The organism is Echinicola strongylocentroti (genome assembly GCF_003260975.1).
GTDB classification, from domain to species: Bacteria; Bacteroidota; Bacteroidia; order Cytophagales; family Cyclobacteriaceae; genus Echinicola; species Echinicola strongylocentroti.
Genome location: NZ_CP030041.1, coordinates 2,767,745 through 2,825,415 on the forward strand (window position 1 = coordinate 2,767,745; position 57,671 = coordinate 2,825,415).

The 57,671-nt window shown below is 47.5% G+C and carries 34 protein-coding genes (2 of these 34 running past the window's edge); 11 read left to right on the forward strand and 23 right to left on the reverse strand.

The window, feature by feature from the left end:
- The 3 genes from DN752_RS10725 to DN752_RS10735 all read left to right on the forward strand — a co-directional run.
- Positions 1–2,432, forward strand: the 3' portion of a protein-coding gene (locus DN752_RS10725; protein ID WP_112783942.1) for a SusC/RagA family TonB-linked outer membrane protein. It extends 748 nt beyond the left edge of the window; 2,432 of the gene's 3,180 nt are visible here — the last part of the coding sequence; the start codon falls outside the window, past its left edge; the stop codon is at positions 2,430–2,432.
- Between the two features lie 30 nt (positions 2,433–2,462).
- Positions 2,463–3,935 (forward strand): SusD/RagB family nutrient-binding outer membrane lipoprotein, encoded by a 1,473-nt coding sequence (locus DN752_RS10730; RefSeq protein WP_112783943.1) that lies wholly within the window; start codon positions 2,463–2,465, stop codon positions 3,933–3,935.
- Positions 3,936–4,283: 348 nt separating this feature from the next.
- Complete coding sequence (locus DN752_RS10735) at positions 4,284–6,818, forward strand: phosphocholine-specific phospholipase C (RefSeq protein ID WP_112783944.1); 2,535 nt, start codon at positions 4,284–4,286, stop codon at positions 6,816–6,818.
- Between the two features lie 331 nt (positions 6,819–7,149).
- On the opposite strand, the gene DN752_RS10740 is transcribed toward DN752_RS10735, so the two are convergent.
- The 18 genes from DN752_RS10740 to DN752_RS10825 all read right to left on the reverse strand — a co-directional run bounded on the left by DN752_RS10740 (position 7,150) and on the right by DN752_RS10825 (position 39,581).
- The gene (locus tag DN752_RS10740) at positions 7,150–9,870 is read right to left on the reverse strand and encodes a glycoside hydrolase family 78 protein (protein WP_112783945.1); all 2,721 of its coding nucleotides are present in this window, start codon (positions 9,868–9,870) and stop codon (positions 7,150–7,152) included.
- 145 nt (positions 9,871–10,015) lie between these two features.
- A complete protein-coding gene (locus DN752_RS10745) occupies positions 10,016–11,593 on the reverse strand; it encodes an MGH1-like glycoside hydrolase domain-containing protein (RefSeq protein ID WP_112783946.1) in 1,578 nt (525 codons plus the stop codon).
- Positions 11,594–11,601: 8 nt separating this feature from the next.
- The gene (locus DN752_RS10750) at positions 11,602–12,813 is read right to left on the reverse strand and encodes a glycoside hydrolase family 88/105 protein (RefSeq protein ID WP_112783947.1); all 1,212 of its coding nucleotides are present in this window, start codon (positions 12,811–12,813) and stop codon (positions 11,602–11,604) included.
- A 110-nt stretch (positions 12,814–12,923) separates the two neighbouring features.
- Positions 12,924–15,365 (reverse strand): glycoside hydrolase family 95 protein, encoded by a 2,442-nt coding sequence (locus DN752_RS10755; protein ID WP_112783948.1) that lies wholly within the window; start codon positions 15,363–15,365, stop codon positions 12,924–12,926.
- Positions 15,366–15,612: 247 nt separating this feature from the next.
- On the reverse strand, positions 15,613–17,130 hold the full coding sequence (locus DN752_RS10760) for an alpha/beta hydrolase family protein (RefSeq protein ID WP_112783949.1): 1,518 nt from the start codon (positions 17,128–17,130) through the stop codon (positions 15,613–15,615).
- Positions 17,130–18,305: a four-carbon acid sugar kinase family protein gene (locus tag DN752_RS10765; protein ID WP_112783950.1), complete on the reverse strand. Its 1,176-nt coding sequence runs from the start codon at positions 18,303–18,305 to the stop codon at positions 17,130–17,132. Before DN752_RS10765 ends, DN752_RS10760 begins: the two co-directional genes overlap by 1 nt.
- The gene (gene pdxA, locus DN752_RS10770) at positions 18,283–19,335 is read right to left on the reverse strand and encodes a 4-hydroxythreonine-4-phosphate dehydrogenase PdxA (RefSeq protein WP_112783951.1); all 1,053 of its coding nucleotides are present in this window, start codon (positions 19,333–19,335) and stop codon (positions 18,283–18,285) included. The genes DN752_RS10765 and pdxA overlap by 23 nt, the downstream gene beginning before the upstream one ends.
- Positions 19,336–19,670: 335 nt before the next feature.
- On the reverse strand, positions 19,671–20,816 hold the full coding sequence (locus DN752_RS10775; RefSeq protein ID WP_112783952.1) for an iron-containing alcohol dehydrogenase: 1,146 nt from the start codon (positions 20,814–20,816) through the stop codon (positions 19,671–19,673).
- Between the two features lie 269 nt (positions 20,817–21,085).
- Positions 21,086–22,666 (reverse strand): sodium:solute symporter, encoded by a 1,581-nt coding sequence (locus DN752_RS10780; protein ID WP_112783953.1) that lies wholly within the window; start codon positions 22,664–22,666, stop codon positions 21,086–21,088.
- Between the two features lie 289 nt (positions 22,667–22,955).
- The gene (locus tag DN752_RS10785; RefSeq protein ID WP_112783954.1) at positions 22,956–23,861 is read right to left on the reverse strand and encodes a dihydrodipicolinate synthase family protein; all 906 of its coding nucleotides are present in this window, start codon (positions 23,859–23,861) and stop codon (positions 22,956–22,958) included.
- Positions 23,862–24,250: 389 nt separating this feature from the next.
- Positions 24,251–27,082, reverse strand: coding sequence for a glycoside hydrolase family 78 protein (locus DN752_RS10790; RefSeq protein WP_112783955.1), 2,832 nt, complete (start codon positions 27,080–27,082; stop codon positions 24,251–24,253).
- Between the two features lie 151 nt (positions 27,083–27,233).
- A complete protein-coding gene (locus tag DN752_RS10795) occupies positions 27,234–29,285 on the reverse strand; it encodes an exo-alpha-sialidase (RefSeq protein WP_245949504.1) in 2,052 nt (683 codons plus the stop codon).
- Positions 29,282–30,226 (reverse strand): glycoside hydrolase family 43 protein, encoded by a 945-nt coding sequence (locus DN752_RS10800; RefSeq protein WP_245949505.1) that lies wholly within the window; start codon positions 30,224–30,226, stop codon positions 29,282–29,284. The genes DN752_RS10795 and DN752_RS10800 overlap by 4 nt, the downstream gene beginning before the upstream one ends.
- Positions 30,227–30,603: 377 nt before the next feature.
- Positions 30,604–32,184 carry a glycoside hydrolase family 28 protein gene (locus DN752_RS10805; protein ID WP_112783956.1) on the reverse strand — a complete coding sequence of 527 codons (1,581 nt, stop codon included), beginning with the start codon at positions 32,182–32,184 and terminating at the stop codon, positions 30,604–30,606.
- 169 nt (positions 32,185–32,353) lie between these two features.
- Positions 32,354–33,781 carry a glycoside hydrolase family 140 protein gene (locus DN752_RS10810; RefSeq protein WP_112783957.1) on the reverse strand — a complete coding sequence of 476 codons (1,428 nt, stop codon included), beginning with the start codon at positions 33,779–33,781 and terminating at the stop codon, positions 32,354–32,356.
- 200 nt (positions 33,782–33,981) lie between these two features.
- Complete coding sequence (locus tag DN752_RS10815) at positions 33,982–37,137, reverse strand: DUF6298 domain-containing protein (RefSeq protein WP_245949506.1); 3,156 nt, start codon at positions 37,135–37,137, stop codon at positions 33,982–33,984.
- Between the two features lie 12 nt (positions 37,138–37,149).
- Positions 37,150–37,809, reverse strand: a complete 660-nt coding sequence (locus tag DN752_RS10820) for a DUF3826 domain-containing protein (protein WP_112783958.1) — start codon at positions 37,807–37,809, stop codon at positions 37,150–37,152.
- Between the two features lie 62 nt (positions 37,810–37,871).
- Positions 37,872–39,581 carry a polysaccharide lyase gene (locus tag DN752_RS10825; protein ID WP_394337168.1) on the reverse strand — a complete coding sequence of 570 codons (1,710 nt, stop codon included), beginning with the start codon at positions 39,579–39,581 and terminating at the stop codon, positions 37,872–37,874.
- Between the two features lie 433 nt (positions 39,582–40,014).
- On the opposite strand from DN752_RS10825, the gene ytxJ reads away from it, so the two are divergent.
- Positions 40,015–40,350 (forward strand): bacillithiol system redox-active protein YtxJ, encoded by a 336-nt coding sequence (gene ytxJ / locus DN752_RS10830; protein ID WP_112783959.1) that lies wholly within the window; start codon positions 40,015–40,017, stop codon positions 40,348–40,350.
- 54 nt (positions 40,351–40,404) lie between these two features.
- On the opposite strand, the gene DN752_RS10835 is transcribed toward ytxJ, so the two are convergent.
- On the reverse strand, positions 40,405–40,587 hold the full coding sequence (locus tag DN752_RS10835) for a hypothetical protein (protein ID WP_112783960.1): 183 nt from the start codon (positions 40,585–40,587) through the stop codon (positions 40,405–40,407).
- Positions 40,588–41,305: 718 nt separating this feature from the next.
- Between DN752_RS10835 and DN752_RS10840 the strand changes: the two genes are divergently transcribed.
- Entirely contained in the window at positions 41,306–44,191 is a 2,886-nt protein-coding gene (locus DN752_RS10840) for an outer membrane beta-barrel protein (protein WP_112783961.1), read from the forward strand.
- Positions 44,192–44,283: 92 nt separating this feature from the next.
- Here DN752_RS10840 and DN752_RS10845 read toward each other — a convergent pair whose 3' ends face one another.
- Entirely contained in the window at positions 44,284–45,342 is a 1,059-nt protein-coding gene (locus tag DN752_RS10845; RefSeq protein WP_112786506.1) for a carbohydrate-binding family 9-like protein, read from the reverse strand.
- A 224-nt stretch (positions 45,343–45,566) separates the two neighbouring features.
- Between DN752_RS10845 and DN752_RS10850 the strand changes: the two genes are divergently transcribed.
- Positions 45,567–46,913, forward strand: coding sequence for a deoxyguanosinetriphosphate triphosphohydrolase (locus DN752_RS10850; protein ID WP_394337169.1), 1,347 nt, complete (start codon positions 45,567–45,569; stop codon positions 46,911–46,913).
- A 655-nt stretch (positions 46,914–47,568) separates the two neighbouring features.
- Here the strand turns inward: DN752_RS10850 and DN752_RS10855 are convergent.
- Complete coding sequence (locus tag DN752_RS10855; protein ID WP_112783962.1) at positions 47,569–49,404, reverse strand: family 43 glycosylhydrolase; 1,836 nt, start codon at positions 49,402–49,404, stop codon at positions 47,569–47,571.
- 1,098 nt (positions 49,405–50,502) lie between these two features.
- Between DN752_RS10855 and DN752_RS10860 the strand changes: the two genes are divergently transcribed.
- The 3 genes from DN752_RS10860 to DN752_RS10870 are packed head-to-tail and all read left to right on the forward strand — an operon-like array spanning position 50,503 to position 53,037.
- Positions 50,503–50,730: a FeoA family protein gene (locus DN752_RS10860; RefSeq protein WP_112783963.1), complete on the forward strand. Its 228-nt coding sequence runs from the start codon at positions 50,503–50,505 to the stop codon at positions 50,728–50,730.
- Between the two features lie 7 nt (positions 50,731–50,737).
- Positions 50,738–52,870, forward strand: coding sequence for a ferrous iron transport protein B (gene feoB / locus DN752_RS10865; protein ID WP_112783964.1), 2,133 nt, complete (start codon positions 50,738–50,740; stop codon positions 52,868–52,870).
- Positions 52,871–52,893: 23 nt separating this feature from the next.
- Positions 52,894–53,037 carry a FeoB-associated Cys-rich membrane protein gene (locus tag DN752_RS10870; RefSeq protein WP_112783965.1) on the forward strand — a complete coding sequence of 48 codons (144 nt, stop codon included), beginning with the start codon at positions 52,894–52,896 and terminating at the stop codon, positions 53,035–53,037.
- A gap of 52 nt (positions 53,038–53,089) precedes the next feature.
- Here the strand turns inward: DN752_RS10870 and DN752_RS10875 are convergent, their stop codons facing one another.
- Both DN752_RS10875 and DN752_RS10880 read right to left on the reverse strand, forming a co-directional pair.
- Entirely contained in the window at positions 53,090–53,968 is an 879-nt protein-coding gene (locus DN752_RS10875; RefSeq protein WP_112783966.1) for a lysylphosphatidylglycerol synthase transmembrane domain-containing protein, read from the reverse strand.
- On the reverse strand, positions 53,961–54,902 hold the full coding sequence (locus DN752_RS10880) for a glycosyltransferase family 2 protein (protein WP_112783967.1): 942 nt from the start codon (positions 54,900–54,902) through the stop codon (positions 53,961–53,963). The genes DN752_RS10875 and DN752_RS10880 overlap by 8 nt, the downstream gene beginning before the upstream one ends.
- A 124-nt stretch (positions 54,903–55,026) precedes the next feature.
- Here DN752_RS10880 and DN752_RS10885 point away from each other — a divergent pair, with 124 nt between their 5' ends.
- Both DN752_RS10885 and DN752_RS10890 read left to right on the forward strand, forming a co-directional pair.
- Positions 55,027–56,619: an ArnT family glycosyltransferase gene (locus DN752_RS10885; protein ID WP_112783968.1), complete on the forward strand. Its 1,593-nt coding sequence runs from the start codon at positions 55,027–55,029 to the stop codon at positions 56,617–56,619.
- A gap of 74 nt (positions 56,620–56,693) precedes the next feature.
- Positions 56,694–57,671: the 5' portion of an arylsulfatase gene (locus tag DN752_RS10890; RefSeq protein ID WP_112783969.1), read on the forward strand. Its footprint extends 627 nt past the window's final position; 978 of the gene's 1,605 nt are visible here — the first part of the coding sequence; the start codon lies at positions 56,694–56,696; the stop codon falls past the right edge of the window.

Here is a 57,671-nt window from a genome sequence, read left to right on the forward strand (position 1 = left end):
GAAACGGCTCCAATGGCAAATATGAATTTTGGGATGGTGCAGACGGCGGAATCTCAGACGGTGATATGATCTGGGGACCGAAGTTTGAGCCTGGCGTCATGATACCACAATGGAACAGCCCCATCCGCGACAAGGAAACTGGCGAAACCATCGAATGGTACGGCAATGTGGCCGGAACTGTTTATGATGACAAGTCTCGTTATGAGCGAGTACCTACTCCATGGGTAAGACATGATAACCTGAATGATTTTCTAGGTACAGGGGTGGTTACGAAAAATGATTTCTCAATAGCCTATCAAGGCGACCGCGCACAGTTTTATTTCTCAGGAAACTATTCCCACCAAAAAGGACAAGTACCTAACAGTTCCCTCACCACAGGTGGAATGACGTTCAATTCTTCCTTTAAATTATCCGAGAAATTACAACTTGACGCCACGGCGAGTTATAACAAGGTGCATTCTCCCAACTACCCCCGATACGGCTATGGCCCAAAAAACCACATGTACACCATCCTGATCTGGATGGGCGATGATGTCAATGGCCAAGACCTGAAAGACCACATGTATGTACCGGGACTGGAAGGCTACCGTCAGGCAAACTTCAATTATGCATGGTATAACAATGTCTACTTTGCAGCCAATGAATATAACCAACTGTACAACCAAAACACCTTGGACGGAAAGCTGAAGCTGAAATACCAGATCACGCCTGATCTATATATTCAGGGAAGGGTTTCTGCCAGAAACAAAGGGTGGTTTACCGATGCACAGAGCCCTAAGTCTTACTTAAACTATGGTGATTCCAGAAACGGTGACTACAAGATGTGGAACGAAGACCAGCTGAACGTGGACACCGACTTCTTGGCAAGTTATTATAAGACCCTTACGGATAACTTTTCCTTTGGTGTCAATGCCGGCGCGTCAAGCTTCCGCAGGACATACCAGCAGGAATATGCCTCTTCCGATGGGCTCATCGTTCCAGGCGTATACAGCCTTAGCAATACCCAAGGCCCCGTACAGGCATCCAACACCTTTCAAGAAAAAGCCATTCGAAGTGTCTATGGTACCGTAAACTTGGAAATGTGGAACTCCGTATTTCTTAACCTTACAGGAAGAAATGATTGGTCTTCTACCCTTCCTACATCTACCAACTCCTATTTCTATCCATCGGCCTCCCTAAGTGCGATGGTATCCGAATTCATCACATTGCCAAAAGCCATGGACTACCTGAAGTTATACACTTCTTGGTCTGAAGTATCCAGTGACCTGGATCCGTACAGCCTGCAGTCAACCTATAACAAAGGTGTCACGTATGGCTCCACACCGTCTGTTTACTATCCGTCAGGACTGGTAAATCCGGCTATCCAGCCAGAAAAATCCACAACTTTTGAAGCGGGGTTGAGTACTTCTTTTGCCCAGAAAAGAGTAACACTAGAAGGTACTTACTACCGCATCTTGGACGAAAACCAGATCATCAACCTCAGTATTTCCCAAGCTTCCGGATTCAATTCCAGAAAGGTAAATGGCAACCAGTTTACCACTAATGGGGTGGAGATCATGTTGAATTACTTGGCTATTGACCATGATAAGTTTGATTGGAATATTGGATTGAACTGGTCACGTTTTGTGAAGCGGATCACTGATATGCACGGAGAAAATACCTCAGGAAATGTGGACGTAGAAAGCTTTGGTACAACAACAAGCCGCTTTTTGAAGGAAGGCGACCGTGCTGACGCATATTATGCCACTGTTTGGCAGAAAAGTGCCGACGGTCAAGTCATCCTTGACGCCAACACTGGCCTACCAACTAAAGATCCCTATCCGACCAAAATCGGCCACTTGGATCCAAACTGGAGATTGGGCATCCAGAACCGCTTCCGCATCGGAGACTTTCAGGTCGATATGGACGTGGACGGTGCTTGGGGAGGCTTGATCCGATCACTTACCATCGAAAAAATGTGGTGGGGCGGTAAGCATCCCAATTCCGTACTTTACAGAGATCAGGAATATGCAGCAGGAGAGCCTGTTTACGTGCCTGAAGGCGTAGTAGTCACTGGTGGTGAGCTCACTAGGGACGTAGATGGCAACGTCCTCTCCGACACCCGCGAATATACCCAAAACACCACAGCGGTGAGCTGGCAGACTTGGTCGCAGATCTATCCGTACCAAGCCCAAGTCACTGAAGAAGAAAGCGAAACGTTTGCCAACGTCTTTGACAGGTCTTACTTCAAATTGAGAAGACTGGCCGTAACCTATGACCTGATGAACATCATGCAGTCAGAAAAAATCAAAAAACTGAACCTTTCCCTATATGGCTATAACTTGGCCATGTGGAAAAAAATGCCGCTGCTGGATCCGGATTATGGAAATGACAATAACCTCCAAGATCCATCCTCTAGGTACGTTGGTTTTACGCTGAAAGCTACATTTTAAGGGATTATTCCATTAAGAAATTATAAGAAAATGAAAAATATACTTATCCTATTTGCAGCATTGATTGGCTTGGCCTCTTGTGATAATCTTGAGGAAATGAACGTCAATCCCAACCTGCCTACAGAGACCCACCCGCAGTTATTACTGACCAATATCGAATGGGAAGCATTCAGGTCCTATGGCGGTACATCTCCGCTCTACGCGCTCAAAATGCTCGTGCAAACGGACGGTGAAAACACCAACCAATATTATAAATGGGCCAGGGGAAGCTATGGCGCCTACAGTGATATGCGCGATGTGACCAAAATGATCGAAGAAGGTGAGCGGATCGGTGACATGACCTATGTGGCATTGGGCAAGTTTTTCAGGGCTTACCACTTCTATAACCTGACATTGACCTTTGGTGACGTCCCTTATTCAGCAGCCCTACAAGGAGAAGATGAAGAAAACTATGCTCCTGCTTACGACAGTCAAGAAGCAGTATTCGAAGGCATCCTTACTGAGCTTAAGGAAGCCAATGATCTCTTGGCCGAGTCCAACAATATCATCGCTGGTGATATCATCTATGACGGTGACCTGACCAGCTGGAGAAAATTGATCAACGCCTTTAGACTTAAAGTGATGCTGACCCTTTCTGAAAAAACGGGCAGTGTAGATGTAAGTGAATTCTCCACTATCTATCAAAATCAGCCACTGATGGAAAATGTAGAGGAAAACGGTCAAGTGGTATTTCTGGATCAGCAAAATAACCGCTATCCGACATTTAACAGCAGTAGTTTTAGCTCTGGGATGTACATGGACTCCACTTTCATCCAGCAGCTTCAAGATAGGCTAGATCCACGGTTGTTCATTTATAGTACCCAAACCAAATCTGCCAAAGAAGCTGGAAAGGCCATCGATGATTTTACGGCTTATGAGGGCGGCGATCCTGCTGCTCCTTATGCAGAAGTGAATGAGAAAGCCACAGAGGGGAATGTTTCCAAGGTAAATGAGCGATATCATCAAGACCCCGTCAATGAACCCTATATGCTCTTGGGGTATTCGGAGCAGCAGTTGATATTGGCAGAAGCAGCGGTGAGAGGCTGGATCTCCGCTGATGCGGGAATGCTCTATGAATCGGCAGTGAAAGCTTCTTTTAAGTTCTATGAGCTCTATTCAGAAGAATACGCCGCCTATGTCACCGAAGAGGCCGCAACGGATTATTTGGCCAACTCCATCAATAACTTCGCCTCAGCGAGTTCCGAGGAGGAACAAATTCAGCTTGTCATCATGCAGAAGTACCTACAGTCCTTTTTCCAACTGGGATGGACTTCTTTCTATGAATACCACAGGGCGGGAGGATATCCCTCTTTCAGAAGACCGGAAGGTGTAGAGATCCCTTACCGATGGATCTACCCACAGTCAGAATATAATTACAATGCCACCAACGTAACAGAAGCCATCACCCGCCAGTTTGGCGAAGGCAATGACCAGATCAACCAAATGCCTTGGTGGCTAGAATAAACCCGGAATATGCATTAGCCTATCTACGCCACGGCGCACAGGTGTTGCGACCTGAAACTGCCTCAAAATCAGCCGTTTCACTTTAGTTTTCGGCATATCCGTAGCGGTGCTACGCTAATGCCTCCAAACTAACTGATTTTCTTGCAATTTCAGCTCTCACAACGATTCCTAATGCATAATCCGGGTTAAAAGTGTAAATAATAAATAGGCCACGAAGACACGAAGGAGCTTGGGAAGCCAGTACTTACGGCGACATAACCAACGCATTCCTTTGTGTCTTGGTGACTTTGTAGCCTATTTTACCTGAAATGATTAGTTTTAGGTTATAAATTTGATCAGAGAAGAAACATGAACGATTCTAGAAGAGATTTTTTAAAGAAAGCGGCACTGCTATCCGGAAGTGCAGGGATGTGGAGTGTATTGCCCACTTCCATCGAAAAAGCACTGGCCATTACGCCAGATCCGGGAACTACTTTTTACGATGCAGAGCATGTCGTCATGCTCATGCAAGAAAACCGCTCCTTTGACCATTGTTTTGGTGCCCTAAAAGGTGTCCGGGGATTCAATGATCCACGCGCGATCAGCCTACCGGACAAGAATCCCGTTTGGCTACAACCGGACAAGAACGGTAACCGCTTTGCCCCTTTTCGTTTTGACATCAAGGACACCAAAGCCACTTGGATGCGTGATATTCCCCATAGCTGGGAAAACCAAGTAGATGCCCGTAATGAAGGCAAATACGATGGCTGGATAGAAGCCAAACGCTCTGGCCGTGCGGAATTCCGCGATGTACCGATGACCATGGGGTATTATAGTCGTGAGGATATTCCGTTCTACTATGCGCTGGCGGATGCCTTCACCGTTTGTGATCAGCACTTCTGTGCTTCACTGACTGGGACTACGACAAACCGAAATTATTTCTGGGCGGGAAAAACCCACGGTGATGGTGAAAAAGCCAGGGTCCGCAATGGAGAGCTGAACTATAGCCATGAAGTGGACTGGGCTACTTTTCCGGACAGGCTAGAAGACGAGGGCATTTCCTGGAAGATCTACCAAAATGAAATCAGTCTGCCCACAGGTGTAGAGGACAGTTCTTTGCTGGCCAATTTTACCGATAACAACCTCGAGTGGTTCAAGCAGTTTGGCGTGAGGTACAGCCAAGGGCATTACCAGTACCTGAAAAAAAGGCAGGAGGAATTACCCGCTGAGCTAAAGACCTTGGAAGCAAATCTGGACAAGCCGGATGTGGACAAAGATGCGCTGACCGAGCAAATTGCAGAAAAGAAAGCCGAACTGGCCAAACTGGAGGAATACCTTACCACTTGGAACCCAGAAAAATTCAACCAACTGTCCGAGAGAGAGCAGCGCCTCCATAAAAAAGCTTTTGCCACCAACAATGGTGATAAAAACTACCATAAAGTAGAGACCTTAACCTACGCAGATGGACTTGAGCAGCGCGAAACAAGTATTCCCAAAGGCGACGTGCTGTATCAATTTCGCAAAGATGTCAAGGAAGGGAAGTTGCCGGCTGTTTCGTGGGTGGTAGCCCCACAGAAATTTTCCGATCATCCAAGTGCCCCTTGGTACGGAGCCTGGTATGTATCAGAAGTGCTGGATATTTTGACCCAAAATCCAGCGCTGTGGAAGAAGACCATATTCATCCTAAATTATGACGAGAACGACGGATATTTTGATCATGTCCCTCCTTTCGTAGCACCTAACCCCCAAGATCCGGACAACGGTAAAGCCTCTGAAGGATTGGATGTCACGGGTGAGTTTGTGACCAAAGAAGAAGAGCAGGCTGCTGGATTTAGCGAAGAAGATTCTAGGACCAGTCCTGTAGGCTTGGGCTACCGTGTGCCGTTGGTGATCGCCTCCCCCTGGACTCGTGGTGGCTGGGTCAATTCCCAAGTCTGTGACATCACCTCCACCATCCAGCTAGTGGAAACATGGCTTTCCAAAAAAACCGGAAAATCCATCAAAGAAACCAATATCAGCGAATGGCGAAGGGCCGTCAGCGGTGACCTGACTTCTGCCTTCAGACCGTATAAAGGTGAAGAAATCGATTTGCCAGCTTGGGTGGACAGAAACAAACATGTCCAGCAGATTTACAATGCAAAATTCAAGGACCTGCCCAAAAACTTCAGGACACTGACCGAGGAAGAAGCCCGTAAAGTAGCGGCAGACCCTGACAACGATGTACTGCCGCAGCAGGAGCCCGGTACCAAACCCTCCAATGGCCTTCCTTACGAACTATATGTAGATGGCAAAGTCAGTGAAGATGGGAAGCACTTTGTAGTGAAGTTTGAAGCAGCCAATGAAATTTTTGGTGAGAAGTCTCTTGGCGCTCCTTTTAATGTGTATGCTCCGGGGAATTATTGGAACCAAGCATCCGAGACTTATGAGCCTGTCAAAACATGGGCATTTGCCGTAAAATCAGGCGATGCACTGGAGTATCAGTGGCCATTAGCGGCTTTTGAAAATGGCCAGTACCATCTCAGGGTGTATGGACCAAATGGCTACTTCAGGGAGTTTTTGGGAGATGCACAGGGGCCACGTGTGGAGCTCTCCTGCAAGCCTATCAAAAAGCGGAGAAACTATACGGACAAGCTGAAAATCACCGTCAAAAACGTGAGTTCATTACAGGCACTTCGTTTAAAACTGGCGGACGAGACCTACCAAAAACTAGAGAAGGAATTCAAGGTAAAAGCAGAAGACGAGACAAGCTTCACATTGGACACTGCCTCTACCAAGGGTTGGTATGATTTCAAACTCCAATCTCCGGGCATTAGCCACTTCGAGCTACGCTATGCGGGCAGACTAGAAACTGGCAAAGACAGTATTTCGGATCCCTTTATGGGAAAAGAAGCCCTAAACAATTAATAGCACGGAAAAAGCCTTCCAGTTAGATGGAAAATGGATTAGCCTATCCACGCCACGGCACAGGTATTGCGCCTAATCCGCCTAAAGGGCGGACAAAATCAGGTGGCTTCGCTTTAGTTTTCGGTTCTATCTGGCACTAGACCACAGCCGTCAGTATAAGCTGCTATCAGCACACTAGCTACCACAAATACATCAACTTAGCTGTTCGAGATTTATAATCTCGAACCGAGATAAAGGGGATTTGTAATCCCCCTAGGCCATTTGTGAACAACACATAAAGCAATAAAATCATTGATCTTCAATAACGTACATACATCAACCTATCGGCTATTCAAAAACCAAATTCGTACTCCCCCGACCCCAAGGTTATCGATACCTCCCCTTTGGGCAAAGTCTCCCCATTCAATGTAAATTCTTTGGTTGCCGTGGGCGGGAGCATTACCCTTGCGGTGGTATTGACAGGCACCTGCACCTTCCAAATAACCTGATCACCTTTTCTTTCCCAGTGGCTACCGATGGTGCCATAGGGCGAATCGAAGCTGGCCTTCACCCTATCCAGCCCTTCCACAAAAACGGGATCCAGCTCAAAGGTCTTAAACCCGGGACTGTCTTTTCCTGCCTTGATTCCAGCCAAGTATTCGTAAAACCACACAGTCAGGTCCCCCAATAGCATGGTATGATTTTGGGAATTCATGGTAGGTTTCGCCACATTGCCGTGCCAAAGCTCCCAGATGGTAGTAGCACCATTTTCGATCATATATCCCCAGCTGGGGAAAGTGGTATTGGTCGCCAGCTTAAGGGCCAAATCCGCCCTACCAAAATCCGAAAGCGTCCGCATCAACCACTGCGTCCCAATCAAGCCCGTACTAAGGTGCCCGCGGTTCTTTACTTCGATCGTTTCTACCACTTGGTCAAAGACCCTTTCCCGGTCCCCTTCCGGTACCATTCCAAAGGCCAATGGCAGCAGGTTATCGGTCATTTTGTTGTCTCCATAAAAACCATCTTGATAGAATTCCCTCTTGAAACCACCATGGACTTTTTCCTTTAGATGCTGATAGGCTGGGATGTCTTCTTGTTGATCGAGGATGGTTGCGAATTCACTCATCATTTCCATAAAATGATAATAGTAAGCAGTGGAAATTAGCGCACTTGGGCGCTTCACATCGGCATTTTGGCCAGTGCCCGCTTCGATACTTGGCGGCGGCACCACCCAGTCTCCATAGCTGTCCTTCGTGACGATATAATCCTCGTTCATATATCGGTCAGCCATGTAGGTAAGCCACCTTTTCATGGCTGGATAATTTTCGCGAATCACACTGATATCTCCCGTTTGCTGATAAAGCATCTCGGCAATCATCAGGTAAGTGCCTGGCCAAGTCATATTATCACTGTAGTATCGCCAATAAGCAGGGGCTACATCAGGAAGGGCACCATCTGCCTTTTGTGCCAAGCGGATGTCTTCCAGCCATTTTTTGTACAACCGGGCATTGTCAAACATATAAAATTCGCCATGCGCCCCTACGGCCCGATCTCCCAACCAAGGTTGTCGTTCATTGCGCTGTGGGCAGTCCACCGGCATGCCTTTATAGTTGCCCGCTATGCCCCACCAGGCGTTTTGATAGATTTGGTTCAGCACTGGGTCTGATGTGTCAAACTGCCCGACAGTCTTGATATCATCGTATACCATCTTGCCAACGAAATCTTCCATTTTGGGCGTCCCGGGATAGCCAGAAATCTCTACAAACCGAAAACCATGATAGGTAAAGCGTGGCTCCCAGCTGACTTGTTGGTCGTCTTTAAGAATGTAGGTATCCGTGACTTTGGCATCGCGGAGATTGGTCATGAAAAGCTCGCCGTCTTCTTGAAGGGATTCAGCAAATTTTAGCTTTACGGTATCTCCTTTTTCTCCTTGCACCGTCATTTGCAGCCAACCCACCATATTTTGGCCCATGTCCAGGATGTATCGGTCTCCGCCAATCGCTTCCAGCGATATAGGCGCAACTTCCCTCATCACCTTCATGTTTTCGTTCATCTGCGCCTCAAAATTCCCCCGTGGTTCCTGCACATATTCTGCCTGGAGCCATGATGAATCATCAAAACCTACACTGTCCCATCCGGGAAATTCCTTGTTGGCATCATAGTATTCCCCGTCGTATTCATTATTATTTCTGATAGGACCATCTGCTGTGCCTTTCCACTGGTCGCTGGTCGAAATCACCTCCTTGCTGCCATCAGCATAGTGGATCACGAGGTTGACAAGGAGCTTGGGAAATCCGAAATTCTTGATCTTATAGGGTTTGTAGTTTTGGCGCATCGTAAAGTAGCGGCCATTGCCCAGCATGACACCCACAGCGTTTTCAGCCTTTCCCTGAAGCATTGCCGTCACATCATAGGTATTGTATTTTACATTTTGGGTATAATCTGTTGGCGTGGGAGCCAAAACGGCATCCCCCACTTTTTGACCATTAAGGGACAGTTCATATAACCCCAGCCCCATAATATAAATGGTGGCTCGCTTGACCTCCTTATTTACGTCAAATTCATTCCGAAAATACCGTGCTCCCAGGGTCGGAAAAGTAGAAATATCTTCCCACGGAAAAGCCCTGTCAAAACCAATCCACCTGCCCTTCCAATCCTTGTAATAGCGCAGACCAAAAGACCAATGGGCTGTTTCACTCCAGTCGCTCTCACCATGGTTGGTCCATACCTTTACTTTCCAATATACCTTGGTGTCCTTCTCTAATGCCTCACCATCAAAGGAGACATTGATACTCTCCTCAGACGACACCTTCCCTGAATTCCACACATCGGCCTTATCGGGACTCAGCAATGACGGAGAAGTGGCCACCAGTACTTGATAGGCTTCCTGATAAGTCTCCTTTGGGCCTGCCAAAATCTTCCAGCTTAGCTTCGGATTTACCACATCAATGCCTTCCGGATTGGTCAGCATTTCCACTTTCAAACTACTCACAGCAATGCCATCCGCTGGATGGCTCATGGCCGTTGATATCACCGTAAAAAAAAGAAATACCGAAGCGATAAATTGTTTCATTTTGTGTTCGTTTTTTACCGTTGTCCCTGAAGGGGAAAATTTCTTGCACTGTTCCTCGTCCGCAAGGCTTGTATGTTTGGGAGGCAAAGCAATCCGTGTTGCTCTAAATTAACTTAGGCCGCAGCGGATTAAGTGGCGTTGCGGCCTACTCCACCACAATTCGCTCCAAGTCTTCAGCACTGCCTACTTCTTCACCGTTCAGCAACACATGCAGGCCTTTGCCCTTATTGTATTTCTCACCGGTTTTGTCCCAGAAGATGGTCACGATATTTCCTTGATAGGCGATATTGTCCAGACAGAACCAATCCCATTTATCAGCTGGTACCAGAGGGTTTACTTCCATCTGGCCATTGGGACCAGGTCTGAACCCTACCAAGCCTGTGATGATCATGTCATTGAAGGTAGAGTGATTGTAGTAGCGGCTACGCTCTTGGTCACCTTTTAGCCAAAATCCGGTTTTTTCATCCAAATATTCACCGATATACGGTCGCCCACGGTAATACTGGGACTCCACATACTTGTCCATGAGGGTAAAGTAATCGGATTTCTCCACCATGTCTTGATCGTAGTTGTTCAGCAAATTGGCCATCCCCGTCATGGTCTGGCTAGTGGCAAAGGGCCAGATGGCTCCATCCCATTCACAATTACAGCAGCCGTGAGTCCTGAAGTCAGGATGCCGACATTCTGCAGTGGTCAAACCAAAGGGTGCCAAAAATCCGCCTTCATCCGTCACCTGATCCCAAGCAGCATGGTAGGGATTGTTGTCCTCTGGAAGGTTGAAATACCAAGGGATAAATCCGATCGCCTCCCGCACATTGGCAAAGCCACCTTCTTCCTTTACAGTCTCAAAAAACAAATCCTCTTGGTTCCAAAGGTTAGCCTGCACCAATTGCTGGATTTTCGCTGCTTTTTCTCCGTACTTCTTGGCCAAGGCATCGTCGCTTTTGAGCGTAGCAATCTTGGCAATGGCTTTTGCATTGCCGTACATGTAACTATTGATGGTCGGTCGTACGTTTTTCACATGTCTACCACCGCTGATGGATTCTTCCATGCCATCTTTCACGTCGATCTGCCAAAAAAGTCCGTCTTCCCGCTGGCGGTTTTCCTCCCACCACTGGTACTCTTTCAGCAGGTCAGGAAGCATGTCCAGCAGGTATTGCTCATCACCGGTCACCAAATAGCGCTGATACAAAGCATCTGCTGTCCAACTGCTGAAACTATGCAGCTTTTCCATGGGCTCACCCTCATTGCCGCGGTACCACGTGTGGGCGATCTGGTCCAGGTACTTAGGATCATGTAGCCAGCGGGACTCATAAATGTGATGCCCCAGGGCACAGCTGATCAAATTGTACTTATCCGAATAAGACCGCTCCACCAGAAACTCTGTCATGGCATAGCCCACCGGGGTTTCTTTGATGTGCTTGCGCAATGACCACCACCTGAAGTAAAAAATCTCCTCAAAGTTCTTTTGGGGTGCCTCAAAAAGCGGAATATTTTCTTCCATCCAAGCCCAGGAAGCTTCATTGGAGATGGCCTGGGTGATGTTTTCATCTTCCATGCGGTTAAAGTACTCCGCATAGTGTTTAAAGTCTTCTTTCTTCAAAATCGCCGGACCCTGTGCCTCCACTGTCGTGGCACAGCTGCCCAGCAAAACCGCTGTCAGAAGACCGAGAAAAGGTATTCGCAAAGGCGCAAAAGCGCTAAGTATTTTTGGGTAGTGCATGTCGTAAATTATTGATTTTCTCCTGAAGATCTTTCATGTTCTATGCTGGCCATCACGGCCGGAGCAGTGCCCTTGGGGTCATTTTCCTTGATCGGTTCCGAAATGTAGTACTCAAAACTCCCGTCACGATTGCCGTCTCCGCCCAGTCCAGCTACAGAGCAAACATCGGTCACGGAAACGGTGCCATCGTCCTCTACTTTAAAAAACTCGTTGACCAAGCCTTCATAGCCTTTATTGGCCGTAGCCAAATAGCTTTCGGGCAAATACCCTTTACGAACGCCTTTATAAAGAAAATACACAAACATCCCTGTCCCGGAAGCTTCGAGGTAATTTCCCTCTCGATCTCCCTGGTCGGTCACTTGGTACCAAGCTCCGGTGGCTGGATCTTGAAAATCCGCGATGCCTTCCGCGATGCTATTGGCCATTGCTATCAGCTTAGATCGATCTGGATGATCTGCGGGCAAATAGTCCAGCACATCCACAATGGCCATCACATACCATCCCATGCCCCTGCTCCAGAAATTGGAAGATAGGCCGGTTTCCTTGTCGGCCCAGTCTTGCTCCCTGCTCTCATCCCAGCCATGGTAAAGCAACTGCTTTTCAGGATTATAAAGCACCTCATAGGCAGCAATCAATTGCGCTGCGGCGTCATCCACCTGTGCGGGCTGATCAAAAGTAGTTCCATAAGCTGCCAAAAAAGGGCCTGCCATATACAGGCCATCTAGCCAAACCTGATGGGGATATTTCTTTTTATGCCAGAATCCACCATCCGAAACCCGTGGATGCTCCTCAAGCTGCTTGACCAAGGTATCCAAGGCAATGCGGAATTTCTCTTCTCCTGTCTCTTCGTACAGGGGAATTAGCACTTTGCCGGAATTGATGTTATCAATGTTATAAATCTCCATTTTGTAGGTCTTGATCGTGCCATCACCTTCAATAATATTATTGCCAAAGCCTTTTACAAAATCGAAGTACTTCTCATCTCCCGTGTAGTGCCACATGTCCAGCATGGCCTTGCACACCAAGCCTTCATGGTAGCCCCAGTAAGGGTCACCCACAATCCAGTCCTCAAAACGCTTCATGTCAGAATCTGCCAAGCGCACGGACCATTTCTCTTCCACCACCGCTTCTGCATCCGTATGCTCATTGCTGTTCTCCTTTTTACCTCCGCAAGCGCATAGCAAAATCGCCGCCCCTATTATCAATTTATAATTTATCATGTCTTTTTAATTCAATTCTTCAGTATCTAAGATTATTCCAATGGCACTCGTTTTAACGAACCGCCATCTAGCCCGGCAATTGAAATGGCCTCATCAAAGGGGGGATGAGCTTACTTCTTCGAAATTTCATACACTTTTCCAGCCTCTGTAGCCAAGTCATATTCATAGTATTCCGGCAATGTTACCGGATTCATTGTCGCTTGTTCCGAAATTAGCGGCTGTTGGACTTTTGGTAGATCGAAGAAATGATTAGGGTTATTTCCAGAAGCTTCTTCCAGGCCTTTTGCCTTGAGTTGGTTGGTAGTGCGGAGCCTTAGGTTCCCGCCGAGGGTGGATTTGATCACGAGTTTATCCACCTTATTGTCCTTCCAGGTCAGCTCGACAATTTCGAAGCCTCCTCTTGCGCGCAACCCTTCGATGCTTCCTTCTTCCCAAACACTTGGTAATGCCGGCAACAGGTGGATGGCGCCCTCCTGGCTCTGCATCAGCATCTCCGCAATTCCTGCCGCACAACCAAAATTCCCATCAATCTGAAAAGGAGGATGTGCATCAAACATATTGGCATAGGTGCCACCACCGCGCGTGGAAGGAGTGACGAGACTCAATTGGTTTTGGAGCAATTTATAGGCATGGTCGCCATCAAGGAATCGTGCCCAGAGGTTTACTTTCCAACCCATGGACCAGCCAGTGGAGGGATCGCCCCTGAACATCAGCGAGGTCTTGGCGGCATCAAATAATGCTGGTGTCCGGAAAGGTGAAATTTGGTTACTTGGGAATACGCCGTAAAGGTGCGACACATGGCGGTGCTTGTCCTCAGGATCATCCCAATCGTGCATCCACTCTTGGAGCTGGCCGTATTGCCCCACTTGCATGGGTGCCAATCGCGAACGGGTGGCTTTCAACGTATCTGCAAAAGCCTCATCTTGTCCCAGAATTTCACTGGAACGGATCAGGTTAGAAAACAGGTCAAACATCAGTTGGTTATCCATCGTTACCCCTGCCGCAATGGTCGCGCCATGCACATGGCTGTTTTCTGGAGAACTCGAAGGAGACACGACCAGCCAGTCATGCTCTGGCTCCTCGATCAGCACATCCAAGAAAAACTGTGCTGCTCCCTTCATGATCGGATAAGCTTCTTTCAGAAAATCTTCGTCTCCACTGTAAAGGTACCGCTCCCAAAGGTGCTGGCTCAACCACGCCCCGCCGCTTGGCCACAACCCTGATGCCGCATAATCGATCGGGCCAGTGATACGCCAGATGTCCGTATTGTGATGAAGCACCCATCCACGGGCACCATACATCATTTTGGCCGTTTCTCGGCCTGTTTCGCTCACTTCCCGCACCATCTTCAAAAACGGCTCATGCATCTCACTCAAGTTGGTGAGCTCTGCTGGCCAATAGTTCATTTCGGCATTGATGTTTACGGTGTACTTACTCTCCCAAGGGGGAAAAAGCATGTCATTCCAAATTCCCTGCAAATTGGACGGCTGTCCGCCGGGCTGTGAGCATGATATCAACAGGTATCGCGCAAACTGAAAATAAAGCGCTGCCAGCTGGGGATCATTGATTTCCGAAAACTGCTGGATCCGCTGGTCTGTAGGTTGCTCAGCGGCTTCTGTGGTGCCAAGGTCAATGGCCACACGGTCATAAAACTGCTGATAATAGGCTATGTGTGCACACTTAATGGCATCAAAATCCTTTTGGTAAGCAGCATCCAACATTTCAGCTGCTTTCCTTTCATATTCGACCGATAGGTCTTTATAGTTCTTGAAATTGGTCGCAATGGAAATATACAAGGTCACCTCATCGGCACCCTCTACACTGATCAATCCATCTTTGGTGACCATTTGCCCGCCTTCATTAGAGGCCTTTATTCTTCCTTGAAACTTCACGCCACCGCGCTGATGATCATGGGTCTGGGAGACACCGGAAAGGGTCAGCTGATCTTCTCGGACACGCGCCACGGCATTGTCATGGGGGCTGGTCATGTGGACATTGCAGGTAATGCTGCCTGGTTGGTCTGCTGTCAACCTTACCATAATGACATCATCCTCAAAAGCGCTGAGGACTTCTCTTTTGTACTGGACACCGTCCACAGTATAGCTCACGGTACTGGTGGCCTCCTCCAAGTTCAGGTCACGGTAATAATCTTCATAACCTTGATGTCCCGGAAAAGAAATATAAACATTCCCAAACGTTTCATAAGGCATCCCGTCATTGGTCTGGGACATGATTCTTTCATCTGCCAGCTCTTGGGCGGCCTGATAGTCTCCTTCAAAAATCAATTGCTGCACATAAGGAATGGCCTCTTTTGCGTTGGTGTGGGCATTGCTATTGGGTGAACCCGCCCAGATGGTCTCCTCATTCAGCTGTAAACGCTCCATCGCTGGTGCACCAAAGACCATCGCCCCAAGACGACCATTGCCCAAGGGCAAGGCTTCATTCCAGTTGGAAGCAGGCTTATCGTACCAAAGCTTCCACGGCGTTTCCTGCGCCTGAAGGCCCATAATAGTTGCAAAAAAGACGAGAAGTAAGCGTGTTGTCCTCCGCATTGGTTTTTTGAGTTAGTAGGTTAATGAGTTACTTGGTTATTGGTCGACAGTCAATGGTCAACTGTCCACCGTTGATAATTCTGCGCTAATCCAGATTCATTATCTGGATGCCATATAAATGAGGGGTTGAAATCCCCTGCTCGGATTACAAATCCGGGTTATTTGGGTTCGGGATTACAAATCCCGAACAACAAATTCCGAACAGCCGTACGCTGATTCCGAAAAAGCCATGCAGTTGAAATGGCGATTATTCCAGGATATTAAAGAGCGCATCTTTTCCCTTTATGGCATTTTCAGGAAGGTCTTCCCCTTTTGCACCAAACACTTTCAAGGTTTGCTCGGTTTCAATGGCCACGCCGCTTTCATCCACCTTTCCTTCAGCATTCTTTAACTTATCCATCTGCAAGCCTAAGTGCATGGCCATAAATGGATACATGGCCTGACGCTTCGAATAGTTATAGTCATGGCCTTCCTTGGGAAAGTGCGCATTGGCCACCTTATTTTTGGCACCATAAAATCCATACGTCCGTTGGATAAATGGATACTCCAATTCCGGTACCGTATGGGTCCAGTCGCCACCATCTGAGATGATCAGCATAGGCCTTGGCGCTGCCATGGCAGCAATTTCTGCATTGTTGGTTCCACCACCACAGAGGTGAATCGGCTTGCCGCTTTCACAGGGACATCCACCAGAGAAGTGAGAAGAAACCATCACGGTAGGCACGGCCACTTTGATGCGATCATCAATGGCTGTCAGCAGCATGGTTTGTGACCCGCCGCCTGATCCACCCGTAATGCCCACACGCTCAGGATCGGTTTCCTCAAGTGCTGAAAGGTAATCGATCCACATGATGCCATTCCAAGTTTGGATGGTATGGGCCGCACTCAGCTGATGATCTTCGGAAGCAAACTGCAATTGGGATTCACCCCAGGCAAAAAGGTCATACCCGACCACCACGGCTCCCATTTTGGCAAGCGTAGCGGCTCGGATCTGCTCACTTTCCCGATAGCGCCCCTCGCCAAAGTGGCCATTGGGCATAATGATGATGGGATGATGTTTTTTCAGCGGACGAGGTTTATATACTGAGCCAGTGGTATAGATCCCCGGCAACACTTCCAGGGCCACATTTTCTACTGTATAGCCTTTGAATTTCCTTTTTTTGGTAATGATGGGTTCGGAGGATGGCTTCTTAGGAAGCTCCACTATACCAAGTGCCTTGATCATGCACTGACGCAACTGGGATTTTCTGTCTTCCCAAGCAATTCGATTATCATAAAGGCTTTCAAAATAAGCCAGTTCTTCCCTGGCCGTTGAAATGGATTTTTTGTGGTATTGAAAGGGCTTAATGGAATAGGTCTTTGCTCCTTCTTGATAATAGGTGAGGTCAAAAGGTGACAGCACTGCCGTGAGGGAATTTTCCAGATTCCCTGGCCTAACTCGCCAAAAAGCATATTCCAATTCCTTGTTCTCAAGTAATTTTTGGTCGTACTGCAACGTGACATTAAAAGTCGTTTCGATCCGGTCAAGGGTCTCCTCCAACGAAGCTCGATAATTTTGGTCAGCATCTTGGGCAGACAAGGTTGTAATTCCACTGAAAAGGAAAAGGGTAGTCATCAATGACAGCGTGAAGAACAAATGGCCCTTTCTCTCGCACCCATCTCGGTTCCCTGAAGGGAAGTCCACAGTCCATGGTCGACTGTCCACGGTCAATTGTCGCTCTTTCCTTTCACTTGAGTCAAAAGCCTCCCTACTTTCCGTTCCCATCACACCACTGGCTTTTCCAACTCAAAATATCTATATACAGCCTCTGGCCAGGCATAGCTTCCCGGTTTGATGGTGAGCACCATGTCATGGTCGACGGCTTTTAGGCGCACCACTCCGGGGCTAAGTTCTTGCATGGGAATCAGTGCCCCAAGGGAAAGTTCTTCGATCACTGCACAGGTAGTCGCCCCGCCCTCTAATAGCAGTTCTCTTACAGGTACTTCTTCGATCACTCTGGCCACTGCTTGTGCAGTACGTTTCTTGAGAATGGCCGGATAATTCTTAAAGCTTGCTTTCTTTTTGCCATATGCCATGATCACCCGATTTCCTTCCAGGAGACCTCGGCCTACATCATGCACCCACGCCTCTGTACCGGCAGGATTGTATTCCTCTTCTATCAGCAACTCCGGCATCTCGCTCAGGTGGACGCCTTTTTCCACCGCCTTCTCCACGAAGTCTTTGCTATTTTGGTGGCTACTTCCTGCGATCATAAGGCTATTGCCCACAAAGGAAAGTGGGTCAGGCTCCTGACCTCTCATCCATTCGGGGAAATTGCGCTTCAGGCACATTTCAAAAAAGGCCGCACTGCCTGCCGGCAAAACGCTATTATCCATGAGGCTCGCCCAAGTATATAGGTCCTGCATGGTCTGGGAGTCTGGAATATTAAAGCCCTGCTGAAGGTCTCCTTCTTCCGAAAACCTACCATATGCCACGGACAATTCATCTTCCCGCAACAAGTCTTTTACATTCGCAGAAAATGCCGGAAAGGTAGGATCATCCTTAAAACTGGTTTCGTTCAGTGGTCGTCCTTTCACATAGTAAATCCCATCACTGATGCTCCTGCCCGTGTAAGGGTTGGCTGGTACCAGCAGCATTTTTTCCTTGTGGAGCCGCTTGGCCAAGACTTTGAGCTCTTTGGACACATGTCCGCGCATCACAGAATCAGACTTCTTAAAAATCCACGTAATGCCCATATCCATCAGCATGGAAGCTATGCGATCCGTTTCCTTCAGGGCTTCTGCCTCTGCCATCGATCGGGTGTCTGTGGCAATCACCATCACTTCGGCACCACTGGCAGGACTGGCATCCAAGGAAAACGACACGGGAATTCCCCATCTTAGGCATACACCGGCTATTTCGGCTGCCCCGGTAATATCATCGGCTATAACTGCTATCATGTTTCTTTCTGTTTTGTGCCATCGGAATGGCATAGTCAATCGCTAAGTTCAATGCATCTTCTGAAGCAATGCCCTGCCCGGCTATTTCGAAGGCAGTACCATGGTCCACAGAAGTACGGATAATCGGTAATCCAAGGGTGATGTTTACCCCTTTTACGCTCTCCATGGTCTTGGTTTCATTGTTCCATTTGAAGCCTACCATCTTAAAAGGAATGTGTCCTTGGTCGTGATACATGGCCACACAGCCATCATAATATCCCTGTACGGCCTTGGCAAACAAGGTATCCGGAGGAACTGGCCCTTCGGCGACATATCCCTCTGCTTGTGCCATCTGCACAGCAGGGGAGATTTCTTCTTCATCCTCTGTGCCAAACAACCCTCCATCTCCGGCGTGGGGATTGAGTCCCGCCACTCCTATGCGAGGTTGCTCGATTCCAAATTGCACACAAGCATTGTGAAGCAATCGGATTACGTCCAGTACCCGGTCTTTTTTCACCAAGTCGCATGCTTGACGCAAGGGCACATGCGTAGTCACATGGATTACCCGAAGGTTTTGTTCCACGAGCAACATCGCAAATTTCTCCGTACCGGTAAATTCTGCGTATATCTCTGTATGGCCGGCATAGTGATGCCCGGCCAAATTAATCGATTCTTTGTTAATGGGGCTGGTGACAGTCGCATCAACTTCTTCACTTAACGCCAGTTCAATGGTTTTTTTTACCGATTGAAAAGCCGCTGCTCCAGACATGGCACTGACTTTGCCCATCTCCAGCTGATCGGCATCCACATTATCCAAGTCCACCACCTCGATCACTTGCGGGTCAAAGCTGGCCTCCCGAACCTCCTGAATCGCCCTCACGGTCAATGGAGCACTTAACTGCTTGGCCATCCTCGCAATGGTCGCCGCATCGCCCACCACCAATGGCTGACATTTGGCATGCAATCCTCCATCCCGAAAGCTCTTTACGATAATCTCAGGACCGATTCCCGCAGGATCCCCCATGGTGATGGCTATAATTGGTCTTTCCATATTCTTTCTTTTAAGATGTTAGATTTGAGACGAGAGATGTGAGACTTTCGGCCTCAATGCTAACCCTATTTTCTTTTTTCTAAGTACTTTCCTCGTTTTATCGGCGATGTCGAGGCCTCAGCCCCGGCATTCTTATTGTACTTCCCTGATTAGTGTTGACCCGATTAATATTAGTTTTCATTATCAATTATTGTAATCGCTAGTCATTTACTAAAATCCAATTGTGTTTCTCTTTGCTCAAAAATAACCCCACCTAACCTCCCCGCCGTGGCGGGGAGGATTCTCATGTCTCACGTCTCATATCTCACTACCCACATCTCACTACTCACACCCCTTTAAAACAAGCGACAATATATTTCCTCGGCATCGGCAAAGGTTACTTCTCTGGGATTGTTTTTGAGCAGGCGCGTCACTTTCATGGCCAAGCCGGTCAACTCAGCTACATCTTCCTTCTGGACACCCAGTTTGGTGAGGTTTTGTGGTATGTCACATAGCTTCACCAGTTCCTTTACTTTCTCCACGCCATTTTTGGCCGTTTCTTCCGAAGTAGTTCCCCTTTCTGCTCCCAGTGCCAATGCTATCTGCTCGTGCTTCTGCACATTGGAAGGAAGGTTATAAGCCATTACCTCGGGGAGCAATACCGCGTTCGCCAGTCCATGGGGCACATGGTACTTTCCACCAAGAGGGTAAGATAGCGCATGTACCGCGGCGGTGTTCACTGGCCCCAGGCAAAGCCCTCCGTACATGCTTCCAAGTGCCACTGCCGATCGTGCATCCATGTCATCGGGCACTTCAAATGCCCGATGGAGATGTTGGCCGATCAGGCTAATTCCCCTCAAGGCATAATCGTCCACTAGTGGATGGCTAAACTTGTTGGTAAATGCCTCAATGCAATGCGACAAGGCGTCTATCCCCGTCTCCGCAGTTATCTTTGGCGGAAGCCCAATAGTGAGCGCCGGATCAATATAAGTGGCATCTGGTACCAAAAAAGGACTGATGATCCCTTTTTTCTCCAAGGTGCCTTCATCTAGCAGGATCGCATTGGGAGACACTTCACTCCCTGTTCCTGAGGTAGTTGGAATACACACCATATGTGTGCTTCTGCTCTTTAACAAATTTATACCAACAAAATCGGATAACTGCCCAGTACTGTCCTGCATGGCTGCCAAAAGTTTGGCCAGATCTAAGACACTGCCTCCACCAATGCCCACGACAGTATCCGGACCAAATTTCTCTACCTGCTGTAAAAATTCCTCGTAAAGGGTAAATGTAGGTTCTCCAGCTTCGTAAACCACTACATCTACCATTAATCCTGCACTTCTCATTTCCTCCACTCCTCCATTCAAGGTGTCCACCAATGGCTGGGCCACCAAAATCCATATCCGCTGCCGACCAGCAGCTATAGTATCTTCCACAAACCGGGAAAAGGCCCCGGCTCCAAACACTAGTTTTGGGGGTTGTAATAAAGTTATCGCCCTCATCTTATTTCGTTATTGGTTTTTGTTATTTGTTTTCATTTATGGTCACTAGTATGCGGCTTCGGTGGCTTCGGTCCCTTTCCGGTGGCTTCGGCTTCGGTGGCTGAGCGGAGCCGAAGCCACCAGAACGAGAACGCAAAACCACTGGTTTGATAGGCTAGTTTGCCGTGGTGCGAAAGGTGCCGCTGACTTGGTAGGGAGCGCTTCATTATCTAAATTGATAGCTGCCATATCATAAACTTCTGCAGTAACCGCGTCCTTTTCAGCTGATATCAGACTACCTCCTTCACTCTTTCCATTTTCTTCTTTTGCTTGAAATAGCCGTAAATCGTGAGGTTTTCGTCTGCCGGTGGTCTCTTGAAGAACAAACTGGCCACATAGCCCACGATCAAGACGATCAAATGGCTGTAAACACCCAGCATGTATTTGTGCTGCGCAAAATTGAACTTACCAAAATCCAATAGTAGCGTCTTTTCACCTCCGCCAAAACTCATCGGAGTGGAAGTAAGCAAGGCGTAGGCGGTAAATAAAACACAGGCCACTATCCCGATATAAAGCCCTTCCTTATTGGCCCTGCGGCTAAAGAGTCCCAAAAGAAATATCCCTACAATCCCGGCAGAGAAAATGGCATAGAGCCCAAACACAGCACCGAGTACTCCCTCTCCCTGCCAAAGGACATATAGCACCGCCACCAAAGCCGCTGCCAATCCAGCAATCAGCACCAATATCCGCCCTACCTTGAGCTTTTGATGGGTATTACAATTCGGATTGAAGCGTTTGTAGTAATCTTCGACCCCTACGGCCGCTAGGCAGTTCATGTCAGAATCCAAGCTGGAAACTGCCGCTGCCGCCAACGCCGCTATCACGAGACCTGTAACGCCAGGGGGCAATTCGGTCATGATGAAATAAGGAAATACCGCATCCACCGTCGTGCCTTCTGGAAGCGCTGAACCTGAAATCTGGTAAAACACAAACAGCAAGGAGCCGATCAGCATAAAAAGCGCCCACACCGGTACGCTCAGAAATACCCCCATATATGCCGCCTTCTTAGCTTCACGGTCATTTCTTGCCGTCAAATAGCGCTGTACAATGGTCTGATCGGTACCGTACTTTTGGATGGCATAAAAAATCCCATTCACCACCATCACAATAAAGGTGAGCTGCGTAAAATCAATATCATACGGCCCAAAGCCGATTTTATTCCTATTAATGGCTTCTTCCATGACCCGCTGGGGACCTCCTTCGGGCACCCAAAGCAACAGCCCCAAGCAAAACAATCCGCCCCCAATCAACAAAAATCCCTGGATCACGTCCATCCAGATCACCGCTTCTATGCCTCCCAACAGGGTCAGTACGATGATCACAAAGGTCAACACCCCAATCACCATAAAGATATTGACATCCATCATGCTGCTCAGTGCCAAGCTCACCAGGTAAAGCACTGTTCCCATCTTCGAAAAGTGGGTCAGCACAAAGGCCAAAGAGCTGTACAAGCGCGCAAAGAAACCAAAGCGTTTTTCAAAGTATTCGTAAGTGCTGAGACCAATCACCCTCCTGAACAGCGGTACTATCACCCAGATCATACATACCAGCACAATGGGAACCATCAGTCCCTGCACCAGCAATATCCAATTGGATTTATACGCTGCACTCGGATAGGCCAAGAAGGTCACACTACTGATAAGCGTAGCAAAAATGGACATGCCAATCGCCCAGGAAGGAATTCCCCCGCCTCCGGCAAAATAATCCTCGCTGCTCTTTTGTCGTTTGGAAAAATAGATCCCCATATAAACCGTCCCCAAAATCGAGGCGACGATAAGCAGGTAATCTATCCAATGTAATGATGCGTTCATTTGGTTATTGGGTTAAATTGTTTCTTGGTTGTCAAGGTTGTAACGTTTTAATGTTATAAAGTTGAACAGTTGCCACTAAGGCACAAAAACGCCAAGGTAAATTTATCTGTTGTTCTTTCGTCCCCTCATTACCATGGTCTGTTTCCCCACAGATCACCGGTATGTCCTGCTGTCCCACCGTCTCCGACGCGGGACTGTGAAAGTTGAGTCTCCTGACTCATTTACCATCATCCGCAGAACAGCTGACGGAACTACAAGATAACTTTTGGCATTACGGTCCGGTAATTCCTCACTTCACCTGCTCCATCATCGTTTGCCAATCGCTCAGCACCTTTTCCTCTTCGCTTTTGCTCAGTTCGGTCAGCGGCGGTTTCAGATACGCTTGGCACCATCCTTTCTGCTGCAGAAGCACCTTTAGGGCTGCGAGAGACGCACCGAGGCTTCTTCCTCCTTGGTAGATTTTGGCCACCTCATCGGTCAATTCCTGATAATGTACCGCCCCTTCTTCATCACCTTCCTTTGCGGCAGTATATAAGGATTTGTACATTTCAGGAACAATATTGCCCGTACTTGGCACAATACCATCTGCCCCTGTCCTGAGACTGTTGGCCGACTGGGCTCCCCATCCGCAGAAAAAGGAAAAATCTGCCCTTTTCTGGTAGTGGTCGATCGCCGCATGCATCCTGGAAATGTCCCTTTCGGAGTCCTTCAGTCCCCAAATGTGTGGATGATGACTCATTTCCTCCACTACAGATAGGGGAATGGACATTTGCGTAGTTGCCTTGATATTGTACATCAGCAGTGGTCCCTTAAGATGGTCTGCAAGCCCTTCAAAATGCAGCTTCATCTGGTCATCAGACAGGACATAATAAGCCGGTAAGGTCGCCACGATCGCATCTACTCCCTGCTCCAAGTACTGGCTCCCTCTGCGGTGCTGCTCTTCCACCAGGTTGCTTACTACTCCTGCGTACACCTGCTGATGGGGCGCTTTGGAGGCCACGGTTGCTTTGATCATTTCGAGACTTTCCTTCTCCGAAAAAGAAGCCGACTCTCCGGTAGTTCCAAGTACTAAAGGCGAGATGTCATTTTTGGCAAACTCCTCCATCATCTTGGCCACCGCCTCTCGGTCAATCTCTCTACTCGCTGTCAGTGGCGTCACCATCGGCACCACCACGCCTTGATATTGTTTTTTCATTTTCTTTAGATTGCTGCAGTTAGATTTCAGACTAAAGACCAACTTTTCATCCGTCATTACAAGGAAGAATAATTAAGCGTCCCCTCTTCGCTAGATGAGATTGCCTCCTTCCTTCGGTCATCACAATGACGATTTTTATCCATATTTGCACTTTTGCCTTGGTCCAATTATTATTGAGTCAGAGACTCAATGCTTTACTGTGCTGGGGCAGAGACCCAGCACAAACCACGGCTTAGCGTTCTCCCGCCGTCTCTGACGCGGGAGCACAAAGATTGAGTCTCCCGACTCAACCATATATTTTGCTATCTGTATTCTTATTTTGCTCCTTGCTCCAATCTACCCCGCCACGACGAGGAAGATTCTCAAGACTCACCTCTCATGTCTCAATACTATATCTTCACCTCAATACTATATCTTCCCGAACCCAAGGTATATGCAGGGTGAGAGGGATGTTCCGATTTGGTAACTGTGTTGGTATGTTCAGCCTTGCTTCCATTGATAAAAACCTGCGCCGTTTTGGCCATGGGAAGTACCACGGTAGCGCTTGTATTGGCGGGAATGTCAAAAAGGAATTGAACGCTGCCCTCTTTCTTTTTCCATTCCGAACCAATGGTTCCGTAAATACTTTCATAAGTGGCCTTCACAAAGGTCATATCGCCCACCATCTGTGGCTTCAGAAAGAAATGCTTAAAGCCTGGCTGGTCTGGATCTGACTGAATGCCTGCCAAATCCCGATAAAACCATTCTTCGATCTGGCCCATCATAAAGTGGTTCCAGCTATTGCCCTTACGGGGATCCCACTGCTCGGTCAATGTCGTCAGCCCAAATTGGATCTGAAAACCATAACCTGGTGTATCGTAGTGGTTCTGCATTTCGTACATCACCTCATTCAGCCCATTTCTTGCCAGCGTCTGGTACAAATACCGGTTGCCCACATCACCTGTCGTCAGCCGGTAACCTTGGGCTTTGATGTCCTTGACCAAATTCTCCAGTACCGCTTCCCGCTTGGCAGCCTCTACCATGTCCAAGAACAAAGGAACTGCATTGGAAAACTGGCTGCCTGTGCCATATTGGTTGGTTTCGGGGTCAAAGAATTCCTTGTTAAAAGCCTCTTTGACGGCTTCTTCCAGTCGGCTATATTGGCGGTAATCTTCTCCGCGCTGGAGCATGAGTGCTGCTTTCTTCAATAATTTCACTCCAAAGTAATAATGGGACGTGGCCGAAAGTGCGATCGGGCTGTTTTTGGAGTATCCTGCCGCATGCTCTCCGTAGTCGTACCAGTCTCCCAATCCATGGGATACAATGTGGTTTTCGGCTGTTGTGCCCAAGTAGTCGATGTACTTTTTCATCATGGGATAGTACTCGCGGATCAAGGAGCTGTCCCCATAATAATCATAATACATCCATGGCAGCACCACCGCAGCCACTCCCCATTCGGGAGAATCGGTAAAGTCACCGCCAAAGACCACATATTCCGGCGCGATATTTGGCACCAAGCCATTTTCCCGCTGGGCATCTGCCATGTCCTGCATGACTTTGGGCACCAATTGGGTAAGGTCATAATTGAAAAACAAACCAGGGCCATTCAAATGCGTCTCTTCCAACCATCCCAATTTCTCACGGTGCGGGCAGTCGGTAAACACACTCTGCATATTGCTTTTGATAGCATTATTGATCAGCCAATGGGTTTGGTTAAAAATCTCATTGGAGCTCTCAAAGGTGCCTTTTTCATGGGCATCATTATAGATGAAATTGGATTTGATTGCGGTAATGGTCGGGCGACCTTCCTGTTGCTCTTGACCAGGCAAATTGACATTTTCCACCTGGATGTATTGATACCCGTAAAAACTAAATCTAGGTTGCCAGGATTCCTCTCCATCGCCTTTGAGCGTGTACTCATAGTAATGCGGACCTCCCGTTCGGCCTTGGCCCACCAAGCCATTCTCTTTGATATGCTCACCGACGACCAGCTTGACTTGCTGTCCCTTTTTACCTTTCACTTTGATGGAAGGAAAGCCAGCCAAATTTTGCCCCATATCCAGCACGTAGGTATTGGCTTCTGGTTCGGTGGTTGCTTTGATGTCGTATTGTTTTTGGATAAGCACGGGAGCGGCCTGCTGTGGACGTAATTGACCTTTGGGTGCTTCCTGAAGCACCACTGACATCCAGCCTTCCTCATCAAAGCCGGGCTTGTTCCAGCCTTCCTGCTCCAAGTTGGCATCATAATCTTCTCCGCCAAAAACACAATTAAATGTAATCGGACTTGCTGACCACTTCCAGGAATCGTCAGATGAAATCACTTGCTCCTGACCATCAGCATAAGTTACTTTCATGTGGAAAAAAAGCGTCGGCGGGCCGAAGCTGATCAGGAATTTGGCGTAGCGGTCGCCGGAAACATTGTACATGCCATTGCCCAGCAGCACGCCGATGGCATTGTTACCGTTTTCGAGCTGCTCGGTGACATCGTAGGTATTATAATAGACGGTTTTATCATAATCTGACCACAACGGTGCAAATTCACTTTTGCCCACTTTTTTACCATTGAGGGTCAACTCATAATGACCAAGTCCACTGATATATACCGTGGCTTTTTCAATGGCTTTTTCGGTTTTGAAGTCCTTTCGAAGCTGGATGCTCTGCTTTGCCAAAGGCTTCACCTTCTGCCATTTTTCCTTGTTTTCCTCTCGGCGCATGTCCGGTTCATGGTAATTTCTACCAGCTGGCAATCCGCTTTCTGCACGGGTGATGGCGCCGATCCACTGAGCTTCCTTTTCCAGTTCATAGGGTGCCATCTCGAAAAAGGCCAATTCACTCCAATCCGATGCGATGCCTTCCTCATTCCACACTTTCACCTTCCAAAAATACCGCTCTCCGTTGATCAGCGAACCTCCTTCATAAGGGATCAATTGGCTCTGATCACTGCTGACTTTTCCGCTGTCCCAAACGACGGAAGCTTCTTCATCACTTGCTGAATGGGACACGACCAACTGATAGGCCGTCTGCCGTGCACCGTTTTCTCCCGCAACGAGCTCCCAACCAAATCGCGGAGCCATTTTCTCCATGTTCACAGGGTTTACGGCCAGTTCTGTGGTGGATTTGGCTACCTGAAGGAGGGTGCCTTTTGGCCCAGAATTACAGCTGAGCAGCAAGCCCCCTGACAACAATAGGGACACTATCGTGCAAAAAAGTTGTATGATGGAGTTGCTGACAACTATTTTCATGCTTTAGGATTATCTATTGTTTATAACTAATTTCAATTATCTGCTTTTTTTTCCGCAAGGGACGCAAGGACGACATATCGTCCGCAAAACTTAACACTTTAATTATCGTCAATTCAGGATTTCATCCGTGGTTAAATCCCTAAGGAAATTTCTAATACGTCACTAGCGACTCCAAATAGAACACCGCTTCCGGATCTTCGTCTCCAGCATTGTCCAAGTCATAATCTTGGTCGGTCGGTGTTTCTGCATTGGGAAAGTAACGCTGGGCACCTGTCCTGAACACTACTCGCTCCATCGCATTCAGCGGTGCAAAGAAGAGCTTAGGCCCTTTTTCCTCTCCATTCACCTTGATTTGATAGAAGCGTGTTTCCGTGTTGAGGTCCATTTCCACATGATAGCTTTTCCCTTTTTGGTATTCGGTGAGGGTATTCATTCGGTAACCAGCTCGCGTTTTGAACAGCCCATCTTCGTCAAAGATCAGCTGCACCCCTGGGCGACCTTTGGCATCTTGGATTTCGATCTGAAATTTACCGTGATCACTTTGCCCCGGCCTGACCGTAAACTCCACATGCAGCTGCTTACTGCTTGGTACCATCCGCTGTGCCTTGCCATAATCAAAGGGGTCCTTGTCATGGAAGGTCAGGTATTTTTTACCATCTTTTTGGCTGATTCCCGTTTTGGCCCACTGCGGGCTATAGGTATTCCAAAGGTCCAGTTCGCGTCCCTGAGGCAACTGGTCAAAAACTTCATTGGCATGACCAGCAGCATCTGCAGTAATGGGAGTGGGCACAGAAGCCACCCAAATATCCTCTTTATTGACACTATAGGTCAACCACATCTTGCCATCCGGCGGAGTGCCATTACCTTCCAAAATCCCTCGAACATACTGTGGGCCGTATGATTTGTAGTTTCCGCCATAGCGCATGGAAGTGATTTCCCCATGTACAAGCAGCAAATCAGTATAGTCAATTCCATCCTGACTGGTAGAAACCGCCAGTGGCCACCGGTATTCGGAAGGATTGTAAACCGTGGCATAAGCTCCATCCGGCGTTCGTTGCCCCCAGATTTTGGCATTGCCATTTACGACGCCTGGGGCTCTCAGCGGACTATACTCCCAGGACTTCCCGCCATCATGGCTGATGCTGGTAAGGGCATGTTTCCACAAGCCTACCACGCGGCCATCAGGTAGGTGATAATAACTAAATGCTTTGTACTGTTTCTTTAGGGGAATCAAAGGGTCATCGCGATCTGCTTCTTCTACCCACTGTTGCATCATCAGCGGTTTGCTCAGCAATTCGTCACAGGCTTCCACAAGGCCCTTGTCCCTGCTAGACTCATAGAATGGAAAATCGGTGTTCTCTTCACTCCACCCTTCGTTATATCGGATAAAATGGATCGGTCCAAAACTGCCGTCCGCTTTGATTTCCCTGACCACTCGCCCAATGCCGTTGCCATCATTCGGTCCATCGTGTGCATCCAGGGCAATCCCATAATAGGCCAGCGCCAGCAACTTACCATTGTCAGCTACATAGAAGCCCATTCGCTGGTGCATCACCGCATCGAGGTCTTTGGCCACGCCATCATGTCCCTCTTTGGTGGTGCCATCAGGAATACGATAAGGGGGAAAAATCACTGCGGGAGCTGTCCAGTCGTAGCCATCATCAGAAACCTGCAGAAGGGTCTGGCTCGGGGCAATGTGCTCCCCAACCGGATCGCTCAGGTATTCCATATAGAATTTACCCTCCCAAAAAGCGATCATCGGCGCGTGGTTATAGGTCCAGCCAAAGCCGTCCCCTTTTTCAGGCTGTTCCCGGTTGGCACGCATGGTCTGGACAGCGTGCACGCCAATGGCCGGCTTCAGCTGCCCATGGTGATAATCCACTCTGGACAAGGTACTGCCACTGTAATGCAGAGTGTCCTGGGCGGAAAGCTGCGCTGAGGTGATGGTGATAATGCATAGGATCAATAAATAATGTATAATTCGGGGATTACAAATCCTGAACGGTTTCGTTCCTTCGGAAAGGCCCTGTACAGACATCCGGAACAGTTTGCTGGCTAAGCCCTTTAATTGGAGATTGCCACGTCGTCCTCCCGTCCTCCTCGCTATGACGCCTGGGAAGCACGGAAATTCAGCATTTCCTGGCCTTCGTCCTTTATACTTCGTACCTCGTACTTCTATCTTCATACGCTTAAATAGCTTCATTTCGTTTTTGCGTTGGCTTTTAGGTTATCCAGCACTTCTTTGGAAACCGTGCTGATGGTACCGTGTTTATGGCCCTCGGGCAAGCTGATCTGATCATCAATACTGGTAAAATTCTCGAAATCATCGGTGCTGACGGCCTGATAGGTTTTGGCTCCATAGCTGTCAAAGTAAATCAGCCACTTATCTCCGTCTTTCAGTACGGTAGGACCTTCAGTGAGAAAGTCAGAAAAAGGAGCGGAGTAATCCTCCCACGGGCCTAAAGGGGAATTGCTAAAAGCCACTTGAATATTTCTATTGGGCCGGGTATTGTCTTTCAGCACCAAAACATAATCATCCTTCTTTCGCTTCACGATCACCGCATCGATCACACTAAATCCAGGCTCCAAAAAGAGTTGGGTGGGGGTAAATTCCTCAAAGTCCTTGGTGGTGGTATAGTACATCCGGTGATTGTTACGCTCTTCCTCCTCGCCCTTTTCATAGCGAAAAGGAATAGTGGATGCCCAGATGATAATGTAGCGGTCTTCTTCATCGTCATAAAAAATCTCTGGTGCCCAGACATTGACCACCTCGGGCTCATGGGCCATCGCAGGGATGAATTGCTGCTTCGACCATTGAATAAAATCCTTAGTGCTGGCATAGCCAAAACCATTGCCACCCTTCCAATCGGTGGTCCACACCATATGATACGTCCCCTCTGGCCCTCTGACCACAGAGGGGTCACGCATGATTTTACTCTTGCCTGCTTCCGGAGGAAGGAAGGGGCCGCCTAGGCTCTCCCAGTGATACCCATCTTCACTATAAGCCAAGTAAAGCCCTTCGTCTGCAGGCTCTCTAAAGGACGTAAAGATGTAATACTCCTTCTCTGACTGACAGCCCAGAAAGCAGATTCCAGTCAGTATTAACCCAACTACCCACCAATAATGTTCGACTTTTTTCTTCATGTATTTCTTCATTAAATCTTACGGGGATTACAAATCCCCCTTATTCCGGTTCGGGATTTAAAATCCCCAACAGCGAGCTTAGCCTTTCTTTACCGTAGGCTTTACCCACCACTAAAATATTAACACCCCTTCGGAGTTATCAGGGCACATCTCCATTTAATTGCCAAGCACTTTCGTATCCATCTTCTGATTCGATATACCTCTGTCACCATAGGAACCAGACACGGCTTTATAAGTAGAAACCACCTTCCCACTTTTTAACCTTACAACCTCGCCTCATAAGCTCTCAGAGCTTTCTCCCCTTTGGGATAGATAGTTTAGCCCTCTTGGATCATCCAACACACCGGATACCGTTACTCAAATCCATTGTCTAGCCTCTATTGTCCTGATACTCCTTTCACCTCATTCCCCTTTATCACTGGTTCCTCCACATTGTTCCATTGGTTGTTTTGGATAAAGATGTCCATGCTCTTTTCTCCGACTATTTTTAAGAAATTCGGCGTACTGACCATTGGAAAATTATTGGTGACCAAGGCATTGCTTACATTCGTCATTTCGATCACAGGTCGATTGGCATGGGGTCGACGGCTTTTGATATTGTCCAGTAGGATACCTTTTGTCTCCGTCACACTTACTGAAGGTCCCTTCTCAGTGGTGATTTGTACATCATGCAGCTCCACATTGGTGGCGGTATGAATAGAAATTCCTTCTTTGGCCTGCATGTTAATATTGGAGAAGCTGATCTGGTCGATAGGCATTTCAGGAATACCCAGGATTTTTCCGGCCACATTTACTTCGCTTCCGGTGACATTGGAAATATGGATATTGCGGAAGATGGGTGTCTCTTCTGTCACTGGGCCTTCTTTGGTATTTTTATCATAAAACAGGTTCATCACAATGGCCTCCAGCTGAATGTCCTTCATGACCACATTGTCCACCCTGATTTCTTCGACCACACCGCCACGTCCTCTGGCTGCTTTCAGTCGGATTCCCCTGTCCGTGCCATCAAAGACACAATTGGAGATCGTTACTTTACGGATACTTCCCGAAACCTCACTTCCGATCACCACTCCACCATGCCCGCTAAGCATCGTACAGTTGGTGATAGTGACATTTTCGGTCGGAGTGTCCCACTTGCGGCCATCAATGTCCCTGCCTGACTTGATCGTGATACAGTCATCGCCCACGCTGATATGGCAATCGGAGATGTGCACATTGCGACACGAAGTAGGGTTGATGCCGTCGGTATTGGGAGAGGGTGGGTTTTCGATGGTGACACCGGTGATGGTGACATTATCACAGAAAGCGGGGTTTACCGTCCAAAAAGGTGAGTTCACAATGGTCACTCCCTCGATGCGTACATTTTTGCAGCGGAAAGGCTGGATCAATGGCGGCCTGAAAAACTTCAGCCGCATCGTCTTTTGGTAATTGGGAGTGGTTTCCAGTCCCACATTGGCCTCAGTCCACATTTTTTGGTATTTGCTTTCCTTGAGGGTTTCGGGATCTGCCTCATGGATGCGGTACATTTCCATCCACCAGTCTTTGCCTTGACCATCTATTTTTCCGCGACCGGTAATGGTGATATTCTCTGCCTCATACGCATAGATCAGTGGTGAGAAGTTATTCATCACAGTACCTTCCCAGCGCATCTGCACGAAGGGTAAATAATGATCAAAATTGGTAGAAAACCGCAACACTGCTCCTGCATCCAAGTGAAGCGTCGTATTGCTTTTCATGTGAATGGCTCCCGTAAGGTAATCACCTGCCGGGAAATACAGGGTTCCTCCACCTTCCTCTGCAGCCTTGTCAATGGCATTTTGGATCGCTTCCGTACAAAGCTCCCCTTCGTTGTTGCCACCAACATCCAAAATATTGGTCCAGCCGGAATTGGCCGCTGTCAACGATTGACTAAAGGCAAAAAGGCCTACCACAAACAGTAATTTTGTTATTCTTTTCATAGGTTATTTTGATAGGTAGTTGGGGATTTGAAATCCCCATTATTGTTGGTTCGGGATTACAAATCCCGGACAGGTCAGCCTCATGAATTGGCTCGGATATCCAAATCCCGTACAGCTTAAGAGTCTCAAATCTCAAGACTCACATCTCAGTACTCATGACTCACTACTCTCACTTGTAATTTAACACCAAGACCCAGTCGTTGCCATCCTGCACCTTCCCGTCTGGCTTAAACTCCTGAACGCCCCTGGCATCCACTTCACCGATTTCGGTCATTTTCCCATTTCTGGGATTAAACCAGCTCGCCGTGGCTTTTTCACCTTTGATCACCTCCATGTTTACTTGAATGGCCCTACCGGTATACGTATAGATGAGTGCGTATTTTTCGCCTCTGGTGGCAGCCAAATGATCGTGTTGCTCTCCTTGGTTGGCGATCAGGGATTGGTCAGGAATACGCTCCAAGTACGGGAATTGCACTATCAGGTCTTTCAGGTGGTGCATCTGCTTGGCACCAGGGTCATTGATGGCATCGGTCCATAGTTTGGTATTGCCGTAAGCGCCCACTTCGCCATCTTGGGGACGGTGCATTTGCATCACGGCACTATGGCCGTAAGTGTGGCCTGCTGCTCCCGAGAAAACCGCCCAGTAGGCATATCTTCTTACTGCATCCGCACCCCAAAACCCTTCTTCAGGATCATGAAGTCCCTCTGGAATGCCTTCGTAAGAGGGCTCTCCATCCACGGTAGGCATTTTACGATCCAGTTTGTAATCCGCCTGGACATACTTCCAGTTGTCCTCGCCATAGGCCCTGTCCGTGTCGTCTTGGTCATAACGACGATGACCCGACTGAAACATATGAAAATCCATCCACGGGGCATCTGCGAACCAATCTGAAGATTGCATTCTGCCTCTTGGGTGGAAAGTGATCAGGTGGTTTCTGTCATTTTTGTCCAAGGTTTCGCCAATGGCATTCCATACATCCGTATGCTCATTGCCAAAGGTGTCTCCTCCATTGAGCCAAATGACATTGGGACGGTCTTTGTAGCGTAGGGTGAGGAACTTGGCATATTTCTTTGCTTCCTCCACCGTGACGGCACCGTCCTTGACATTGGAACCCCAAACGGGCACCATGGCCATGTAAATGCCTTTTTTCTCGGCTTCCCTTACCAAGAAGTCAATATGATCCCAAAAATCGTACGCGGTAGAATCCGCAAAATCACTTCCAGGATGTGTCAGCGGCGTGGCCACATTTTGGTTCACCAAGGCACTGTCGCCGTAGGCATTGACGGCATCAAGGGTATGCAAAGTCATCACCTGAACGACATTGTAACCCTTTTCCTTCCGGTCTTCAAAATAGTGTAACGCTTCTTCCCGCTTGAGCTTATTGAACAACAACCATCCGGTATCCCCCAGCCAAAAAAATGGCTCGCCACTGGTGGTGACGAAATAGCGCTTATTGTCGGAAACCTTCAGGAAGGGCAGGCCCTTTGGGGCTTCTGCTGGCTTTGCTGCGGTTTGTGTTTCAGTTTTATTGCTTTGGCAGCCTAGTAGGGAGCCAAGGACAAGGGCTGCGATGCCCAGTGTTATGTTGAGTTTCATGGTATAATTGTTGAAAGATTTTTACTATTTCAATGTTGTAAGGTTATGATGTTTTTTCCACACGTTCAGCTCAAAGTAAGGGGATGGCAAATTCCAGCTATAGTTGTGCAGGGTCTCTCCCCTTGCACCATGAAAATGGAGTCTTAGACTCCACTTTAGCTAGTCCCGCGGCACAGCCGACGGAACAACAAATGCCTCCTTTATTTCCCTTTAATCCACAGGACAACGGGACCTTCGGCTTCTAACGACAAACCAGCGTTCATTTCTTTGGGGCTTACCCCTCTTTTGATAATTTCCCCGCTTCCGGAGTGAATGACCAGCAATTCTCCATCTTCAGGAATTTGACCACTAAAACCCGTATTTCCGGCCGTATCTAATGTTGACAGATAAATCAGCACATCTCCTTTTTCATTCTTCATCAACCAATCCCCACTGCCATCTTCCACGGGTTTCATCATGGCCAGACTCTCCTTCCAATATGGATCTGCCACGACGGGCAAATTGGGCAATGAGCCTCCGGCAAACAGCACCGCCCAGCCCATCCTGCTGCCAGCAGGTGTGGAGTAGATCACTGCTTTTTCGGGAAATTGGTCGCGGTACTTTCTGATCCCTTCGTAAATAGCACCTGGGGTTTCCTTTCCCTGTTTCATTTTTCGGGCATGCTGACGTGGAGCCATGTGCATTCCTCCCAAAGGTGTATAATCCTCCCCCTCCGAAGGATGCCAATAGCGAATGTCAATCACATCCACCAACTTGCTCCTTACCGGATCTGCCAAAATGGAATCCTGCACATCCTTCGTGGCACTCAGTGCGATCAGGGCATCGTTTGCGGTCTCCGCTTCCCATTCCCCAATCACATCAAACCAGAATTGCGTAAAGTGCAGTGGCCCTGTGTATTCGGCACTGGTAAATTGCAGCACATTGCTGTTATCGGCAAAATTCCCTAAACACTGCCGGATAAATTTCCGGTGCAATTCCCTTCGCTGTGGATGGTCTACATCATAGAAATATTCATCCATGAAAATGCGCTTATCGCCGGCATAGGGCGGGGGCTCTGGGAAGCCGGTATCATTGATATTATTGGCCGTTCGCCAAGGGGAGTCTGCCCAATGGGCTCCTGCCTCCAGGATATTGTGTTGGAAGTAATTTTGGTGCATCAGCAGAATACCTTCCCGCTCGGCTAGATCGGCAAATTGATCCAATCTGCTCCAATAAAAATAGCTGTACTTGGTCAGGTCATATTTGCTCAGTCTGTCCCAAGCTTCTCCTTGGCCACTTCGGGCAAAAGGCTGCTCATAGAAGGGCGGCCATACATCCGGATCAAGTCTCCTGACCCGCTCATGGTCATCCCTTCTTCGCTCGTACCAAAGTCCATAGTTGTGATCCAAGGCTACACTTCCTTCCGCTTTCATAGTGGATACTACCTCGGGAATCAAATCCGTATAGCCTTCCCCATACCTTCCCGGTACAAAACGTGTCACATGCGGACGTGCCCGCTCTACGTCTCGCGGGCGCAGGCTTCCCCGCCACCATTGGACGGATTGGGTCTGGCCGGTAAGCAGTTGGCCATTCCAGGTGAGCCGCCCATCCTCGATCACCACACGGGGAGCGGTAGTTTTATCGGCTTTTTCTATATCAATTTTTAAATCGGAAAAGGCCTTAGCTTGGGAAGCCTTGGTATCTATTGGGTTTCTTTCAGCAGCCTGACGGATCCATTCCTCCATGGTCAATAAAGGTTCCCTTGCCAGCATGGTCATCTCCGCTGCCTGCTCCACCGAGGGACTACTGGTCGGTTCGGACCCCACAGACATCAGGAACGGATCCAAAGGCAAGCTGCCCAACCGGTCTTCCAGCTGCGCATAGTAAAGGCTGCGGGGATTGACATGGTTGTTGGTTTCGATCCAGTGGCCATTTCCTTCAAATTGCGCCCAAGCTCCAAACGCCCAGTTTTGGGCGGTAGGAGGACTGTAGTTGCGGATTTCAGCTGCATCACACTGCCAGAAGACACTGTTGGCAGCAGTCCATCCGGCACCTCGGCCTTCTTGCATGCGGTTCGCAAAAACCAATGCGTGACCATCGATCCTCACAATGTCAAACAATACGCCCGAAGCCCATCCTTGCTGGGCACCACTAAAGCTGTGGGGCAAGTAAGCCTTGCACTGCACAAAAGCATTGGGACCGGCAGTGGCCAGTCCGGTGCTGAAATCGTGATAGCCAAATTCCGAATAGCAACGCTGGAAAAGCGTTTGCTGTCCTTCTGTAAAAAAGGTGTTTCGTCGCTCTCCTGCCACCTCGGACACTGGTGCCAAAGAGCGGCAATCTTCCACGGTGATTCTCCTACCTGTCTTATAAACGGCCACGGCTGACCCAGCAAAATGCTTAAACTCCACCTGCCTCACCCAAGCGTCCTGAACATTTTCCATGGAGATGGCCGACCAGCGGTGGTCTTCGTCTTTGGGATTAGCCTGATCATAAGTGGACTGCATGGTGAGGTTTTCGATAGCTACATTTTTTATTCTCCCCGGCCAGTGATAGGCCACCAGGTATCCTCCACCATATTCTTGGTCAAGGGAATTGGTCAAGGGCACATCGAAGGTGACTTTTCCTTCTGCCGCGTTGGCTACCTCCCTGTCCCAATATTGGTTGTGGCCGCCGGGTTTCCAGCCTATCCAGCCGGTCTCGCCGCCAAAATCCTTCATTCCAAGCGCATCGATCCACGCTTGGGTAGAAGGCCGCACCACCATGACCTTCGTTCCTGCCGAAATCCCTCCATTCACGGTTACTTCCTGTGCATTGACGGGCACATAATCATCGGTGATGTGCAGGGTATCACCAAATGCGCGATTATCCCTTCCCAGTACCCGAACAAGGGTTTCACGGGTTTTGCCTGAACCGAGCAAGGTCGTTTCTCCTTGGCCACTTCCCCTGAGCACTACACCTGATTGGGCAAACTGAAGCTGTCCAGCTACCTCATAAGTGCCTGATTGCAGCAAAACGGCTCCTCTAAAGCCATTTTCATCTGCCTTCAAGCTGCCGACATATTCAAGCGCAGCTTGGATGTGGGCAGTTGCATCCCCCTCGACAGGTGGAAGTACCACTTTCACGGGCACCGTAGGGATCGCTTTCTCACTGGCCATATACCCGCAATAGGAAAAATCCGGGACCGTATTGCCCCTATCATATTGCTGATAATGGAGTTTTCCCTCTTCCCGGCTGATGGGGTTTTCGTCCTGCCTCGCCATAAGCGGCAAAGACCAACAGACCAAAAGGCCAAGTACCACAAAATTCTGGAAGAACCTTCTCCCAGAATTTTGGATGCCTATCAACCTTTTATTATTGCTATAAAACTGTTTCACTTTTTTCGTAGCTTATTGATTGTTATCGGCTTTTTGGCGTTCAAACATATCCTTTTCAGCCTGCTTGAGATCATAGCCTAAATCCGAGAGGTAATTGGTGATCTTTCCTTTGTATTTTCCGAACCAAGCGTGCTTGGCATGGGAAGATCCTGCATCCATGGCATGCTCTCTGGCTTCTGCCAACCAATTCCAGATGTTGTCTTTCTGCGCTTGCGTAAGGTCTGGCAGCATCTCTTGGTACACTTTGAAGGTGTTGGGAGCCACACCGTAGGTCATCCCATCCTTTACCTGATCCACCTGCTCTGCAGTCAATTCGGAAGAAAGCTGTGCAAGGTACTTCTTGTGTAGTTTGGCCATGGCCTTGTTGGCTTTCTTTTCGGCTTTGCTGATTTTCTTTTCCTGCTTCTTGCCCTCGTACATTTCCTTCGCCGCATCGATTTGCGTGTCACGCTCGTCATGGATCAGGCTAAGGTTTCTGTATTGTTTGGCTATATAGTCGGTTACCTTATCTGCTTTTTGGGCATCAGCAATATCCATATTCTCTACGATCTTCTTGGCCCGTTCATTGGTCACCTTCACATACTCCGGATCAAAGTCCTGGGCATTCGTTAGCTGCACCAATCCCATCATCATAATGGCTGCAAATAGAAGTGATTTTATATTCGTTTTCATAGTTGTTTGATTTCTTAATCTTGATTTTAAAGGCATTAAAAACACGGAACAGGCATTGATACTTATTCCTGCAAAAGCCCACCGTTCTTGGCCACTTCCAACAGGGTATCGTGGTTGTTGTCCCAGTTGGTCCAATCTACTTTTTTGGTGGGATCGATACCGTTGAGGTATTTTTCGAGGTTGGTATAGCCATCACCATTGAGGTCTGCATTGGCGTCAGAAGGATCATTGGGATCGAGGCCGTATTTCTCCTCCCAAGCATCTGGGATACCATCACCATCGGATTCCTGATAAGGAGACCCCTTGTATTCTGGATAACCACCTACTTGGTCAGGATGGACGATAATGCCCTTTTTATAAGAATCTATTGGCAATCTTCTGTTGATAAGTTCTGCTCCGATTTCCATTTCTTTTCCTTCCGGTGCATTGATTTGACCGCTCTTGACAGTCTTCACGATCCGCTGGTCCACCGCATCACGCTTGGGCAATGTAGCTCCAGCATGGTCCAATACAAACTTGTAAGCTGCTTTGGCAGACATGATGTTTAGCGGTGCCATTTCGAATGGCTTGGATTGACGCATATAGGCAAAGTGCTTTTCCCTCTCTGCAGGGCTGAGATCACCAGGCTGCACGCCACCGTCCCAGTTGTCTGCGGTCACCTGTGGATTGCCTTCTACGTAGTTTCCATCCACATAAGCCCTACCAAAGGTCTTGGGATCCAAATAGCCAGATTCTGGTTTGATGATCCGATAGCTGATGGGTTTGCCTTCAGGCGTCATCGGTCCCGGTTTGTAGTAATTATTGATGATGTTGAACAGGGAACGGTAATCACCGCCATCCACGGACCGGTTCCACCAGTTGAACAGTACATTATTGACGAAGGTAAAGTCCCCGTACATCCCCACGGAAGGGTTCCGGGAAATGTTATTGGCCCAAAGGTTTCGGATAAAGGTGCTGTTCAGCCCACCGATGGTGCTGCCAAAAGCGTGGTTATAGGTATCCAGTCCTTCGGACGAAATGGTATTCTGGATGGTAATATTGGCGGTAGGCAATTTCTTTCGATCTGAATTTTCATTGGCCGTAAACATGTTTCGGTACATGGAGATATTTTCATCCAAGCCCCAGCTCACCGAGCAGTGGTCGATGATGACATTGCCCATGGGGTCACCACTCAGCGCATCATCTCTACGTGTCACATCCGTGGCACCTCTTCGGAACCTCATGTGCCGGATGATCACATCATGTGTATCCACCGCAAAGGTCTCACCGGCCACACAAACGCCATCCCCAGGAGCTGACTGCCCTGCAATGGTGACATAGGGAGCACGGATGCTGATGGGTTTTTCCAGTTGGATAATCCCGGCGACATTAAACACAATGGTCCTGGCACCACCAGCCTCGCACGCTTCCCGTAGCGTTCCTGGGCCACTATCTGCCAAGCTGGTCACGACGAAAACCTTTCCCCCTCTTCCGCCAGCCGTATAGGCTCCGCCACCTTCTGCACCAGGAAAAGCAGGAATAGCGGCTTTTACAAAATCCTTGGGATAAGATGCCCAGCGCATATAAGGCCTTCCTTCTGTGGCTTCTTGTTGGATGGTAGGGTAAATTTCGTCCCATACCTTGTCCAGTCTCGCTTCTTCCAAGGCCATTATGGAGTCGGTCTTGGCCTGCATGGCCGGTGGGATTTCGGGATATTGAGCAAATGCTTCCATGCCCAGCAGTGCCGATGCACCCATCATGAGCAAGTTTTTTTGCCAAAATGACTTATTCATAGCCAACATATTCAGTTAATTTTAGGTTTAGGGCAGCAGCTTCGCAAAGCCATACCGCTGTTAATCTTACAAGCCAAAGAAAGTCGGTGATACCGTACATATTCCTTAAATTACTTATGTAAAGTTACTTAATAAGGTAGCCAAACCTTCCTGAACTATCCTGCTGAAAAGCCTACATTGCACCTGAACGGGGATATTATTGACCTGAAAAGGGATATTGGAAGCATGAAGTTGGGGCGGTAAAATGGGAGCACGCTCAGCACAGGAATCAGGAACCGCTTATACGGTCAGCAACTCAAATCTTACCTGTCCTGTGTCTCACGGCTCAAATCTCAAGACTCACTACTCAAGACTTCCCCATCATAACCATTTTTCACTTATCTTCGAACCAAAACCAGCTTTTGGGTTGTTACACACCAAACGAAAAGAAACTATGACTTGGAAAGCAATTGATCACCTCGAACAAATCAATAAAATCAAAGAAGAAAGCAAGAACCAACCGGTGCTAATCTTCAAACACTCTACCAGCTGCAGCATCAGTGGCATGGCCTGGAACCGGCTGCAACGCAATTGGCAGGAGGGAGACTTCGAAAAAGTCAGTCCTTACGTACTGGACCTGCTGAGCTATCGTGATATCTCCAATGCCATCGCCCAAGAGTTTGCCGTGGACCATGAATCCCCCCAAGTGATCCTTCTCAAGGACGGCATGGCTTTTTATGACACCAGCCACATGGGTATCAATTACCAAGATATTATTGACAAGGTGTAATTAAACCCGGAATCAATGCCGTTTAGTTAAGGATATATCCTCCTTTTCATATACCTAAAAGTCCTTTTTTTGATTGACTTTGGCTGGGGAAACCTGATCATCTTGGTGGATTTTATCCTTTTCCTTTTTTCCATTGATGAAAAAAGAAAGAAAAAAATCTAGGCCTGTGGTATGCCTTTTAAAATGGGACATGGATTTACCCTGTGACGGGGATCCGTCGCCCATTTTAATTTTCATCCGGTGGCTACGGCCTAAAAGAGAGTGGGTCTCGCTGTTCCACGACGCGAGCCAACTCCCTTTCCTAACGGCCTCCACCACCTACTGAAAAACAGGCATACCAAGGGCCGTCAAAAGGAAGCGACACCTTTTGTGGACTCAACAGGGCCCATAATTCTGGCTCAACCTTTTAGTTAAGAAATATGCCACTGCATGGAATAATGGTATTAATTTATCCAAAGAAACTTATTAATTGGATCCGCCTTGCAGGTATTGGGCGTTAAGAAATTAAACCCGAAATATGCATTAGCCAATCTATTGCGACCTGAAATTGCTTTAAAATCAGCCGCTTTGCTTTAGTTTTCGGTGTAACCGTAGCGGTGCTACGCTCACACCTCCAAACCAACTGCTTTTCTTGCACTTTCAGTCCTCACTACGGTTCCTAATGCATAAATCGGGTTAAAAAGCGGGTGGGCAAAAAGGCAGGCTTGTCTATCTCGTTGCTAGACAGGTTTGACGAAATGCTGCCCAAGGAAAAAATATAGGATCCGTATTTTCCAGATACACACTAACTAAACGGCATTGATTCTAGGTAAAACCCCAAGAGCTTGGGATCCAACCTCGATATATACCATTTATGGCCATTATTTGCCTTATGCAATAAATGGCCATTTATTTTTTAATGCCCCTTAAACATCTGCCCATTTCTGCGGTCTAACAAGCGTTAAAAACTAAACGCATGAAGGACACCGTTACCAAAATCATTTTTAGCCTCTTGTTGGCCACGTGGATTTATCCATCATTTGCACAACGACCTACGGAAAGGCCAGCAGGACAAGGTCCCGGAGGCAGAAGGTCGCTCACCATCACAGGGACAGTCATCGACGCCGGTACAGAAGAGCCACTTATCGGTGCGAATATTCTCATAAAGAGCCAAGCAGACTCCCTACTGTCATCAGCGGTGACGGACCAAAAGGGTGCTTTTTCACTCAACAGGCCACGGGTATTTCCATTGGTCTTGGAGATTACGTACATCGGCTATACCAAACTTAGCCAAACCCTTGACCAGCGCGGCCCCATCTCACTGGGGACACTTCGCCTGATGGAGGACCAAAATGAACTCAATGAGGTCCTGGTGGAGGGGCAGATCCCTGTGGGCGAGATGAAAGGAGATACCGCCGTATTCAATGCTGGGGCATTCAAGACCAAAGAAAATGGCTATGCGGAAGATTTGGTAAAGAAAATCCCTGGTGTCGTCATCGAAAATGGCACCATCCAAGCACAAGGGGAAGAGGTGCAGAAAGTGCTGGTGGATGGTAGGGAGTTTTTTGGCAGTGATCCCAATATTGCCCTAAAAAACCTCCCGGCAAACATGATCGATCAAGTAGAAATCCTCGATCAAAAGTCCGACCAAGCAAGGCTGACGGGATTAGACGATGGCAATTATGCCAAAACCATCAATATCATCACCAAAGGGGATATGCGCAATGGATATTTTGGTAGGGTATATGGAGGCTATGGTACCGACGACCGATATACAGGTGGGGGCAATATCAACCTTTTTAAAGGAGACAAACGGATCTCGATCATCGGGCTGTCCAATAATATCAATCAACAAAACTTCTCCTCGGAAGACCTCTTGGGGGTGTCCGGAGGAGTGGGCCGTGGGCGCAGAAGGGGGCCAGGAGGCGGCGAAGATTCAAACTTCATAACGGGCAATAATAACGGCATCGCCAAAACCAACTCCATTGGGCTGAACTACAGTGACCGCTGGGGGGAAAAAATCAATTTTACAGGGAGCTATTTCTTCAATAACTCCAATACAAACCTCAATCAACTTACCAATACCCAAACGGTCGTTTCGGAAGATATTGACCAATATTACCAAGAGCAGCTGCTCCAAAACACCAAAAACCAAAATCATCGGTTTAGGGCCCGAATGGAATACGATATAGATGACAAAAACAGTATTGTCCTTGCTCCCAGCTTTAGCTTTCAAGACAATTTGAGCATAAGCGACCAGGACGGGCTCAACTTGGACAATAACTTGGATTCCCTTAGTGCCGCCAGAACGTTAAATGACCGGGATGTCAATGGATTCAATTTCTCCAACAACTTCACTTACCGCTACAAATTTGACAAACAAGGGCGAACCTTGTCCACCAATATCTTCACCAGCATAAATGACAGGGACCAGCTCACAGAGCTGTTGACGGCCAATACAGATTTTGTAAACAGCGCTATCGATACGACATTACAGGAGACCACGGCACTTTCCGACGGGTTTAATTACCGGGCAAACATCACCTATACCGAGCCCCTGAGCGAAAAATCGATTGTGTCATTGGATTATTCCATTGGCAATAATAAAAGCAGTGCGGACCAAAAAACCTATGTATTGGCACGAGAGCAAAATATCATGGTGCTGGACACTGCGCTCAGCAATGAGTTTGACAACAAGTTCACTACCCAGAAAGTGGGCCTTGGGTACCGCTTTAGTGACAACGGATGGAATGTCAACATGAACCTGGACTATCAGCATGCCAAACTGAACAATGAGGCTGTCTTTCCGGTTATGGCAAATTATTCCCGTAGCTTCAACAACCTGCTTCCCAATGCCAGCATCAGTTTTCGCTCCCGAGAAACGGGCAAAAACCTGCGCTTCCGCTACCGCACCAGCACGGATGAACCCAGTGTAAACCAGCTTCAGAATGTCATCGACAATAGTAATCCCCTACAGCTCAGCATCGGTAATCCTTCTTTGGGCCAGAGCTATAATCATAACCTCTTTGCCAACTTTGGCAAATTCGATATGGAAAACTCCAAGACCCTTTTTGTCTTTGCCACCGGGTCACTTACCAATGATTACATTGGAACACACACTTATGTGACCAGTCAGGACACCTTGATCAATGGGGAAGTACTGCTCCGCAAAGGGGGCCAGATCACTCAGCCCGTCAACCTCCACGGCAGATGGAATGCCCGGGTCTTTCTGAATTATGGAAGCCCTTGGGAAAAACTAAAGTCCAACTTCAACACCAACACCAGTGTCAGCTTTAGCCGAACGCCTGGGATGATCAATAACCAACTAAACAATAACGATAATATTGGCCTGACCCAGAGGCTTTCCCTGACGAGTAATATCAGCAAGAACGTTGATTTTACACTATCCGCATCCGGCACCTACAATATCGTCAACAGCAGTCTGCAAACAGCCAACGAAAACAACTACTACACCCAGAACTCCTCGTTCCAGTTTTATTATTCTCCCAATGATGGGAAACTATTCGTCAATTCAAACTTGACCAATACCTGGTACACGGGACTTTCGGAAGGCTTTGACCAGTCCTTTTGGCTCTGGAATGTCGAAGCTGGCTATCGTTTTCTTAAAGAAAATAAAGGCGAACTAAAACTCAGCATCTTCGATCTTCTGGGTCAAAACAACAGCATAAGCAGGACCGTTTCCGATGTGACAGTATCCGACGTCCACTCCAATGTCCTCACCCGATACGGGTTGATCACGTTTACCTATATAATCGGTAAATTCAAAAAGCCAGAAGAAGGAGACCGACCAGATCGCCCAGGGGGATTCCGTCCACCAAGAGGGGGAGCAAGAAGCTGGTAGATTTATCGGGCCCGAAGTAAAACGAAGTGACAAAATATCACGAGTGAAATACCTCTTAGATGGAAATGAACGCCGAGTATAAAAGGCGTGTATCATTCACTCCAAGTTCTGCTATCCTCGGTGATATACCAGGTTTTGTCACTGCTAAGCGATGGCGCAGATAGCTTAAATCGGGTAGGGCTTACTTCAAACTGAGGATGGTAACGCTCCAATGCTTCCACATCAGGCAGCTCGGAAAGCTGATAGGCAAACTTTCCGTTTTCCTTGAAAAATGCATGTTGTTTATGGTAAAGCGTCCTTAACGCATCTTTTACTCTTTCGTCTTCTTTCAGGCGAAAAGGTACTTCTTCACTACCTACAGGCTGCTCCACAAACTGTAGGTAACCCCAATATTCGGGTAGGTGCATGTTGATGTGGCCTTGGGGAGACCACACCCAATTGTATTCGGGAAAGTGTTTGCCGGTTTTGGGATTGATCTTTTTGGTGTATTGGTTATTGTCGACCTCTAACTGCCACTGGACCCGGGAAAAGTTGATTCGCCATTGTTCTCCGTCAGCTGGTGCCCGATAGGCCGGTCCCCGCTGTGAAAGTGCTTTCCACGGAATCGCCATCTCCACGGTCCAAGAACGGTCTTTATCAGTAGGATCATTGACCGTCCCATCCAGCGAAATCCCCTTTTCCAGGCCATTGATATTCCAGCCATTAATAGGGCTTCCGGCATTTCGATATGGCTTCGTAATCATTAAGTCCCATTCTGTACCGAGAGCATTGATTTCCAGTTCATAGTAATTGTGTGTATCTCCGTCTGGATCCAAAAAAACTTCAATATCATTCTCATGAAAAATGACCGACTCTCTTTCGGTATAGGTGGCCCACAAATCAGGCTCTTCCATCCACACACCAATGTAAAGGTGCTCCTCATCCCAGAGCATTTTTAGTTTTGTGTCATATAATGGCGCTGGCTGAGCATCCCCTTCAATGTCCACAAATAATGATGACCACTTGGCAGCCGTCCAGTCTTCTTCATCCATATTCCCATCCATAACAAGATTACCAGTGGTACGGTAGGTTACATAGTGATTTCTGTCTTTCAGCTGTTGTGCATGAAGGCATACTGGAAACAAAAGCAGGAAATATAGCAGTCTAACCATGAAGATCATCAAATATTTTATTAATTCATCAACTCTTTACAAATATATTTAAATAATTAGGCTCTTCATGGTGAAATGCGCATAATTTGACAAACAACTCCATAAAAGGTACCATGGTAAGTATATTGGATAATTGACAGGATAAAGCAGTATAAAGGGCTAGTCGTATCAGATTTTGTAGGTGGATTTAGCCATTAATTTGGGAGGGATCATTATTTTTGGGCATGATGAAATGGGAACAGCTGTTAAGTGCCGGAAGGGCAGATTTCAAAAAGAAGTCCAAGGCGAGTCAAGAACAATACAGAAGTGAATTTGAGCGGGATTATGACCGGATTATTTTTTCGGCACCTTTTCGAAACCTGCAGGACAAGACCCAAGTATTTCCTTTGCCGGAATTGGATTTTGTGCATACACGGCTTACCCACAGCTTGGAAGTTTCCAGTGTGGGCCGATCATTGGGAAAATCTGCCGGCGAATACCTGCTCGAAAAGTACCCTGAGCTGAACCAGCGAGGAGTAGGATCCAGTGATATCGGAGCCATCGTGGCCGCTGCCGCCCTGACCCATGATATAGGCAATCCACCCTTTGGCCATGCAGGAGAGGATGCGATATCGGATTTCTTTAAATTCCATCCCTCAGGCCAAGTCTGGAAAACCCATTTGCGGAAAGATGAGTGGGAGGACATGATCAACTTTGAGGGCAACGCCCAAGGTTTTCGGATGTTGGTGGACAAGGACAACGGCCTTCAGGTCTGCTATGCTACCTTGGCCGCTTTTACCAAATATCCACGACCAGCGCTAATCGACCAACGTGACCCTGATCGGCGCAGCCAAAAGAAATTTGGGTTCTTTTCCAATCACTTGGGTGTTTACCAACAATTGGCGGACATGCTTGGCCTTAGCTTATCCGGACAAAACTCTTGGCATAGGCATCCTTTGGCTTTTTTGGTCGAGGCAGCAGATGATATTTGCTATAGCATTATTGACCTGGAAGATGGGTGTACCTTAGGATTGGTACAGCTGGAAGAGGCCATTCCACTATTGGCAGAAATCATTGGGGATAAATTCCAAGAAGAAAAACTCAATTCCCTCAAATCCTCCGCCCAAAAGTTGGCCATCTTACGGGCCATGGCGATTGGAAAACTGGTGGAGGAAACGGTAGCCACATTTCGACTATACGAAGAAGCCATGCTGAAAGGAGAGTTTGACCAAGCCCTTACGGATTGCATTCCATCCGCTGATGCACTCGAAAAAATCACCAAGCTCTCCGTCAAAAAAATCTACCGATCCCAACCCGTATTGGAGAAAGAAGCAGCGGGATTTCAGGTTTTGGAAGGTTTATTAGAAGTCTTTTCAACGGCATTATATAACCAGTATTACGACACGCAAAATTTCTCAGGTAAAGACAAAAGTATTCTTCGTTTATTACCGGAAACTTTTAAGATGAACAAAGAAATGCAAATGCCCTATATCCTGCTGAGAAACCTGATCGACTTCATCTCCGGGATGACCGATAAGTACGCCCTATCGCTCTACAGAAAAGTGAAAGGCATTGCGCTTCCCGGCACCTAAAGAGCTCATAATGGAAGCAGAGATGGGCATTGCTGGACCAACCAATATTTCTGGGGGAATAGTTTTGGACATACTTCCTTGAAATTTTTTCCCTATTGATTATAGGTTTTATTTCTCACGGAACGCACAAAACACCCAGAATGAAGCAAGGCTTTTCTGAGATTTCCATGTTTTCTGTGAGCACCTATTTAACCCGGATTATGCGTTAGGAATCGTAGTGAGAGCTGAAATTGCAAGAAAATCAGTTAGTTTGGAGGCATTAGCGTAGCACCGCTACGGTTATGCCGAAAACTAAAGTGAAACGACTGATTTTGAAGCAGTTTCAGGTCGCAACAGATAGGCTAATGCATATTCCGGGTTTAATTTTCCCGTGATTACTGGTATCATTGTGGATAATCATAAACCGGGATAAATTACACAGGAAAAAAAGAAAGCCGGGAAACTGATTGCTCAGCAGCCCGGCTTATTGCGGTTGATTTAATTTTCGTTTTTGATATAGCACAAAACGTGCCGATTTAATGAGATTAAAATGGATGGATAATCCCAAGGTACTTGTGAGGTCTACCCTAAAAGGCGGGTAGACCTTCACAAACACACTTACAATTAACCACAACAACCCAAAACGGGTATTCTTAAAACATCTTTTTGCTCAATATCATTCCGTATACCTTACTTCACTTTTCTTGGAAATGCCATTTTCATCAAAAGCCTCTACTTGGTAATAGTAGCCTTGATCCGTGTTGAGCGCACGAAGTTCGTATGCATTTTGGCCATACATCTGTGCGGCGAGATTAAGCTTGTCCTTATTGATACCCCAGTAGATCACATAACCCATGGCACCATCTACAGCATCCCATTGGAGATCCGCGTTTCTGCGGTCACTTTGGCGCTTCACGGAGAAGTTTGAAGGAGTCTCAGGAAGAGTTTCTTGACCATTGCCAAATACCCTAAGCTCCGAGATAGCCAAATATTTATTGGTACAGTAAACGTGCTCATAGCGTACATACCGCGCTTCCACAGCCTTGTCCAGTTCGACATAGCCATGGGGCATGTCACGTTGGTTTTTGGAGTAATCCGCGACGGTTTCCCAATTGGTGCCGTCCAGGGAAGTTTTGATCACAAACTGTTGCCGAAGGGTGTCAGGACGGCCAAAGATCTCACTGTTAAAATCCTGGAAATTGATCTGGACCGCTTTGACATCCATTGGTTTTTCCAAATCCAGTTCCACATAGATAGAATCATTATTGGCTTCAGAGACCCAATAAGAACGGATCTCTTCGTCATTGATCTGGCCAATGTCAAATTCCCTGATCTGTTCCTGCATATAGCCACCTTCACTCTCATCCACCACATTGATGTCCTTATTGACTTCCGCAGAGTTGGTTTTTACAGGTTTGTTATAAGATAGGAGCATCCAGCCCGTAAAGCGGTGCTTGTGCTCCTCCACATCGGTGTCGGGCAGGTAATGTGGATAATCCCCATAAGCCGTGTTGACAAACATCTGTCCATCCTCTTCAAACCCGGCTGGATACATGCCGATCCTGCGCTCAAATTTATAATTAACGGAGATGGCCATGGTCGCAAAATGCCAATGGTTTCCATTATTATCTTCTACTGTGCTACCATGACCAGAGCCCTTGAGGAAACCGCCGGGCTTATAAGAAATGGGATTATAAGGAGCGTAGGTAAATGGCCCAAGCGGACTGTCGCTGGTATAGACACCATCTGCATACACATTCCACTGTGTGCCGGGAGCGCCATACTCCAAGTAATAGGTCCCATTGTGCTTGACCATCCAAGGGCCTTCGATAAATGGCTTCAGGTCACTTTTATGATCTTGGCCAAAACGCTCCCAACCGTGTTTTTCCGGTTCAAGATTAAACAGGTCCACCTGCTCGCCCATTGGGATGTAATAATTCTCGGCATCCAGTTCTATGCCATGAATGGGCCATTTATTAGACGATTCTTCGTAGAGATATACCTTACCGTCATCATCGACAAACAGGTTGGGATCTTGCACCCCACCGGGGACATTGATCACCGCAAAGTTAGTCTCCCAATCCCCTAGGTCAGGATTTTCTGATTGGATCACCGCTCCACGCCCTGATGGATCCCCCAGCAAAATGATCTTCCCATCTTTCACCGCCGCCGCGGGAGCATTGGAACCATTGAAGTACCAGCTTTGGGGACGGATAAATTCCCAATTGCTCATATCATCCGACACCCAATAACCATGGGAACGCGTGACAAAGAGGTAGTACTTGCCTTTGAAGTTCACAATAGCGGGATCGGCTCCTGATCGATAGGATACATTATTTCTGGCCCTGTAATGGGACATATAGGTGTAGTCAATATCGATCGGATTGCAGTACGTCTTGAAGGTACGCTCGGAAACTGCCGAGGCGGCAGAACTGTTTTCCTCCTCTTGGGTTTCGGGAGAACAAGCTGCCAACACCCCAATTGATAAAATAGAAAGTAATATTCTCTTCATTAGTTAACGTTTGGTTTTTCTCTTTGGGTCTACATTGTGCATCTTTCAACCCGGATTATGCGTTAGGAATCGTAGTAAGAGCTGAAATTGCAAGAAAATCAGTTAGTTTGGAGGCATTAGCGTAGCACCGCTACGGTTATGCCGAAAACTAAAGTGAAACGGCTGATTTTGAATCAGTTTAAGGTCGCAACAGGAAGGCTATTGCATATTCCGGGCTCAAGAAAGCACCGAAATGTAAAATCAAGGTAGGGCAATCACCTGAAAGCAGGAGGGATTTCCTACGTTAATTGATGGAATCTGGGCTTAACTGGAGGGAGTATTTAGTACTAAAATCCCGTTTTAATTACATGAAAAAATTGGTGTATATCGCTATTTTATGAGCTTCCGACCTTGGGAGTCACCATTGAATACTAATGCTGTGGATAATAGTTAAGATTCTCTATGTTTACCCCGGACTTAAGGCGGTTTAGTTAAGGGGAGGTTCCCCTTTTGCGCTACTAAAAACAGGGGCCACTACGTCGACAAGGCACTAAGATATTTGTAAAAAAAATATTTTTCCGACAGCTTTGCTGCGGAAGTTGGCGGCTTGAGTTTATAACGCTTAGCTGTTCGAGGTTTGTAATCTCGAACCGAGATAATGGGGATTTGCAATCTCCCTCTTCCATTTATGGATAGCACAGACACCAATAAGAATATAAATTTTCAGCTACTTACGGACGTTAGCCTGACGGCTATGCATTGATTCCGCTTGTAATTTCCTTCTGATGGCTAAGGCCTGAAAGGCAGTGGGGCGCACTGTTTCCGGCAGAAGCGAACGCCTCCTTCATATAAAGTCTAGCTGCCATTTATCATGTAAAGCTAAGATTTCGGAAAAAACAGAACGTTTTCTATGCATTTTCCGTTAATTTTGCAGCAATTTAGATTCAATCTAATTCAATTAAAAAGAAATACGGATTTGATATCCAGGGATTCAAGTTTTTGTGAGCCATGCTGAAAGTAGGGTTTTAGTGCATTCCGCTTTCAGAGGAATAAACGAATACGATATTCTTGCGACCTATCAATTCGAAGGATACACCTAATGCTATAAAAGCAACAGCTATGAGGACGGCAGATACCATAAAAAAAGGAGAAGTGGCGATTATTGATAAAATATTGCCCAGTGAACTGACCCTAAACCTAATGGAAATGGGTTTTTTGCCTGGTAAACGGATATCCTTGTTGCAGCGGGCGCCATTGAAGGATCCGATGGCCTTTAGGCTGGAAAACACCGTCATTGCCCTTCGCAAAACTGAAGCCCAACTCATCGAAGTGATCCTAGAAAACTAATTGCTGTATGCCAGAAGTACTCACCCCTGAGAAGTTATCGACCTTTACTGTGGCCCTCATCGGAAATCCGAATGTGGGAAAAACTACGATATTTAACCGTCTGACTGGATTACGCCAAAAAGTGGGCAATTACCCAGGTGTGACGGTGGACAAGCGCTTTGCCTCCCTAAAAATAGGCGATCAAAACACTACCATCATTGACCTGCCAGGCACGTACAGCATCTACCCCAACTCAGAAGATGAAGTGATCGTCCACCGTGTGCTCAATGGACTGGACAAGACCTCCAAGCCGGATTTTGTGCTGGCAGTAGTGGACATGTCCAGCATGGAGCGAGGGCTGTTTTTGGTAACCCAGATCATGGATCTTGGGCTGCCCATGGCAGTAGTGCTCAATATGTCCGACACAGCAGAAGAGCAAGGGATCAAAGTCAAGACCCACCAACTATACAAAGCACTTGGCGTACCGGTCATCCAAACCAATGCCCGCAGCAACAAAGGCATCAGCGGCATTACTGACCTGATTGGCGACCAGATGTTTGAACAGCCTGCTTCGTTTTTGGAAAGCGACCGACTTTTGCCTGAGCAACTGTCCACTGCTATCCAAGAGCGTTTTTCACTGGACAATTCTTACCAAGCCTATCAGCTGATCCGCTTTCATGACAAAGAACCTATTCTAAGCCACGAAGAAAGTGAATGGCTCAGACAAGAAATAAAGGGGGCAGATTTTGACATCAAGTCCACCCAACTCCAAGAGACCCAAGACCGCTACGCTGCCATTCAGCAGGTGTTGGAAACGGTGGTAGAAAAGACCGACATGAAGAAAAAGCGGCTAACAGATATGTTGGACAAAGTCTTGCTTCATAAAATTGGTGGATATGCTATTTTCTTGGGGATTCTGTTGGTGATATTCCAAGCGGTATTTGCTTGGTCAGCAATGCCTATGGACCTAATTGATGGCTTTTTTGCCAGCTTGAGTGCGTCCGTGGCGGGATTATTACCGGAAGGGCTGCTCACTGACCTGATCACAGAGGGGATTATCCCAGGGATTGGTGGAGTGGTAATTTTCATTCCTCAGATTGCGTTGTTATTTGCTTTCTTGGGGATTTTGGAAGATACCGGATACATGTCGCGCGTGGTCTTCTTGATGGACAGGCTCATGCGTCCCTTTGGCTTGAATGGCAAGAGTGTGGTGCCGTTGATTTCTGGCATTGCCTGTGCCATCCCCGGCATCATGGCTACCCGTAATATCGGCAATTGGAAAGACCGTCTGATCACGATCATGGTTACCCCTTTGATGAGCTGCTCGGCCAGACTTCCGGTATATGTCATCCTTATTGGTATCGCCGTTCCAGCTGCGAATATTGGGCCGTTTAACCTGCAGGCATTGGTCATGCTGGGCATGTACCTGTTGGGTGTGGTAGCGGTATTGGTGACGGCCTGGGTGCTGAAACTTGTCCTGCATTTCAATGAAAGGAGCTATTTGATGGTAGAGATGCCATTGTTCAGAGTGCCGCGATGGAAAGATGTCCTGATCACCGTATACTCCAAATCGAAAACCTTCGTATTCGAAGCGGGGAAAGTGATTTTGGCCATTTCGATCGTCCTGTGGGTACTGGCGACCTATGGACCGTCAAGCGCAAGGGAAGAGGCTATAGCCGCAGTGGAAGTCCCCGCTGATGGAGCATCCGAAGAAGAAATGCTCGATTATCAGCATACCCTTGAATCAGCAGAGCTGGAATCTTCGTACATAGGAATAGCTGGACGATTTATCGAGCCGGCCATTCGGCCTTTGGGCTATGATTGGAAAATAGGCATTGCGCTGATTACTTCTTTTGCAGCCCGTGAGGTCTTTGTCTCCACGATGGCCACGCTCTACAGCGTCGGCAGTGAGGTGGAGGATGAATTGACCATTCAGGAAAAGCTGAAAAGCGAGGTGAATCCCACTACCGGCGAAGCGGTATTTAACTTGGCGACTGCTATTTCGCTGATGGTATTCTATGCTTTTGCGATGCAATGCATGAGTACCTTGGCGGTAGTATATCGTGAGACCAAAGGGTGGAAGTGGCCACTGATCCAGACCGTCTACATGACGGCCCTGGCCTATGTATCGGCCTTCATCGCCTATCAGCTGTTTTCGTAAATAACCAAAAAACACAGGAACTTATGTGGCAAGAAATTATTGTATGGACGTTGTTTGTGGGGATTATTGGCTGGAAAGTGTACCAATATTTCAAGCCCAAGAAATCCAATGGACTGGACTGTGGCTGTGGCAAATGTGATGTGGCCAAGAAAGGGGATTTGAATTGATTGGAAAATTGGAAGATTGAAAAATTGTAATAACTAATCTAACGCTTTCCCACTACTTATTGCCGGCAGCTTCTTGAGTTTCCTCCATCTTCACCGTTGCACCAGCTAGGGAAACCACTGCAGTAATCAAAAAGAACAACAGGCTAAAGGCTACCGCAATATTTTTATCAATGCCCATGTATTCATGGCTAAAGATAAACACCAATTCCCGTGCGCCCACACCGCCAATAGTGAGCGGCAATACCGCTACGATCGAAGACAGTAAAAAGACAAACTGGTATTCGAGGACTTGCTCATGGACTCCCAAAGCAAGCAGGATAAAATAGGCACAAATAAGCTGGGCAGACTGTACCAAAAGCGAATAGCCACTGGTAACCGCTGTAGCACGTCTAAAAGTAGGAAACCACCACCTCACCACGCCAGCAAATACCAAGGGCACTATGGCGAGGCCAATGCCAGCGACGATATCCAAGTCAATGCCCCATGGAGCTGTCCACTCCACCTTTACAAAAAACCAAATGACCAGCAGTAGCCATACCAATGCGGCAAGTCCGCTCACACGGTCAAGGAGCACGGCAGCGAGGAGTTTTTTTACCTTGGCTTCAAAGCGCTTATTGAGCCAGTAGACTTTGTACCCGTCGCCGCCTATTCCTCCGGGAAGGAAGAGATTATAGAACATCCCAATCCAGTACAGCTTGAGGTTTTGGCGCTCACTGAGGCGCACGGTTAAGTTCCGGAAAAGGCAATTGAGCCGGAGGGAAGAAAGGGCTTTGGAAAGTACAAAACATAGCGCTGCAATGGTGAGATAACCGAAGTTGGCCTTCTTGATTACCTGCCAGGTCGCATCCATGTCTATTTTTCGAAACACCAAGTAAATGGCCACTCCTGTGAGCAGCAGTTTCAGGAGTAGCTTTAGTGTTTTCTTATTCACCTTCGAAGACTTCTTTGATGGTATAGGTCTTTTTATCCTGTGACTCAAAGTACGTCCTGACGATGATCTCCGCCACGATACCAGTGGTGATCAGCTGCAGTCCCCCCAAAATCAAGATCAGTCCGACCAACAGAATCGGCCTGCCCCAGATGTCCTCACCAAGGATTTTGAGCACCAAAAGGTAAAAATTGATAAGGGCACCGGAAATTAATGCCAAAAGCCCCAGTCCACCGAAAATATGAATGGGCCGTTGGAGGTATTTTTGGAAGAAAAGCATCAGGATCAGGTCTGCCAAGACCTTAAAAGTCCTGTTCAAGCCATATTTGGAAGTGCCATGGATCCGAGGATGGTGCTTGACATTCACCTCCGTCATCCGAGCTCCTTCCTGCTTGGCCAGCACCGGGATAAATCGGTGCAATTCCCCATAAAGCCCCATATTCTGGGCGATATTTGCCTTATATACCCGCAGGCTACAGCCATAATCCTTGAGGTATACCTTGGTGGTATTTCGGATCATCCAATTGGCAAACTTGCTGGGCAATTTTCTCAACACAAAACCATCTTGCCGGTTGGCACGCACACCTGCCACTACATCCCAGTCCTCGTCGATGGCTTTTTGGAGCATCATCGGAATGTCTGATGGATCGTTTTGCAAGTCCCCGTCCATCGTGACGATGTACTCTCCAATGGCATTGTCTATGCCAGCTGCCAGGGCTGTGGTCTGCCCATAGTTTTTGTTAAAAATCAATACTTTGGTATTTCCATTGGCGTGTTCTTTGGCCTTGGCCACTGTTTGGTCAGTGCTACCGTCATCTACTAAAATCAACTCGTAAGAAATCTCCTCAAGGGCTGTGTAAACAGCGGCTAAAAGAGGTGCTATGTTTTCCTCTTCGTTATAAACCGTGACAACGAGAGAAAGCTGTAATTTGGACATACCATATAAAATTTGGTCAAAATTACAGCTTTTTTGCACGGTCACCAAGTCCCATAATCAAAACCTAACTTTTTAATAATGCTTTATTGACATCAAGGAAGAGGATAGCGCGTAATTTTGGCCTATGGAAAATATCATGGACAAAAAAGGACTCATTTCCAGCCTACTGTTGTTGATAGCCTTATTTTTACATTTTTCCAACCTCCATGGACTTAGTATTTACGCACTGGACGAAGCAAAAAACGCCACTGCTGCCATAGAAATGCTCCAACAGAGGGAATGGGTCGTTCCTACATTCAATGGTGAATACCGCTTTGACAAGCCTCCTCTCCACTATTATTTTTTTATATTGGCTTATCAGCTCTTTGGCATCAATGAGTTTGCTGCGCGTTTTTTTCCCGCCTTGTTTGGTTTTTTGACAGTGTACTTTACGTATCGTTTTGCCAGAAAGAACCTGGGATATCGTGCTGGCATCCTGACGCTACTTGTACTCACCTCCAGTCTCCATTGGTATATCCAGTTTCATATGGCCGTACCAGATCCATTTTTGATTTTTTTTATGACCATGGCGTTCATGGCATTTTACGAATGGTCCCTATCAGGTTTTCGTTCTACTATGCTGATGCTGGTCACTTATGCGTCACTAGGGTTGGCCGTACTTTCTAAAGGCCCAGTGGGGGTATTACTGCCTTGCATAGCCTTTTTGGTATATGGACTGGTAATGCAGCTGCTTAATGGCAAAAGACTGCAACGAATTTTTCACCCCATGGGCTTGGCCGTATTTTTCCTGATCGCTTTGCCTTGGTATGTGCTGGTAGCCACCAAAACCAATGGCCTTTGGATAGAAGAGTTTATCTTTAAGCATAACCTCAATCGGTTTTCGGCTCCTATGGAAGGGCACGGAGGAGGCTTTTGGTTGACATGGCTGTTTGTGCTCGGCGGAATGCTGCCCTTTGCTTTTTTTCTGTTGCAAGGCATATGGCATACGCTAAAATTCCGGACTAATAGAGTCACGACATTTTCCTTAATTTCTGCGACCACCATCATTGTGTTTTTCATGCTGGCAGGCACCAAGCTCCCAAATTACACCGTACCGGCCTATCCGTTTTTGGCCATCATCATTGGGAATTACCTCAATGATATGACCATAAAAAAACAATGGAAGCCGTTACTGGTGCCTGCGGTATTAATTGCCATGCTGTTGATTGCTTTACCTTTTGGCATTTACTTTGGGTTATCGGCGGATCGATCGTTGACTGTTTCTTGGAGTATGTTATGGCTATTCTTCATCCCCACGATGGCAGTTCCACTAATGATAATGGCCTTATATAAAAAACGGGCTGAAGCGTTTGTATTTTATTATGGTGGTAGTTTTATGTTAGTAGCGTTGATCTTTTTTTGGCTTGCCTTTCCGAAAATCGACCGCCAAAATCCTGTTCTTGCTGCCAAAACCTATGCTCTTTCCGCTAACAATTGGTACTACTTCAAAATTTACAACCCAGCATTTTCATTTTATCTCCGACAGCCACTGGAAAACATCCAAGAGGTCGGCACGCCCAAACATGCATCAGGCTACTTGATCACCAGAAAAACCCATCTCAAGGAATTGGAAATGTTAGGTATTCGCTACAAAAAAGTCTTTGAGGGAAAAGACCTGTTCGAATCACCTACTACCGTGATCCTTCAGCTGACACCCAAGGAGCAGGCATTTAGGTAAATTTATTTGGCACGGCCAATCACCAAAACGTCCCCACCATTTTTATATATCTCCCAAAGCCTCTAAATTACGGCATGATAAATGAAACCATAGCCCGATTCCTCTGCTTTACTTTAATTTGCCTAAGCGTTTTAGGATGTAAAAACGGTGATCAAACACCTTCCAAGCCCAATATCATACTCATTTACGCAGATGATTTAGGAAAAGGAATGCTCAGCCACGAAGGCCAGCAACATCTCTCTACACCAAACATCGATCGCTTGGCTGCTGAGGGGATGAAGTTTACCAATGCCTCAGGAAGCATGCTTTGCGCTCCTGCCAGGGCATCGCTGATCACAGGACTGCACGATTGCCATGATCCGGCATTTCCTATCACTGATGGTACATTGTACCAACGTGTCGGAGACTCCACTTATAGCGTGAAGGAAATAGAACAAATGATCAATACTACCCTAGCTCCTATTCCTGACTCCCAGGTCTTTTTAGGCCAAGTAGCGCAGGAAGCTGGATATGTTACAGGGCAATTTGGCAAACTGGAATGGGGATTTTCGGTATCTGACCATCAAATGCAGCGTCACGGCTGGGATCAGTATTTTGGTTATCTTGACCATAATCGGGCACATGGATTTTATCCACCTTATTTATTCGAGAATGGACAGCTGGTAAACATTCCGGGAAATACCCGTGCTGACTGTGGCAAGACCATCGAGCTTGAGACGCAAAAAGCCTATGATGACCGATGGGACATGACCGGCAAAGCCGTTTATTCACAGGATTTGTTTATGGATAAAGTACTGGGTTTTATCCGGAGCAATAAAGACCAGCCTTTCTTTCTCTATTTCCCTACCCAGCTGCCACATGGCCCAGTGGCGGTGCCGTCCGTTCATCCTGAAGTCGCCGCATCCACTGAGCTTACCCAAATAGAAAAGGAATATGCCTCCATGGTGAAAATGCTCGACGATAATGTCGGTCAAATTTTGGAGGAACTGGATCGCCTGCAATTAGCAGAAAACACCATGGTGATTTTCACCAGTGATAATGGCCATGAGATT

Bases quoted from the DNA above. Each gene is read 5' to 3' on its own strand.
- feoB (WP_112783964.1), top strand. From the start codon at position 50,738: ATGCCAGAAGTACTCACCCCTGAGAAGTTATCGACCTTTACTGTGGCC.
- DN752_RS10805 (WP_112783956.1), bottom strand. From the start codon at position 32,184: ATGAAAAGAATAACAAAATTACTGTTTGTGGTAGGCCTTTTTGCCTTT.
- DN752_RS10745 (WP_112783946.1), bottom strand. From the start codon at position 11,593: ATGCACTACCCAAAAATACTTAGCGCTTTTGCGCCTTTGCGAATACCT.
- DN752_RS10780 (WP_112783953.1), bottom strand. From the start codon at position 22,666: ATGAACGCATCATTACATTGGATAGATTACCTGCTTATCGTCGCCTCG.
- DN752_RS10835 (WP_112783960.1), bottom strand. From the start codon at position 40,587: ATGAAAATTAAAATGGGCGACGGATCCCCGTCACAGGGTAAATCCATG.
- DN752_RS10825 (WP_394337168.1), bottom strand. From the start codon at position 39,581: ATGAATAAGTCATTTTGGCAAAAAAACTTGCTCATGATGGGTGCATCG.
- DN752_RS10730 (WP_112783943.1), top strand. From the start codon at position 2,463: ATGAAAAATATACTTATCCTATTTGCAGCATTGATTGGCTTGGCCTCT.
- DN752_RS10850 (WP_394337169.1), top strand. From the start codon at position 45,567: ATGATGAAATGGGAACAGCTGTTAAGTGCCGGAAGGGCAGATTTCAAA.
- DN752_RS10800 (WP_245949505.1), bottom strand. From the start codon at position 30,226: ATGAAGAAAAAAGTCGAACATTATTGGTGGGTAGTTGGGTTAATACTG.
- DN752_RS10760 (WP_112783949.1), bottom strand. From the start codon at position 17,130: ATGGGAACGGAAAGTAGGGAGGCTTTTGACTCAAGTGAAAGGAAAGAG.
- DN752_RS10855 (WP_112783962.1), bottom strand. From the start codon at position 49,404: ATGAAGAGAATATTACTTTCTATTTTATCAATTGGGGTGTTGGCAGCT.
- DN752_RS10765 (WP_112783950.1), bottom strand. From the start codon at position 18,305: ATGATAGCAGTTATAGCCGATGATATTACCGGGGCAGCCGAAATAGCC.
- pdxA (WP_112783951.1), bottom strand. From the start codon at position 19,335: ATGGAAAGACCAATTATAGCCATCACCATGGGGGATCCTGCGGGAATC.
- DN752_RS10790 (WP_112783955.1), bottom strand. From the start codon at position 27,082: ATGAAAATAGTTGTCAGCAACTCCATCATACAACTTTTTTGCACGATA.
- ytxJ (WP_112783959.1), top strand. From the start codon at position 40,015: ATGACTTGGAAAGCAATTGATCACCTCGAACAAATCAATAAAATCAAA.
- DN752_RS10810 (WP_112783957.1), bottom strand. From the start codon at position 33,781: ATGAAACTCAACATAACACTGGGCATCGCAGCCCTTGTCCTTGGCTCC.
- DN752_RS10840 (WP_112783961.1), top strand. From the start codon at position 41,306: ATGAAGGACACCGTTACCAAAATCATTTTTAGCCTCTTGTTGGCCACG.
- DN752_RS10880 (WP_112783967.1), bottom strand. From the start codon at position 54,902: ATGTCCAAATTACAGCTTTCTCTCGTTGTCACGGTTTATAACGAAGAG.
- DN752_RS10885 (WP_112783968.1), top strand. From the start codon at position 55,027: ATGGAAAATATCATGGACAAAAAAGGACTCATTTCCAGCCTACTGTTG.
- DN752_RS10820 (WP_112783958.1), bottom strand. From the start codon at position 37,809: ATGAAAACGAATATAAAATCACTTCTATTTGCAGCCATTATGATGATG.
- DN752_RS10870 (WP_112783965.1), top strand. From the start codon at position 52,894: ATGTGGCAAGAAATTATTGTATGGACGTTGTTTGTGGGGATTATTGGC.
- DN752_RS10735 (WP_112783944.1), top strand. From the start codon at position 4,284: ATGAACGATTCTAGAAGAGATTTTTTAAAGAAAGCGGCACTGCTATCC.
- DN752_RS10740 (WP_112783945.1), bottom strand. From the start codon at position 9,870: ATGAAACAATTTATCGCTTCGGTATTTCTTTTTTTTACGGTGATATCA.
- DN752_RS10785 (WP_112783954.1), bottom strand. From the start codon at position 23,861: ATGAAAAAACAATATCAAGGCGTGGTGGTGCCGATGGTGACGCCACTG.
- DN752_RS10775 (WP_112783952.1), bottom strand. From the start codon at position 20,816: ATGAGGGCGATAACTTTATTACAACCCCCAAAACTAGTGTTTGGAGCC.
- DN752_RS10860 (WP_112783963.1), top strand. From the start codon at position 50,503: ATGAGGACGGCAGATACCATAAAAAAAGGAGAAGTGGCGATTATTGAT.
- DN752_RS10750 (WP_112783947.1), bottom strand. From the start codon at position 12,813: ATGATAAATTATAAATTGATAATAGGGGCGGCGATTTTGCTATGCGCT.
- DN752_RS10795 (WP_245949504.1), bottom strand. From the start codon at position 29,285: ATGAAGCTATTTAAGCGTATGAAGATAGAAGTACGAGGTACGAAGTAT.
- DN752_RS10845 (WP_112786506.1), bottom strand. From the start codon at position 45,342: ATGGTTAGACTGCTATATTTCCTGCTTTTGTTTCCAGTATGCCTTCAT.
- DN752_RS10755 (WP_112783948.1), bottom strand. From the start codon at position 15,365: ATGCGGAGGACAACACGCTTACTTCTCGTCTTTTTTGCAACTATTATG.